Origin of the sequence: Dactylosporangium sp. CS-033363 (assembly GCF_050942475.1) — a bacterium.
Taxonomy (GTDB): Bacteria; Actinomycetota; Actinomycetes; order Mycobacteriales; family Micromonosporaceae; genus Dactylosporangium.
In genome coordinates, this window is sequence record NZ_CP192032.1 from 8,472,695 (window position 1) to 8,529,801 (window position 57,107).

Consider the following 57,107-nt stretch of genomic DNA (forward strand, 5'->3'; position numbering starts at 1 on the left):
GAGCGGATCGCGGTCGGCATCGGCATCCTCCCGGCGGGCGCGCGCAACGCCGCGTTCGCCGCGATGGAGCTGGCCACCCTCGCGCTGCTGTTCCCGGGCCGGTTGATCGCCGGCATCGGGCACGGCATGCCGGACTGGATGCGCTCGGTCGGCGCCCGCCCGGCGAGCCCGCTGACGCTCCTGCGCGAGTTCACGGTCGCCGTCCGCACGCTGCTGCGGGGTTCGCCGGGCCCGGCCGCCGGCCGCTACGTCCAGGTCGAGGGCGTCGTGATCGAAAAGCCGTCTCTGGTACCGCCTGTGCTCCTCGGCGTCCGCGGCCCCAAGTCGATCGCCGTGGCGGGCGAGGTCGCCGACGGGCTGCTGCTGGCCGAGCCGGCGGCGCCCCCGTACGTCGCCGGCGCGGTCGCCCAGCTCGCCGCGGGGGCGGAGGTCATCACGTACGACGTCGCGGTGGTCGGCGACGACGGGGCGGCCGCCCGCGAGCTGGTGCGGCCGGGGCTGGTCTGGATCGGCGAGCCGGACTGGGCGCCGCACCTGGCCCCGCTGCCGTTCGCCGAGGACCTGGCCCGGCACCGGCGGGAGGCGCCGAGCCGGGAGGCCTTCGCGGCCACCCTGCCCGACGCCTGGGTGCGCGAGCTGGCCCTGGCCGGAACGGCCGAGGAGGTCCGGACGCAGATCGCCGCCCGGCACGCCGCCGGCGCGACGAGCGTGGTCCTGGTCCCGGCCGAGCCCGACCCACTGGATGCGCTGAGCCGCCTGGCCAGGGTGTTCCCCTAGCGCTGGACTCGGGCGCCGGCGCCCTTGACCAGGGCCTCGACCTCCTTGAGGCTCGCCATCGAGGTGTCGCCCGGGGTCGTCATCGCCAGGGCGCCGTGGGCCGCGCCGTACTCGACCGCCGTCCCCACGTCGCCGAAGGTCATCAGGCCGTAGATGAGGCCCGAGGCGAAGCTGTCGCCGCCCCCGACCCGGTCCAGGATCTCCAGGGCCGGGCGGTGGGTGGCCTCGGCGAACTCCCCGCCGGCCCAGGCGATCGCGCCCCAGTCGTTGACCGTGGCCGTGTGCACGCCGCGCAGGGTGGTCGCGACGACCTGGAAGTTCGGGTACGCCTCGGCCGCCGCGGCGATCATCGTGCGGAAGTTGGCCGAGTCCAGCGCGCCCGCGTGGATGTCGGTGTCGGGGACCTCCAGGCCGAGGCAGGCGGTGAAGTCCTCCTCGTTGCCGATCATCACGTCGACGAGGCCGGCCAGGCGGCGGTTGACCTCGCGGGCGCGCTCCTGGCCGCCGATCGCCTTCCACAGGCTCGGGCGGTAGTTGAGGTCGTAGGAGATCACGGTGCCGTGCCGGCGGGCGGCGGTCAGGCAGGCCTCGATGGTGTCCGGCGTGGTCGCGGACAGCGCCGCGTAGATGCCGCCGGTGTGCAGCCAGCGCACGCCGAGCTCGCCGAAGAGGTGCTCCCAGTCGACGTCCTCGGGGCGCAGCCGGCCGGCCGCGGTGTGGCCGCGGTCGGAGACGCCGACGGCGCCGCGCACGCCGAAGCCGCGCTCGGTGAAGTTGAGGCCGTTGCGGGCGGTGCGGCCGATCCCGTCGTACGGAACCCATTTCACGAACGTGGTGTCCACCCCGCCCTGCAGGATCAGGTCCTCCAGCAGCCGGCCCACCTCGTTGTCGGCGAACGCGCTGACCAGGCCGGTGCGCAGGCCGAAGCAGCGGCGCAGCCCGCGGGCCACGTTGTACTCGCCGCCGCCCTCCCACGCCCGGAACTGCCGCGCGGTGCGGATGCGGCCCTCGCCCGGGTCGAGGCGGAGCATGACCTCGCCCAGCGACACCAGGTCATACCGGCACTCGGCGGCCGGGCGTAGCGTGATCACAAAGCCTCCACAGCAGCTCTGGTACGGGCTGTGACGGCGTCCCAGTCCCGCGCCGCCAACAGGTCGGGGGCGACCATCCAGGTCCCGCCGACCGCGACGACGGACGGGATCGCCAGGTAATCGGCCAGGTTCTCGGTGCTGACCCCGCCCGTCGGCACGAACCGGACCGAGCGGAAGGGGGCGGCGAGGGCCTTGACCATGGGTACCCCACCGAGCTGCTCGGCCGGGAAGAACTTCACCGTGTCGAGGCCGGCGTCCAGCGCCTGCATGATCTCGGTCGGCGAGGCGACGCCGGGGAGCACCGGCACGCCCCGGGTCTGGCAGCGGGCCACGACGGCCGGGCTGAAGCCGGGGCTGACGACGAACCGGGCGCCCGCGTCGACGGCCCGGTCGACCTGGGCCGCGGTCAGCACGGTGCCGGCGCCGACGAGCATGCCGGGGCGGGCGGCCATGGCGGCGATGGCGTCGGCCGCGGCGGCGGTCCGGAACGTCACCTCGGCGAGCCCCAGCCCGCCGGCGAGCAGCGCGTCGGCCAGGCCGGCGGCGGCCCCGGCGTCGTCGAGCACGACGACCGGCACGATCTTCTTCGCCGCGATGACTTCGAGAACGGGGGTGTGTTCAGTATGCTGAACGTCGGTCACATCCGTGACCATAGTGCACGGGAGGCTTCGTGACTACTCCGGTCAAGTCGGCCGACCGCACCCTCGACATCCTCGAAGCGCTGGCCACGGCCGGGCCGTCGACGCTGTCGGAGCTGACCCGCGCGCTGGACATCCCGAAGAGCAGCCTGCACGGCATCCTGCGCACGATGGCCGCGCGCGGCTGGATCGAGGCCACCGACACCCGGTTCCGGCTCGGGCTGAAGGCGCTGCGGGTCGGCGCGGCGTATCTCGACACCGACGACTCGGTCGGCCTGCTCGCCGGCATCCTCGACGACCTGGCCGCGCGCTTCGGCGAGACCACGCACCTCGGCCGCCTGGACGGCGCGGACATCACCTACGTCGCCAAGCGCGAATCGGTGCACCCCTTGCGCCTGTACTCCGCGATCGGCCGCCGCCTCCCCGCCCACGCCACGGCCCTGGGCAAGGCGCTGCTGGCGGCCCGGCCGGCGGACGAGCTCGACGCGCTGCTGCCGGATCCGCTGCCCGCCCTGACCCCGCACACGATCACGGACCGTATCGCCCTGCACGCGGAACTGGCCGCGATCCGGTCCCGCGGCTACGCGGTCGACCGCGAGGAGAACACCGAGGGCATCGTCTGCGTGGCCCGCGTGGTCCCGCTGCGCGACCCGGCCACGGACGCGATCAGCCTGTCGATCCCGCGCACCCGCGTCAGTGAGTCCACAGTGGACGAAATCGCCGCGGCGCTCGCCGACGCCGTCGACAAGGCTTCAAGCGCTCGCCGCTTTCTTTGACCGTTTCCGCTAGCCGGCAAGCAGCGCGGACACCTGGGGCGAGAACGTCGAATGCAGGACCAGGGCCGCTCCCCCGATCGCCGCGGCGTCGTCGCCCAGGGGTGACAGGGCCACGTTCACCCGCCGGATGCGCCGGGCGATGGCCCGTTCACCCAGGGCCCGCACGACCGCGTTGCGGAACTGGGTCTCGACGTGCCGGATGCCGTGCCCGCCGAGAATGATCAGCTCGACATCGACGATGTTGACCACATTGACGGCGACGGCGGCGAGGCGTTCGGCGGCCCGCTCGATCACTCCGGCGGCGAGCCCGTCGCCCGCCGCGGCCGCCCGGCACAGGGCCGCGTGGTCCACAGTGGACGGTGACCGCCGGAAGGCCTTCGTGAGAGCGCTCTCACCGCTGGCGGCCAAAAGCCGGTGGGCGTCGGCGACGAGCGCCGCCGGGTTGATGAGCGCCTCGAGGCACCCGCGGTTCCCGCAATAGCAGTCGGGACCACTCTCCGTAACCGAGGTGTGCCCGAACTCGGCGGCGTTCATGGAGCCGCCGCGGTGGACCTGATGCCCGAGCACCAGCCCCCCGCCGACCCCGGTGCCGAGGAAGAAGTAGGCGAAGTTGGCCACCCCGCGGCCGGCCCCGGCCCAACGCTCGCCGATGGCCGCGGCCGTGGCGTCGTTGTCCAGGGTGACCGGAAGCCCGGTGGCGTCGGCGACCATCTGCTTGAGCGGCACCCGGGTCCAGTCCGACAGCTGCGGCGGGGAGATGACCTCACCGAGCGCCTGGTCGATCGGCCCGGGCGCGGCCAGCCCGACGCCCAGCACGCGCTCGCGCTCGACGCCGGCTTCGGCCAGTACCTCGCCCACGAGCCCGGCCATCGCGGCCGTGACCTTGGCCGGGTCCATGTCGGCCGGGGTCGGACGGCGGGCGGTGACCAGCGGCCGGCCCAGCAGGTCGACCACCACGCAGGCCAGCTCGACCGGGTCGAAGTGCAGCCCGACGGCGCGTCCGGCATCGGCGTTGATGCGCAGCACGGTGCGCGGCTTGCCGCCGCTGGAGGAGCGCGCGCCGTCCTCGCGCACGATCCCCTCGTCGATCAGCCGGCGCACGATGCCGGAGACCGTCTGCGGCGTCAGGCCGGTTTGCTCCGCGATCTCCACCCGGCTCGTGCCGTCGGCCAGCTGGATCTGGTCCAGCACGACCGCCCGGTTGTACTGACCGACCTTTGGGAGATTTGTCCCGACTTGCCGCACCCGGCCTCCTGCCTACGTACCGTTACCTACATGATGCCCTGCGCCGTTGACTTAGTAAAGCAATTGGATTTAGAGTCCGACACACGCAGCTAACGCCCTGGACACGTGAGAGCGCTTCCCCGGCCGCTGCGGCGACCGCCCGAGCACTAGATCATTGCCGGATTGTTACCAAGAAACGACCGGTGGGACTGGGCAGGATCGCCACACTGGAATAAGTTGGTCGTCACAACAAACCTGGCTTGCGGCAGTGGTTCCAGAAGCCCCTCGGAGGCAACATGATGTCGGTGACAAGGCGGCTCGCCTCATGAGCAGCGCACCGATCCTGCTCGAGATGCGGTCGATCACCAAGGAGTTCCCGGGCGTCAAGGCGCTCAGCGACGTCAACCTGGTGGTCCGTGAGGGCGAGATCCATGCGATCTGCGGCGAGAACGGCGCCGGAAAGTCGACGCTGATGAAGGTTCTCAGCGGCGTCTACCCCTACGGTTCGTACGACGGCCAGATCTTCTACCAGGGCTCGGAGTCGCGCTTCAGCGACATCCGGTCCAGCGAGAAGGCCGGCATCGTGATCATCCACCAGGAGCTCGCCCTGGTGCCGCACATGTCGATCACCGAGAACCTCTTCCTGGGCAACGAGCCCCGCAAGAACGGTTCCTACGACTGGACCGGCGCCAACCGCAAGGCGCACGAGCTGCTGGCCCAGGTCGGTCTGCGCGACGACCCGGACACGCTCATCAAGGACATCGGCGTCGGCAAGCAGCAGCTCGTCGAGATCGCCAAGGCGTTCGCCAAGGACGTCAAGCTGCTGATCCTGGACGAGCCCACCGCGGCGCTGAACGAGAACGACTCGAAGCACCTGCTCGACCTGCTGCGGGAGTTCAAGCGGCAGGGCGTCACCTCGATCATGATCTCGCACAAGCTCAACGAGATCGAGGACGTCGCCGACTCGATCACCATCCTGCGTGACGGCAAGACGGTGGAGACCCTCGAGGTCGGCACCGAGGGCGTCAACGAGGACCGGATCGTGCGCGGGATGGTCGGCCGCGACCTGGAGAGTCGCTACCCGGACCACACGCCGAAGATCGGCGAGGTCTTCTTCGAGGTGCGCGACTGGACGGTCCGCCACCCGATCTCCGCCGACCGGCTGGTCTGCAAGCACTCGAACTTCAACGTCCGCCGCGGCGAGATCGTCGGCTTCGCCGGCCTCATGGGCGCCGGGCGCACCGAGCTGGCGATGAGCCTCTTCGGCCGCTCCTACGGCGTGTACCAGTCGGGCCAGATCTTCAAGGACGGCAAGGAGATCCAGCTCCGCTCGGTCGCCGAGGCCATCCAGCACGGCCTGGCCTACGTGAGCGAGGACCGCAAGTCCATCGGCCTCAACCTGCTCGACGACATCAAGACCTCGACGGTCGCCGCCAAGCTCTCGAAGATCACGCACCGCGGGGTCATCGACCAGGTCGAGGAGCACAAGGTCGCCGAGGAATACCGCAAGGCGCTGCGGGTCAAGGCGCCGACCGTCGACGAGGGCGTCAACAAGCTCTCCGGCGGCAACCAGCAGAAGGTCGTCCTGGCGAAGTGGATGTTCACCGACCCCGACCTGCTGATCCTCGACGAGCCGACCCGCGGCATCGACGTGGGTGCCAAGTACGAGATCTACGGGATCATCCAGCGGCTGGCCGACCAGGGGAAGGGCGTCATCGTCATCTCCTCGGAGCTGCCCGAGCTGCTGGGCCTGTGTGACCGCATCTACACCGTGTTCGAAGGCACGATCACCGGCGAGGTCCCGCGGGCCGAAGCCAACCCGGAACTCCTCATGAAGCAGATGACCTCTACGAAGAAGATGCCGACGCGATGAGCCGACTCAAGGACCTTCAGAAGAATCTGTTCGGGGGCACGACCTCGAACGCCCGCCAGTTCACGATGATCTTCACCCTCGTGGCGATCATCATCCTGTTCCAGATCTGGACCGACGGGCTGACCCTCAACTCCGGCAACCTGATCTCGCTGACCCAGCAGTACGCGTACATCTCCGTGCTGTCCATCGGCATGCTCATGGTGATCGTGGCCGGGCACATCGACCTCTCGGTCGGCTCGGTCGCCGCGTTCGTCGGCATCATCGTGGCCAAGTCGATCCGCGACGGTGGCGTGCCGTGGTGGGTCGGCATCCTGATCGGCCTCGCGGTCGGCGCCGTCATCGGTGCCTGGCAGGGCTTCTGGGTCGCCTACATCGGCGTGCCCGCCTTCATCGTCACGCTCGCCGGTATGCTGATCTTCCGAGGCGGCAACCAATACATCGGCAACGCGGAGACCATCGCGGTGCCGAAGGCCTTCACGCAGATCGGCGCCGGGTACCTGCCGGAGTGGGGCCCCAACACGGGGTACAACAACAGCACTCTGGTTCTTGGGCTCGTCGCCTGTCTGGCCGTGGTGTGGCGGGAGTTCCAGTCCCGCAAGACCCGCCGCGCGATGGACGCCGAGCAGAGCCCGATGTGGGTCTCGATCCTGCGCATGGCCATCATGCTCGCGGTGATCATCTTCGCGACCCTGCGCTTCGCCGGCGGCCGCGTCGGCACCAGCTTCCCGATCTCGGGCTGCATCCTGGCCGCGCTGGTCATCGCGTACTCGTTCTACACCCGCAACACGCCGGGCGGCCGGCACATCTACGCCGTCGGCGGCAACGCCCGCGCCGCGGAGCTGTCCGGCGTCAAGCTGCGCCAGGTCAACTTCTTCGTCATCATGAACATGTCGATCCTGGCCGCGCTGGCCGGCATGATCTTCGTGGCCCGCTCCGGCGCCTCCGGTCCGCAGGACGGTCTGAGCTGGGAGCTGGACGCGATCGCCGCCGTCTTCATCGGTGGCGCGGCGGTGGCCGGCGGTATCGGTACCGTCTCCGGCGCCATCGTCGGTGGTCTGGTCATGGCCGTACTCAAGAACGGCCTGCAGCTGCTGGGCATCGGCACCGACCGCGAGCAGATCATCCGCGGCCTGTTCCTGCTGCTGGCGGTCGCGCTGGACGTCTACAACAAGAGCCAGGGACGGTTCTCGATCATCGGATCGATCATGCGTCCCTTCCGCCGGCAGGAGAACACTGATCCGGCTGCGCCGAACCAAGCCGGTCAGGAGTCAATCAGGACTCCGGTCGGCGGCTGACCCACCCGCCGCGCACCCTGGCGGCACGACGCCCCTATCCCCAGTAACATCCCGAAAGAAAGGGCTTTCAAAGCCATGCGCAAGTTCCTCACCAGGAGCCTCGCGGTCAGCGCCGTCGCGCTGATTGCGCTGAGCACCGCCGCGTGCGGCAGCAGCGACCGCGACGACAGCTCCAGCGGCTCGTCCGGCGGCGCCAAGGGCTTCGCCAAGGACGCGCTGATCGGCGTCGCCCTGCCGTCGAAGACCTCGGAGAACTGGGTCCTCGCCGGCGACCTCTTCACCAACGGCCTCAAGGACGCGGGCTTCAAGTCCGACGTGCAGTACGCCGGTGCGTCGACCACGGTCGCCGACCAGCAGTCGCAGATCTCGTCCATGGTCACCAAGGGCGCGAAGGTCATCGTCATCGGCGCCACCGACGCCGCGCAGCTGGGCACCCAGGTCAAGCAGGCCAAGGACTCCGGCGCCGTCGTCATCGCCTACGACCGCCTCATCACCGGCACCGCCGACCTCGACTACTACGTCGCGTTCGACAACTTCAAGGTCGGCCAGCTCCAGGGCCAGGCCCTGCTGGACGGCATGAAGGCCAAGAAGCCGACCGGCCCGTGGACCATCGAGCTGTTCTCCGGCTCGCCGGACGACAACAACGCCGGTGTCTTCTTCAACGGCGCGATGGACGTGCTCAAGCCGGCCATCGACAAGGGCGACGTGATCGTCGGCTCCGGCCAGACGGACGTCAAGCAGACCGCCATCCAGGGCTGGAAGGCCGAGGGTGCGCAGGCCCGCATGGACACCATCATGACCTCGACCTACGCCACCGGTGGCAAGACGCTGGACGGCGTCCTGTCCCCGAACGACACCCTGGCCCGCGCGATCATCACCTCGGTGAAGGCCGCCGGCAAGCCGGTCCCGGTCGTCACCGGCCAGGACTCCGAGGTTGAGTCGGTCAAGAGCATCATGGCCGGCGAGCAGTACTCCACGATCAACAAGGACACCCGCAAGCTGGTGGCCCAGACGATCGAGATGGTCAAGAAGCTGCAGGCCGGCTCCGAGCCCGAGGTCAACGACACCAAGTCGTACAACAACGGCGTCAAGGTCGTTCCCTCGTACCTGCTCCCGCCGGTCATCGTGACCAAGGCGAACGCGGCCGAGGCCTACGCCAACGACCCGAAGCTCAGCCCGCTCACCAAGTAACACCGGCAACGGCGTCGTGGGTCCCCGGAGCGCGTTTCCGGGGACCCACGCTCGTTTAGGCGCCGTCCGGCCGGCATGGGCGGCAGGACAGCGCCTAAGGAGGCGTTCAGCGTGTCCTCCTTCCCCACTGGCAGCCCGCAGGAGTCGGTGCGCCGGCAGAACCTCGGGGCCCTGCTCCGCTACATCCACGTCCGCGGCGCCACCTCGCGCGCCGAGCTGACCAGCAGCCTCGGACTGAACCGCAGCACCATCGGCGCACTCACCGCCGACCTCGCCACGGCGGGCCTGGTCGACGAGGGCGTCCCCCACGAGACCGGCCGCGCCGGCCGCCCGTCCATCGTGGTCCGGCCAAGGTCGTCGCGCGTGTACGGGTACGCGCTGAGCCTCGAGCTCGACCGCCTGCGCGCCGCCCGCGTCGGCCTGGGCGGCAAGGTCCTCGACGGCCGCACGGCGCAACGCCCGCCCGGCCCCGACCCGGCCCCCACCATCGCCGCCCTGGCCGCCCTCGTCGCCGACATGCAGCAGACCGCCCCTCCCGACGCGGTGCTGGTCGGCTCCGGCCTGGCCGTCTCCGGCTCGGTCCGGCACCACCTGGGCTGGGCCGACGACACCCTGGAACCCGAGCTCGCCGACGCCCTGCAGCCCCGCCTGGGCCCGGCGGCCGGCCCGTTCCTGGGCGGCATCGCCGACCTGGCCGCCCTGGCCGAACACACAAGGGGCGCCGCGACAGGCGCCGACAACGTCATCTACCTGCACGGCGACGCCGGCATCAGCGCAGGCATCATCGCCGGCGGCCGCCGCATCACCGGCTTCGGCGGCCACGGCGGCGAGGTCGGCCACATGGTCGTCAACCCCGGCGGCCGGCTTTGCGGCTGCGGCTCCCGCGGCTGCTGGGAGACCGAGATCGGCGAACGGGCCCTCCTGCACCTCGCGGGCCGCACGATCGCCACCCCGGGCGCCGCGATGACGGCCGCGATGCACGCCGCCCAGGACGGCGACCAGGCCGCCCGCGAGGCCGTGCTGCACGCCGCCGACTGGCTGGGCTTCGGCGTGGCCAACCTGGTGAACATCTTCAACCCGACCGTGGTCGTCTTCGGCGGGACGCTGCGCGAGCTGTTCCTGACGGGCGCGGATCAGGTGCGGCATCGGCTGTACACGATGGCCCTCCCGGCCTGCCGCGAACACGTCGCCCTGCACACCCCGCAGCTGGGCGACGACGCTCCCCTGGTGGGCGCGGCGGAGCTGGCCTTCGAGTCGCTGCTGTCCGACCCGCTCTACGCCGCGAAGCCCTGACTCCCCCGCCGGAACGCCCCCGGGTCCCTGGCCCTGCTCGGCGCGCCGGTCGTTGCCGGGCCGGCGGCGGGCCTGGCGGCGTTCCCGCTGCCCGAGGCCGTGACGGTACCCCGCCACGTCCAGGTGGGCCGGGTGTCGACGCCGATCGCCGCCGCCCTCGCCGAACGCCTCGCAACGCCGCTGCCGGAGTCGGTCATCGCCACCCTGCCGGCCGGCCCCTCACCTGACGCGCGGGCGGCGCAACGCTTCACCTACACCCTCGACGCCGTGGCAACCGACGGGCGGCAGCAGCGCGCGGTCATCGAGGGGCGCGACACGTACGGGACCACCGCGGTCATCGCCGTCACGTGCGCGCTGCGACTCGTGGCCGGCGGCCGGCCGGGAGCGCGCACCCCCGCCCAGGCGTTCCCCGCGGCCGAGCTGCTGGCGGACCTCCCGGTCGACGTCACGTAGGGCTGCCGAAACGGCGCTCAACCTTTCGGGGGTGTGGGGCGTGCATGCTGTGACGGCGACCGACAAGGAGGCGGCGGGCGTGCCGGGTGAGGGATTCGAGCAGTTCGTGCGGCTGCGGTACGCCGAGCTGTTGCGCACCGCGTACCTGCTCACGGGGTCGGTGGCCGGGGCCGAGGACCTCGTGCAGAGCTGCCTGCTCAAGGTCATGCCGCGGTTCGAACGGATCGACGAGCCGCTGCCCTATCTGCGGCGGGCCATGGTCAATCAGCGGACGAGCTGGTGGCGGGCGTTGCGGCGGGAGCTGCTCAGTGCGCGCGTGCCCGAACGGGCCGGCGGCGATCCCGCGGCGGCGTACACCGAGCGGTCGGCGCTCGTGGCGGAGCTCAAGAAGCTTCCCGAGCGGATGCGGGCCGTACTCGTGCTGCGGTACTGGGAGGACCTCAGCGAGGCCGAGACCGCGGCGGTGCTCGGGTGTTCGGTCGGGTCGGTGAAGAGCCAGGCGTCGCGTGGGCTGGCGCGGCTGCGGGTGCTGCTGGAGTCGGGCGAGAGGAGCGGGCGGTGAGCAGGGTCGAGGAGCGGCTGCGCGAGGAGATGGCCCGCGCGGTGAGCGGGGTGCGGCCGGCGCCCGATCCGTACGGGCGGCTGCTGCGCCGGAAGCGGTCCCGGCGGCCGTTCGGGATCGCGGCGGTCGTCGCCGTTGTCGTCGCGGGGCTGGTCGGGGGGCAGGCGCTCACGGCCGGCGGGCCCGGACCCGACGCCATGTACGACTTTCGGCCCACGCTGGTGCTCAACGAGCGGACTCGCCAGATCATCGATGCGCCGACGCGCGGGGATCGGGCGGATCGGGCCGGGGCCGTTGCCGACGCGCTGAACGCCAACCGGGGGAAGTGGGGGGTGGGGGCCGAGTTCGATCGGCTCAAGGTGTTGTTCGTGGCGCGGGCCGGGGAGCGGTGGGGGTTCGGGGCGGCGTTCTACAACCGCGACGCGGCCGTGTACGTCGGGGCGTTCGGGGCCGAGGGCAAGAGCGCCGAGGAGCTCATCGCCGACCGGTACACCAATACGCAGACCGGGGACCTGTCGGAGTTCAACGCGATCTCGCTCGAGGACGCGACGGTCGCGTTCACGGTGCCGGGCTGCGATGCGCAGGTGGCGGCGGCGAGTGTGGTGCGCACCGACGGTACCGTCGAACACACCTGGGTCGGCGAAGGTGACTTCGCGGTGCTGCCGCGGGCGGATCACCTGTGGCGGGTGGTCTGTGACGGCGTGGTGCGCGAGACCGGGTTCCGTAACCTGGGGCGGACGCGCATGGAGGTCATCCCGGCGGCCGAGCGGGGGACGGCCGACGCCGGTATCGCGGCCGGGGCGTTCGACTCGTGTCCCGTCGTGCCCACGCTCGAGGTGCGCCGGTGGCGGGTGCTGTGGGGCGGGACCCCGCCCGGCGAGCAGCGGCCGGTCGTGGTCGTGCTCGGGATGCTCGACGGCGGGGCCGCGCTGGTGTGCGCGGTGGCCGGGGCCGGCCGGGCGATGATGGCGGCCGATCCGTCCGGTGGGCCCAGGCTCCCGGGCGGTCAGCTGACCACGGCCGTCGCCGCATCCGACGCGCTGGTGACGGTCCGCCTGGCGCACGAGAGCCGGCAGGGGTACTCCGACCGCCTCCTCGTCATCGCCCCGCCCGCCGCCACCACAGTGCGGGTGACCGGCGGGCCGGACGAGCAGGTCGCCCTCACCGGCGGCGTCGGGGTGATCGAGGCGCCGTACCCCGCGAAGCTCGGCCTCGAGGCGCTCGACGCGTCCGGGGCCACGCTCGCCACGGCCGGGGTGGCCGAACCGTCCGGCGCCGATTTCCTGATCGCCGGGGAACCGATCGTGCACAACTGGGACTGACACGACCGGCGAGGTAGAAACGAAGGGTGACCTCCTGGCGCATCCTGCTCGCCGACGACCATCTCGTGGTGCGGGCCGGTCTGCGGGCACTGCTCGCGGCCGATCCGCGGTGCCGGGTCGAGGGCGAGGCGGCCGGGCTCGACGAGCTGCGGACCGTCGCGCACCGGCTGCGGCCCGACCTGATCGTGCTGGACCTCAGCTTCGGCGCCGACAGCGCCCTGGACGTGCTGCCCGAGCTGCTCGCCAACGAGCCGTCGCCGCGGATCGTGGTGCTGACCATGCACGACGACGTGTCGTTCGCCCGCGAGGCGTTCGCGAGCGGCGTGCACGGCTACGTGCTCAAGGAGGCGGCCGCCGACGAGCTGCTGCGGGCGGTCGAGACGGTGATGGCCGGCTCCGTGTACGTCGACACCGAGCTCGGCGCCCGCATGGCCCGCAGCCGCGCGGCGCCGGCCGACGAGCTCAGCCCGCGCGAGCGCGAGGTGCTCGCCCTGCTGGCCGCCGGGCACACCAACGCCGAGATCGCCCAGCGGCTGTCGCTGAGCCTGCGCACCGTCGAGTCGCACCGCGCCGGCCTGCGGGCCCGCCTCGGCACGACGAGCCGGGCCGAGCTGGTCGCGGCGGCGCGGCGCATCGGCCTGCTGCAATGAGCAAGGTCGTGGCGCTCGCCGGGGTCGGCGTGGCGCTGCTGGGCACCGCGATCGTGCTGGAGCTGGGCAACCTCGGCCCGCAGACCGAGCTGTGGTTCGGCGTCGGCGCGGGCGTGACGTTCCTGCTCGCCCTCGCCGTGGTGCCGGCCGCCGAGCCGCGCCGCTTCACCGTGCGGGCCCGCCTGCTGGCCGCGGCCGGCATCGCCGCGCTGATCGCCGTCGCCGCGCTGTGGCAGGGCACGGTCAAGCCCGCGCCGGAGGTCCTGCTGCTGCTCATCCCGGTCGCCCTCCTGTTCGCCACGGCCGGCCTGGCGCTGCGGGAGTCGGCCGTCGAGCAGCGCCGGGCCCGGCTGCGCGAGGCGGGTTCGCGGCTCGACGGCGCCGAGGCCGAGCGCCGCCGCTGGGCCCGCGAGCTGCATGACGAAACGCTGCAAGAACTCGCGGCGGTACAGGTCCTGCTCGCCCCCGGCACGCCCGCCGCCCTGGCCGATGCCCGCGAGATCGTCGGCCGGCAGATCCAGTCCCTGCGGCGGCTGATCGCCCAGATGCGTCCCCTGGCCCTCGACGCGCTGGGCCTGGCCGCGGCGCTGGAGGACCTGGCCCGCCACGCCCGCGACCGCGACGGCGTCGAGGTGGCGGTGGCCGCCCACGGCCTGCCGAGGCTGCCGGCGCCGGCGGAGACCGCGGTGTACCGCATCGTGCAGGAGGCCCTCACCAACGCGGTCCGCCACGCCGGCGCCCGCCACATCCAGGTCGAGGCCGGCCCGCACGGCACCGGCCTGCGGGTCTTGGTCCGCGACGACGGCACCGGCCCGCCCCCGGGCGGCTTCACGGCCGGCCACGGTCTCCTGGGCATCCGCGAGCGCGCGGAGCTGCTGGGCGCCGATCTGTTCGTGGGCGCGAGTGCATCCGGCGGTACCGTCGTCCGCCTCGACTTCCCGAACCAGCTCACCGACGCGGCGCCGCGGGGTGCGGGACCCGGGCCAGCTGCGCCGCGCTGAGCCCGGGTCCACCGGTCCCCCCTTCCCCCGGCGCCGAAGCCGTGGCCGGGCACCGGGCCGCCCCTGGGCGAGCGGGTCGCCATGGGCTGAACACCCGGCCGCCGCCGGCGACGCCGCGACGTGCACCAGGGAACGTGACCGCATCGACAGTCTGCCGGGGTGGGCGCGCGGAGTCCTCGGTACCGGCCCGCACGCCGGTTGCGGGTTTCCCGCAATCAGTGGTGGTGGGCGTAGTCGGGCTGGCGCGGGTCGCCGGGGTGCTCGAACCCGGGCATGAGCCGGACGAGGGCGGCGCAGCGCGCGTCGAGCCAGCGGCCGAAGTGCCGGTCGCGGCCCGCCTGCCCGAGCACGGCCGCGACGGCGTCCCGGCTCTCGGCGAGGGGCCCGGGGTGGCGGTCCCGGTTGCGCTCCCAGTAGTCGCGGACCGCGTCCTCCCCCACGGCGACCTCGGCGGTGACGGCCGCGTAGACGTCGGGCCGGGCGGCGGCGACGGCGGCCGCGACCCCGCCGAGCCGGAGCGCGCGGCCGAGGGCCGGCGGACCGGACGTCTCGACCGGCGGCAGCCCGAGCCGCCGCGCCTCCTGCTCGACGACGGCGGTCGCGGCGAGCACCTGGACGAGCCACCGCCGCAGGTTGCGCCCCTCGGCCGACGACGGGTGCGGCAGCCGCGCCGCGTACGGCCCGTCCCGCATCGCCGCCGCCAACGCCTCGACCGCGGCCACGGTGACCGGCTCCTCGCCCACGTACGCGGCGATCACGACAGCACCGCCACGCCGCTTACGAAGCCGGCCATCACGGCAGCACCGTCACGGTGATGGGCTCGGCGCTCACGAAAGCGGGCGATCACGGCAGCACCGTCACGGTGATGGGCTCGGTGTAGAACAGCCGCCCGGCGCTGGCGATCCGGGCCAGCAGCCACCACGTGCCCGGCGGATGCCCCTCCGGCACCGCCACCGGAAACTCGACGGGAGCGACTCCGGCGTGGACGGACGGCATAGGGGTGAGCTCCCAGGTGTGCCAGGGCCCGATCAGGTGTACCTCGGCGTCGTCCGGCGCCCCGGCCAGCCGCACGACCGCCGACTCACCCCGCCGCAACTCCAGCCGGGCCGGCGAGAGCGATCCGGAGACAGGGTCGGCCTCGTCGGTGCCGACCAGCAGCCGGGCGATGTCGTACACGCCGCTGGGCAGCGCCGCCCGCAGCCGGTGCTCACCGGAGGTCACCCCGGCCGGCGGGGTCACCGTGACCGTGAAGGTGGCATGCCCGCCCGGCTCCAGCTCGTACGGCAGCGACTCGGGCGCCACCGTCCACCCCGCGGGCGCGGTCAGCGCGACCGTGCCCGTCGCACCGTCGGCCACCAGGTCCGACGAGACCGTCACGCCCACCGTCGCCGGCCCGGTCACCACCGTCGCGTCCGGCGTCAGGTGCACCGACAGCGGCATGTTGCCGATCGGCGCCGGACCGGTGTTGTGCAGCCAGTACCGCGCGTAGGCCGGCCCGCGCACCGGCTCGGCGGCCGGCAGCGTCCGGTCGACGTCGAGCAGCACCTGGCCGATCCCGGCACCGTCCAGGCCGAAGTCGTCTGACAGCGGACGCTCCAGCAGATCCACGACCCGCCGCCCGCGCACCGGCACGGGGAGTCCAATGTGGACATCGGACACCGGAGCACCCGACGACTCATAGTACCGCGCCAGCACCGCCGAGACCTCCCCCGGCACCGCCCCCGAGGCGAGCGGATCCCCGGCCGGTTTCAGCGCGGTGAGGACCACAGTGGACGGTGACACGGTGACCAGCCGCTCGGCGACCGGCGGCCCGGCCGGCGCGAGGCGCGCGTGCAGCGGATGGTTCACCGCGTGGCCGGCCGCGACGAGCCGGGCGTCGCGCCAGTCCCCCACCCCGGCCACGATGCTGTAGTCGAAGACGTGCGTCCAGTGCTGCTGCTGGAAGTTGGACCCGTCGGGCGCGGTCCGCCGCGGCGGGTCGATCCACACCCCGGACGGCCACCCGGTGCAGGACCGCACCAGCGACAGGTGCAGCGCCCCGCCGGGATCGACGGCGAACCCCGGCATGCCCCGGTTGACGATCCCCACCGTGTACTCGTCCAGCGCCGGATCGGGGCCGAGCTCGCCCTCGACCGTGATGGTCCCGGTCGCCGCGAGCTCGGCACACACCGCGGGAACCTCGGAGGCGGCGAGCACCAGCACCGGCAGATCCGTCGCCCCGGTGAGATCCGCGTTGGGCGTCCACACCTCGGTCAACGCCCGCGAGGCAGGCACCCAAACCCGGCCGAGGTCCGTACCGGAGGCCGCAGCGATCCGAATCCGCACGTCCGGCAGGTTGGAGTCCACCGCGAGCGACCCGTAGCGCGGCCCGTCCACAGTCGAGCACGTCGCCGTCACCCCGCGCCGGATCAGGGCCAGGGCCAGGTCACGCGCGAGCGGCCCGCCGCCGATGATCTCGGCGACGCCGATAGCGCGACAGGCGGTACCAAAGCGGATCTTGGCGGTTGAGGAGAGCGCGAACCAGTGCTGCGCCGGATTGTCCAGCGTCCACGGGGCCGGCTCGGCGTCCACGTCGATGAGCCCGAAGCCGCGGCCCACCACCGCGTTGCCGACCTCGCTCACCGGCAGCGCGCCCGGGATCGCCGCGGGCCAGCGCACCCGGACGAGCTGGTCGGCGCCGTCGAACGCGTCGAGGCGGGTCTGCGCGTCGAGGCGGGGCACGCCGCGCCACAGGGTCAGCGTCTGCGTGTACCGCGCCGGGCCGACCTCGCCCGTCACCGTCACCCGCTCGCCGAGGGAACTCGCCTCGACGGTCACCGACAGCGCCGGAGCCTGGGCGGACCCCAGCTTCGCCGGACCCTTGGGCAGCAGATGCCACGGCCCCTCGTGCACCTCGGGGTGCGCGGGGTACTCCTCGTAGACCAGCAGCTCGTTCCCCACCCGCCCGGCAGCGAGCAGTTCCCGGCCGTTCCGCAGGTCCACAATGGACGAAACAGCACCACCACGATCCGCGTCCACGCTAACACGGAACGTCTCGTTCGCGATAGTCGAACCGTCCACAGTGGACCACGCCACCGGCGAAGGCACCTCAAACGTCTTGTACCCCACCCCAGGCACGTCCGAGGCCAGGAACGAGACGTCCCCAAGGTGCACGATGTCGGTGCGATCCCACGACGAGGGGTTGAACACCACCACCCTGGGCGGCCCGTCACCCCCAGGCAGCCGCGAAACCAGCGCGGTAAGAGCCGAATCCAGCACCGAGGAAGCGAGATCGTGGGCCTGCCGCCACCCGGTCAGCAGGTCGAGGTACACCTGATCGGACTCGGACCCGGTGATGCCGTCGTGGTGCGCGCCGAAGACGAGCTGCCGCCACGCCATGTCGACCTGCTCGTGCGGGAACGGCGACCCGACAACGAGCCCGGCCAGGGTCGCGACCATCTCGGCGTCGGTGAGCAGCGCCTCCGTGTGCCGCTGGGCCTGCTTGGTGTCGATGAACGAGACGTCCTTGCCGGTGTAGATCGGGTTCATGTCCCGGGTCTGCGGCGAGAACGACCCGGCCTCCGCGCGCACGGCCGCGAAGAACTCGCGCGGCAGCCCGCACACGAAGCGCGGCCAGGTGTAGCGGGCGTTCCAGTCGCGGTGGATGTCGACGACCCACTTCGCCGGCGGGCTGTAGTCGGTGCCCACCGGCAGCAGGATGTTGCGCGTGCGGGCGACCTTCTTCAGCAGGAGGTACAAACGGTAAATGCTTTCCGAAGCGGCCTCGAGGGTCGGCTGCGCGTCGATGTGCCAGCCCGCCGAGTAGTGCGCGGGCATGTAGTGGGTGAGCACGCCGAGCCCGTTCGGGGAGAGCCACTCGAACTCGGCGTCGAACTGCATCGCCGACGGGTCGCCCCAGCCGCGCTCGCCCGGCGTGAACGTGGTCTGCATCGGGCCCCACTGGTGGAACGGGCCGCGCGCCCACGACGAGGAGTCCAGCCCCGCCGCGGCGGCCAGGCCGGGGAAGTTCGGGTCGTGCCCGAACGCGTCGAGCTGCCAGGCGGTGCGCGGGTCGCCGCCGACGATGTCGCGCTGGAAGCCGATGCCGTAGCGGAAGTTGCGGATCGTGGTCTCGGCGAGCGTCAGGTTCGTGTTGGGCTCGTTGTAGGTGCCGCCGACGAGCTCCAGCCGGCCCTCGGCGAGCAGCCGCCGGATGTACGCCCGGTCCTGCGGGCAGGCGTCCCAGTAGGGCTTGAGGTAGTCCAGTTCGGCCAGCACGAACTTGTACTCCGGGTGCAGCCGCGCGGTCTCCAGGTGCAGCCGGACCAGCTCGAAGCCGGTGCGCTGGAAGTCGCCGCGGAACTCGCCGCCGGCCTGGCCCGGCGCGCCCCAGGTGGCGGTGTACGCGGCCTGCGTGGTCCACCACACCGGGTCGTAGTGGAAGTGCGAGACCATCCACACCGTCCAGCCGGGCTCGGCCACGACCAGCTCGCCCCGCCCGGTCTCGCCGCCGGCCGTGACCTCGATCGGGATGACGGTGCCCGGTGGGGCGTCGACGTTCACCGGCACCTCGCCGACCCCCTCCCCCCACACCCCGTCCCCGCGGATCTTCGCCGGGCCCTCGACGTCGAGCACCCGCACGACCTGCCGGTCGCCGATGAACAGCTCGGTGGACTCGATGCGCATGCCGTACCTACCCCTTCACCGCACCGGTGAGGCTGAACGCCCCGCCGAACACCCTCGACAGCACCGAGTACATCAGCACGACCGGTGCCGTGTAGAGGATCGCGAACGCCGCCAGCTGACCGTAGGCGACCTGACCGTAGGTGGAGAAGAACGTGTAGATGGTGACCGAGGCCGGCTGGCTCTCGGGCGCCTGGAGCAGGATGAACGGGACGAAGAAGTTGCCCCACTGCAGGACGAACGTGAACACGAAGACGACCGTCAGGCCGGGGATCATGAGCGGGAGCACGATGCGGTACAGCGACTGCGCCCATCCGGCGCCGTCGGTCCACGCCGCCTCCTCCAGCTCGACCGGGACGCCGTCCATGAAGTTCTTCATCATCCAGATCCCGAACGGCAGCGACGACGCGGTCATGAACAGGATCAGCGCGGGGACCGAGTCGGTGAGCTCGAAGCGGCTGTACAGCGTGTAGACCGGCACCATCACCGCCGTGATCGGCAGGCACGTGGAGAACAGGATGGTGTACATCAGCGCCCGGCCCGAGCGGCTGCGGTGCCGGGACAGCGGGTACGCCGCCAGCACCGCCGCGACCACGGTGAGCAGCGCCGTGCCGCCCGAGATGATGAGCGAGTTGAGCATCGGGATGAACACGGTGTCCGCATTGAGCACATCGGCGAAGTTGCGCGTGGTGAAGTGCCAGTCGATGTGCGCCGAGAGCGCCGCCCCCGGCTGGATCGAGGCGATGAGCAGCCACCCGAACGGCAGCAGGAACAGCACGGCGACGAGCGCGAGCACGGCCCGCGCGGCCGCCTTCACGCCTCCTCCAGCCGGATGACCCGCACGTAGATCAGCGAGAAGATGGCCCCGATGAGCAGCAGGACCAGCGCCATCGCGGTGCCGTAGCCGAGCTTGTAGAACTGGAACGACTCCTGGTACATGTAGATCGGCGTCGTCTGGCTGCGGTCGCCCGGCCCGCCCTTCGTCATCACGTAGATGAGCCCGAAGGACGCCAGGGTCTGCAGGGTGATGAGCATCAGGTTGCTCACGATCGAGCGGCGGATGAGCGGGATCGTCACGTACCGCAGCCGCTGCCACACCGACGCGCCGTCCACCGACGCCGCCTCGTGCAGGTCGGGCGGGACGTCGTCGAGCGCCGCCTGGTACACGAGCATCGAGAAGGCCGTGCCGCGCCACACGTTGGCCAGGATGACCGCGAGCATCGGCGCGGTGTAGAGCCAGTTCTGGTCCGCGCCCAGCGCGTTGAGCGTGCCCTCGCGGTGCAGGAACGAGTACCAGCAGAACCCGGCCACCGTCTCCGGCACCGTCCAGGCGGCCACGACGATGCCGGTGACGATCGCCCGGGTGAACCGCCCGGCGCTCTTGAGCAGCAGCGCGATGAGCAGCCCGAGGGTGTTCTGGCCGATGACCGCCGAGCCGACGACGAAGATCAGGGTCAGCTCGAGGGAGTTCCAGAACTGCTTGTCGTGCCACATCGTGACGAAGTTGTCGGCGCCGACGAAGTTGACCTCGGAGGTGCCGGTGAGGGCCAGGTCGGTGAAGGCGCTGTACACGCTCCACAGCAGCGGCCCCGCGAAGAACACCCCGAGCAGCAGCAGCGCGGGCGCGAGGGCCACCGCCCGCGCCGCCATCGCCCTCATGACTTCGTCGTGACCTTGTCGTCCCCGCCGACCGCGGATCTGACCTGGTCGGCGAAGGTCTTCGCGGCCTGCTCGGGCGGCGCCTGGCCGGTCATCACCGACTCCATCGCGACCTGGATCGCGTCGGAGACGTGCGGGTAGTCCGGGTACGCGGGCCGGAAGTGGGTCACCTTCACCAGGTCGGTGAAGAACTGCAGGGCCGGGTTCGACTGCAGGTACTTCGGGTCCGCCGCCACGTCCGCCCGCTCCGCGATCTGCCCGGCGGCGATGTCGTACGCGAGGGTGTTGTCCTTGTTGAGCATCGTCGTGACGAAGTCGAACGAGGCCTTCTTGTCCTTGGCGTGCGCCCCGACCGAGAGCACCCAGCCGCCGGACATGCTGGTCGTGCCGGGCGCGTCGCCGTGCTGGGTGGGCATCGCGGCCTCGCCGAGCACCGTGCTCCACTGCGGCCACGGCTTGCTGCCGGAGTCGAGCCAGGTGCTGGACAGCCACGAGCCGTCGAGGTTGATCGCGAGCTTGCCGGTCGGCAGCAGCTCGGTGGAGACCCGGGTGCCCCAGTTCGGGTCGAGCGCGTCCTGCGGCTCGGGGGCGAGCTTCTCACCGAAGATGGTCTTGATGAAGCCGAGCGAGTCGTTGAAGCCGGGGCTGCCGACGATCCACTTCTTGGCGCTGTCGTCGTACAGGGTGTCCTTCGTGCCGTACAGCAGCATCTCGAAGCCCTGCATGGTCGAGCCCTCGCCGGCGCCCTTGCCGGAGTAGACGTTCAGCGGCGTCACGCCGGGCAGCTTCTGCTTGAGCGTGCGGGCCGCGGCGAGGATGTCGTCCCAGCTCTTGGGCTGCCACGGTACGGGCAGTCCGGCCTGCTTGAAGAGATCCTTGTTGTAGTACAGGGCGCGGGTGTCGGTGCCCATCGGCACGCCGTAGGTCCTGCCGTCCTGCGCCTTGGCCGCGCTCTTGGCGGCGTCGCTGAACTGGCTCCAGTCGGACCAGCCGGACAGGTACTCGTCCAGCGGCGCCAGGAAGCCGGCCTGGATGTCGGTGTTGACCAGGAACGTGTCCTCGTACAGCACGTCGGGCGCGGTCTTCGGGGAGCGGTTCATCAGCGAGAGCTTGGTGTAGTAGTCGTTCTCGGAGGCCTCGATCGGCAGCAGCTTCACGGTGTAGCCCGGGTGGGCCGCCTCGTACTCGCCCTTGACCCGCTTGAGCTGGTCGTCGAGCTGGATGAAGGCGCCGAACTTCTGATAGGCGACGGTGATCGTCTTCGCGTCGTCCCCGCTCGACGCGCCGCATCCGGCGGCCGAGAGCAGCAGCGCGGCCAGAGCAACAACGGCGATGTTTTTGCGCATGGTGCACCTCCCCAGGTGGCGGACCTGGTTTCAGAGATCAACGTCTATGAGAACGTTTTCAGAAAACGTAATCATGTACGGTACGCAAGTCAAGAGAGGGGTCTCGATGTCCGGGCGCCGCCCCACGATGCACGACGTCGCGCGCGCGGCAGGCGTGAGCGTCGCGACGGTCTCGCGGGTGGTCAACCACGAGCGGTACATCCGGCCGGAGACGAAGGCCGCCGTCGAGGAGGCCATCGCCGCGCTCGGGTTCCGGCGCAACGAGTCGGCCCGCACCCTGCGCCCGGGGCAGAACACCCACACGGTGGCGCTGGTCATCGAGGACGTGGCCAACCCGTTCTGGTCCGGCATCACCCGCGGCGCCGAGGACGTCGCGCGGCGGCACCGGCACATGCTCGTCGTGGGCAGCACCCGGCAGAGCTTCGAGCTCGAGCGGGAGCTGCTGCACGACCTGGTCCTGCGGCGCCGCGTCGACGGGCTGCTCGTGGTGCCGACCGCGCACTCGCAGCGCTCCCTGCACACCGAGCTCGCGGGGTGGGCCCCGATGGTCTTCATCGACCGCACGCCCGGGCGCGTCGCGGCCGACTCGGTCGTGCTGGACAACCACGGCGGCGCCCGCGAGGCAGTGTCGCAACTGCTCCGTCTCGGGTACCGCCGGATCGCCTACATCGGCGGCGACCCCTCGGTCGGCACCGGGGCGCGCCGGCTGGCCGGATATCGCCAGGCGCTCAAGTCCGCGGGTGTGCCGGGCGACCCGGCCCTCGTGCACGTCGGCGTGCACACGGTCGAGGTGGCCCACGCGACCACCCTGGACCTGCTGCGCGGCCCGGCGGCGGCCGACGCGGTGTTCGCCGACAACAACCGGATGGCAGTGGGCGTCCTGCACGCCGTGCGGGCGCACGGCGGCGGCGCCGGGGTGGCCGCGTTCGACGACCTGGAGCTGGCCGATCTGCTGCCGGCCCCGGTCACGCTCGTCACCTACGACGCGGCGGCTTTGGGAGCGCAGGCGGCGGAGCTGCTGTTCGCGCGGATCGGCGGCGAGTCCGGGCCGCCGCGGCGGGTCGTCCTGCCGACCACGGTCGTCACCCGCGGCGGCCCGGCCTGATGTAGATAATCTTCCATACGTCTATGTAGACTTGCCAAGCCCTCAACAAAAGCGCGCCACAGAGCGGTGGCGGGCTGTGCCGTGCCCGCACACCGAAGGGACATCGTGGCAATGAGCGAAGACCGAGTGCAAGTGTGTGCTCATCGGAGGGCCGTTCTGGCCGGTATCGGGGGGCTCTCCGCGGGCGCCCTGCTGGCCGCCTGTGGCGATTCGGACGCCACCGCCAGTCAGCCGGCCGCCGAGGCTCCCGCCGCCGCACCTTCCGCCGCCTCATCCGGCGCGCCGGGGCCCGTGGCCGACACCTCCGAGGTGCCCGTGGGCGGTGGGATCGTGGCCAACGGCGTGCTCGTCGTGCAGCCGACCAGTGGAACTTTCAAGCTGTTCGACGCCGCCTGCCCGCACAAGGGCGTGCTGGTGAAGCCGCCGCAGGACGGCGTGGCGGTCTGCCCGGCCCACGCGTCGAAGTTCAACATCACCGACGGTTCGAAGATCACCGGGCCGACGCCGACCGGCCTGAAGGAGCTCAAGTCCGAAGTGGACGGCACCAAGATCATGCGCCTCGAGTAGGGAGTAGGGTCGGCTTCCGTTGACCATGGCTTGATCACTTACTTATGCTCTGAGCCGTGAAAGCCAAGGCGATGCGGGAGCCGACCTTCCTCATCCTCACCGCGCTCGCTGACGCGCCCCGGCACGGCTACGGCATCCTGCACGAGGTGTCGCAGCTGTCCGGCGGGCGCGTCAGCCTGCTCACCGGGACGCTGTACACCGCGCTGGACCGGCTCAGCGCCGAGGGGCTGGTCGAGCAGGACCGGGAGGAGATCGTGGACGGCCGGGCCCGCCGCTACTACCGCCTCACCGGCGCGGGCCTGACCGCCCTGACCGCCGAGACGGCCCGGCTGCGCGAGCTCACCGCGGCGGCCGAGGACCGGCTGCGGCTGGCCCACCGCCCGAGGACGGCGTGATGTCGAGGGGGCACGGGGGGTACACCCGAATCCTGCGCGTCTATCCGCGGGACTATCCGCGCGACGAACTGCTCGGCACGCTCCTCGCCGCCGCGCCCGGGCGCACCGGGCCGACCGCGCGGGAGGCCGCCAACCTGCTCCGGCACGGCCTGCGGGCCAGGCTCGGCCGCCCGGGCAGCCGGACCGTCGTGTTCTGGGCGCTCGCGACGGCCCTGATCGGCGGATTGTTCGGCGCCGCGTTCGCCGCCCGGGCCGGCTGGGAGACCGTCGCGCCGCTGCCCGGCCCCGCGCAGACCCGGGCGATGGCCGTCGTGGCCGCACCCGGCGCGCGCTGGGGCGATGCGTCCAGGCCGCCCGCCGCGGCGTTCCTCATCTACGGCTCGCCGCTGAGCGTGCACTCCCTGCGCGACCTGCTGCTCGGCGACGGCGGCGAGTACACCCAGGCGACCACCGGCACGTGGGCCCCCGGACCGGGCGCCGACCCGGCCGGCGCGCTCGCCGCGGCGTCGGACAACCTGGAGGCCGCGGGCTGGACGGTGTACCCCGCGTTCGACGACGGCGCCGGCGGGGGCACGCTGGTGGCCCGGCGCGGGAGCCTGGTGCTCACCCTGGAGGCGTACGGTCAGTCCACAGCGGACACCACGTTCCTCTCCGCCGGGTTCCAGCGCACCACCCCGGCCGCCGTCTGGCCGTGCGGCATCGCGGGCGGGCTGCTCGCCGGGCTGGCGGCGTTCCTGGTGTTCGGCTGGGCGAGCCGGCGCACGGACGCCGAGGAGCACCCGGCGCGCGGGTCGGTGAAGGCGTGCTTCGGGCTGGCGCTGTTCCTGTGGTGGGCGCCGACGCTGTTCGCGTTCCCGCTCATGGTCGAGCACCACCTGGAGATGCCGCACCCGTCGTGGCACCCGATGTGGGAGTGGTTCGGGCAGCCGACGTTCTCGCTGTTCTTCGTGGTCGGCGGCGGGCTCGGGCTGCTGGCGCTGGCGCTGGCCGCGCTGCCCCGCCGCTATCCGCGCGCCGCGACCCGGCCGGCGGAGGCCTGACCCAGCGTCGTCAGCTCATCGGCGGGGGCGGGGCGGCCGTAGAGGTACCCCTGCGCGAACTGATAGCCGAGGTCGCGCAGGGCGGCCGCCTGCTCCTCGGTCTCCACGCCCTCCGCGACCGCGCGCAGCCGCAGCCCGTCGGCGATGCCGATCAGCGCCTCGGCGATGACCGACCGGGCGCCGGCCTCGGTCACGTTGTCCACAAAGGACTTGTCCACCTTGAGCACGTCGACCGGGCACGTGCGCAGCAGCCCGAGCGACGAGTGCCCGGTGCCGAAGTCATCCAGCGCCACTTGTACGCCCAGTCGCTTCACCTCGTGCAGCTCGTCCAGCGCGGACCCGCCGTCGAAGACCGCCGTCTCCGTCACCTCGACCATCAGGCACCCCGGCGGCAGCCCCGCCGCCCGCAGCTCGTCGCGCACCCGCCCGGCGAACCCGGACTCGCGCAACTGGCGGGGTGAGACGTTGACGGAGACGTACCGCAGCGCGTCCGGCCCGAGCTCCCGCCGCCACCGCGCCGCCTGCCGGCACGCCTCGGCCAGCACCCACTGCCCGACCGGCACGATGAGCCCGGTCCGCTCGGCCGCCGGAATGAACAGGTCGGGCCGGATCATCCCGCGCTCCGGGTGCTGCCAGCGCACGAGGGCCTCGACGCCGACGGGGGTACCGTCGCCGAGCCGCACGATCGGCTGGTAGAACACCCGCAGCTGCCCGGTGTCGAGCGCGACCCGCAGCTCCGCCGCGATCCGGGCCTGCTCGGCGCCGCGCTGGTCCATCGCCTGGTCGTACGCGACCTGGCGGCCCTTGCCCTGCACCTTGGCCGCGTACATGCCGACGTCCGCGCGCCGGATCAGCTCCTCGGCGCCGACGTCGTGGTCCCCGACCGCCACGCCGACGCTCGCCTCGACGACGAGCGCGTGCCCGGCGGCATCGAGCGGCCGGCGCAGCTCGGCGGCCACGGCCCCCAGGAACAGCAGGGCGGAGGGCTCGTCGAAGGCCGGAAACACCAGCGCGTACTCGTCCCCGCCGAGCCGCGCCACCAGCCGCACCTCGACCGGCTGATCGCCCATGAGCTCGTCCAGCCGGACCGCGACGGCCCGCAGCAGCGCATCCCCGGTGGCATGCCCGAGATCGTCGTTGATGGCCTTGAAGTCGTCGATGTCCACCAGCGCGACGGCCACCCGCCGCCCGCGCGCGAGCACCCCGGCGATGTGCTGGGTCAGCAGCCGCCGATTGGCCAGGTCGGTCAGCGAGTCGTGCCCGGCCTGCCAGGCCAGCGACCGGACCAGCCCGGCGTTGTCGCGCAGCGCGGTCACCTGACGGGCGGCGACAAGCAGGACCAGGATGACGGTACCGACGGCAACCCCGAGAATGTCCGCCCCCCGCATGGCGGCGTCGGCCAGCAGCAGCACACAGGTCGCGAACACGGCCGCATACGACACGAACCCCGGCCGCTCCCGCCGAGCCGGAACCAGCGGCGCCACCCGGGCCGCCCGCCGCTGCCGATCGGCCGCGACACAGAGCACGAGACAGGTGACGGGCAGGATGACCGGCGTCCCGTTGAGGTACGGCCGGGAGGCCAGCAACGGCGCCAGCGCCCCGCCGAGCGCCCCGACGGCCCCGGCCGAGGCGAGCAGGTACAGCGCCCGCCGGTCCAACGGCCCGGTGCCGGTGAACGCGATCTTCACGAACGCGAACACGACCACGGCCCCGCACGCCAGCAGCGCCAGGATCGACCGCGCCCCGGACGCGTTGTCGCCCGACCAGGTGCGCCAGTCGCTGAGCAGGAAATGCCAGCAGAACGTCAGCACGGTCACGAGGACGGTCGCCGAGTCGAGCCCGAAGCGCAGCCACTCCCCCCGGCTGCGCCGGGTCCCGGGGATGCGCAACAGCGCCCACAGCAACACCGCCAGCCCGGCCACGTAGATGCCGGAGGTGAGCGCCCCGACGTGCCCGGGCCGGGCGATCCCCCGCAGCATGTCGACCCCGTTGCTGACCGCGCCCAGCCCGATGAGCGCCATGCCGAGCGCGACATGCCGCCAGAACCGCGCCGCCCCGGCCGCCATCCCACCCGCGCCGGCGGCCTTGAGACACGCCCTGACCGCCAGCCCGACCACGAACGGCACGGCAACCCAGCTGACCACGGCCGGCGTCGGATGCAACAGCCCGACCCCGAACCACACCTCGGCGAGCAGCGCAACCACCGCGGCCGCGACGAGCAGCCGCGTCGGACGCCAGGTCGCCACCGTCTCCACGCCGCCGAGATCGGCATCCGCGCGCCGTTCATGAACATTCCGGCCGCGGCGGCCCCGGATCGGCGTACCGTCAATCACGCCGCAAGCAGCGCAACCGCCTCCGTCTCGACCCGGCGGGCGGCATCGACCCCGTCGGCGAGCGCGTCGAACAGCTCCCGCCGCTCGGCCTCGCCGAGCTCGACGCCCACCGCGGCCGGCCCCTCCTCGCGAATGCCGCACAGCCGCGCCAGGAGCTGCCGTTCCACGCCCTCGCCGAAGTCCTCCCCGAGCGCACCGGCGGCAAGCGCGGCGACGCCCGACCAGTGCCGCCCCGCCTCCCGGTACAGCTCGGCCGCCTCGGCCCACCGCCCGATCCCGGCCAGTTCGGCCGCCTCGACGAGGAAGTCGGCATACAGCGGCCGGGTGCCGCCGGGCGCCGTGTCCCGCAGCTCCAGACACTCGTACAGCCGCCGCATCCCGAACGCCAGCGCCTCGGGTGCGGCAAACCGCCGCGCGAACCCGCCCTTGGTCCGCGCGTCCCGCAGCTGACCCGCGAGCCGCTCCATCCCGGACAGCCCGAAGTTGACGTCGAACGCGTTGCCGAGCACCGGCCCCGTGAGGTGCCCGGCCGTCACCGCGACGGCGTCCTTGACGGCGCCGACGAGCCCGCCGCCCGACGTGCCCGCGCCGCGGAGGACGATCCGGTGGTGCCGGCCCTTGCGATGGGCCGCCCAGGCGCTCGCGAAGGCCTCCAGCGAGATCTCGTGCGGCACGACGGCCTCGTCCTCGACCAGCAGCACCCCCTCGCGCTCCGCCACGACGACCACCCCGTGCGGGTCGGTGTCCAGGTAGGGCTCGGAGGCCCGCCACGGCAGCCGGGTGGCGGACACGACGCAGTAAACCGGTTTTCCGGCCCGCAGTGCCGCCCGGAGCGCCGCCATCGCGGGCTGGGCCGCGCCGTGCTCCTCCTCGTAGCCGATCCCGAGCCGGGTGAGCGCGGACGGCACCCAGGGGTCGGGATGGTGCTGCGCGACGATGGTCAGGATGGGCGGCAGTCCCCGGTACTCGAACACCGCCGCCATGAACCCGATCCCGCCCCCGAGGCCGCACGCCATGGCCTCGCTCAGCTGGATCCCCTCGCGGCTCAACAGGTGCCGCAGCAGCGTGCTCGGCTGGTGCTGCCCACCCCCGAATGCAGATGAAGTCTCGGCTGCCACCGTTTCGGCTGCCGTCGCCCGGGCGGCGGCAGCCAGGACGTGGCGGCGCGCGGTCGTATAGGACTCGCCGGTCCGCGCGGCCCGTTCGCGGACACGGCGCTTCAGCTGCTTGTGATCGGTCATCGAACGTTCCCCACTCCGGACGCCCACCACCCGCTGCCCACGCGGCGGACGGCGGCGACCGTCATGAGTCGTCTGCGACATGCGGGTCGCGATGACAAGAGGTCACCTTCTCCTCCGCGGGGCCGGCGGGCGTGGGCCACCGGTCTGGAGGTATGGCGTGCGACTGACGCCTGCACCGAAAACCCTACTCCCCCACCCACCCCACGCGCACCGTTCGGCCGGGCCCGAACGATCCCGCCCGTACGGTCGCCGGCATGGACCTGATCGACGAGGCCGTAGCCGAAGTCCTCGACCGCGCCGGGCGCTGGCTCGCCTGGGACGGCACCCCCACGCTGTACGACAACAACGCCTGGACCCCCCACAAGGCCCTCCGCCGCGTCACCGACCACCTCATCGACCACCTGGCCGAGATCGAATGCCGCCTCGCCGGCCTCGAGACCATCCCCGACCACTGGCACGGCCGCACCGTGACCACCCACGCCGACTGCGCCCGCTTCACCGAGACCGACCTCGACGAGGCCAGAAGCCGCCTCACCAGGCTCGCCATCTCCTACCGGGCCCGGCTCGCCACCGTCGAACCCGCCCAACTCGACGCAAGGCCCGACGAAGCGACCTGGTCGCTGCGCGAGGTGGTCGAGCACGTCGCCGGGGTCACGTACTACGCCCGAGCGATCGATGGCGGCCGCGACGCCCCTCGGTGAAAATGGCCGCAACGGCGACCGTGGGAGGATCCGTTGGGCTACCTGGACCCGCAGACCGAGGGCCCGCAGCGCCCGAGCGAGGAACGCCTGGCCGAGCCGGACGCCGGCGTCCTGTACCTGCGCTCGTACCTCCTCATGCGCGCCGTCATCGGCTTCATCGGCCTCGCGCTGCCCTTCGCCCTCGTCCTCGGCGACCTGGCGCTGGAGGGCGGCAAGCCGAGGGGGTCGCTCAGCGAGTACTTCTACACCGGCATGCGCGATGTCTTCGTCGGCGCGCTGTGCGTCACCGGGCTGTTCCTGCTGACGTACAAGGCGTTCGAGCACAACCTCGACAACCTGCTCAGCAACGTGGCCGGGGTCGCCGCGCTCGGGGTCGCGCTGTTCTGCACCGACCGGACCGCGGGGGCGGCGATCGCGCTCACCCCGCTGCAGGAGAAGCTGGGCGAGATTCCGGTCGCCATCGTGCACTACACCTGCGCGGCCGTGTTCATCGTGTGCCTCGGGATCATCAGCCTGTACTTCGGCATCCGCGAGGGCAACCGCACCGAACTGCTCGGCCGGCGCTCCCCCACGTTCTGGCGCCGCTTCCACTTCACCTGCGCGGCCGTGATCGGGGTGGCCGTCGTGTTCATCGCGGTCACCGAAATCACCGGCTGGCTCGACGCCTACAACCTGCTGATCGGCGAAACCCTGGCCATCCTCGGCTTCGGCGCGTCGTGGCTGATGAAGGGACTCGAACTCCGGGTCCTTCTCGGGAGCCGCTAGGTTTGTAGCCATGGTGACGGCCAAACCGGCCGCCGGCGGCGGTCGCTGGGTGGAGATCTCGCCCGAGCGCCTGCGGGGCTGGCTCGACGGCTTCTACGGACGCCACCAGGGCGCCGACGAGGCCGGCCTGGTGCTGACCGGCACGAACAACGGCGACAAGGCGACCCTGCACCCACCGCCCGGCCTCGACGCCGCCGAGGACGTCGACGCCCTGCTGACCGGCCTGCGGCAACCACCCCGCATCGGGCTGCTCCTGGCCCGCAAGGGCGCGACGGCCGTGGGCATTGCCGACGGTACCGACATCGCCGCCTCCAAGGTGGAGCGCTTCCACGTGCACGGGCGCACGGCCGCGGGCGGATGGTCGCAGCAGCGCTATGCACGGCGGCGGGACAACCAGTCCGACGCCGTCGCCCAGAAGTCCGCCGACATCGCCGAGCGCGTGCTGCTGCCCGAGGTGGCGACCCTGCACGCCCTGGTCTGCGGCGGCGACCGCGGCCTCGTCGACGCGATCCTGGCCGACCGGCGCCTCGCCGCCCTCGCCGCGCTGCGCCACCCGCGCCTGCTGGAGGTCGCCGAGCCGCGGCTGACCGTCCTGGAGGAGGCCGCGGTCACCGCGCGCAAGGTGCGCATCCACCTCGTGCCATGAAAAAGCGGGCCGCCCCGAAGGACGGCCCGCTCCGGCAAGCGACTTACGGGTAGTTGATCACGTTGGACGGCGAGACGTTGGACGCCTGCGCCGGTGCCCCCGTGTCGTTGATGACGTGGGTGATGGAGCCCTTGCCCAGCGACACCGTCAGGATGTTGTGGAACTTGACGTTGGCGTTCACCGGCGCCTCGTACGAGTGGTACGCGGCGATCGACGAGTCGGTGGTGAACACGCAGTAGCTGCCCATGCCCCACGCCTCGTGCGAGGTGACCGTGTTGGCGACCTTGTAGGCGGCGTAGCCGGTGATCCCGTCGTGGGACCAGGCGGCGGCCGACGGCGGGTCGTACGGCAGCTCGTTCTGGAAGAAGATGGTCTTGCCGCCGTTGCCGTTCCAGATCACGTTGTACTTCTCGAAGTGCTCGACGAACAGCCCGTACGCGGTCACGTTCTGGCCGTTGACGATCAGACCGGTGTCGGAGGGGTTGGACGTCCAGCCGGCCCCGTCGCCGTGGTCGGCGCGCCACGACCAGATGTGGTCGATGATGGTGTTGTTGTTGTTGACCACCATGGCGTTGGTGACCTTCGCCGCCCCGGCGCCGCCGACGCGCAGGAACACGTCGGAGATCACGTTCGGGGCGCCCGCGTGGTTGCCGGAGGCACCGTTCGGGCCGACCTGCAGCAGGGCCGGGGAGTTGGTCGGGCCCGCGTCGAACAGCAGCGACGCGATCTTCACGCCGTCGACGTCACCGACGGCCATCGGCAGCGCGCCGTTGTCGGCCACGATCGTGGCGTACCCGAGGCCGAGGACCACGGTGTTGGCGCGGTTGATGTTCACCGTGGAGTTCAGGTGGTACACACCCGGGGTGAACAGCAGGTTCAGGCCCTGCGCGACCGCCTGGTTCAGCGTCGCCGCGCTCACGCCCGGCTTCGCCACGTAGAACTGGTTGATCGACAGCGACGTGCCCGGGGTCTGACCGTTGATCCAGGTCGCGCCCGAGGAGTTCGTGCGCAGCGACGGCACGAACACGCGGTACGCGCCCGACGCGTCGGCGTACAGGTACGGCTTCTCCTGCGTCACCGGCGAGGTGGCCAGCGTGGTGTACGGCGGGTTCGGGAAGCTGTTCGCCGGAGCGCCCTGCACGCCGGAGAACACCATGTTCCACACGGAGCCGTTCCAGCTGCCGATGGTGGAGTCACGGGTGAACCACTGCTGCTGCGAGCAGGGGTTGATGTTGCCGCTGACCCGCGAGTCGGCGATGTAGCCGCCGGACGCCCAGCCACAGTTCGGGCTGGCGAGGGTCATGCCGCCGTGGATGTCCATGCGGCGGAACGGCGCGGCCTGCGCGACGGCCCAGCGGTCGACGCCGGAGACCGGGTAGACCGACAGGTTCTCGGCCGAGCGCCAGAAGTTCTGCGTCGCGTTGCCCTGGAACCAGCCCGCGTCGACGGTGATGTCGCCGTGGATCTGCACGTCCTGCGGGTTCTGGCCCAGGCCGTTGATCGAGGTGTAGAAGCCGATCTGGGCGTTCAGGCCGCTGTAGGAGCCCGGCTTGAACAGGAACTGGTACCGCTGGGTGCCGAACTGGTTGGTCTCCTGCTGGGTGAAGATCTGGTCCAGCTTGGCCTGGATGGTGGCGGAGGACTGGCTCGGGTCGAACACGATGACGTTCGAGCCCAGGTCGCCGCCGCCCGGCAGGGTGCCGGTCGGGGTGGGGGTGGGGCTGGTGGGCGGCGTCGGCGACGAGGTCGTCGGGGTGGTGCCGCCGGTGTTCACGATGAACTCCCAGGCCGAGTACCCGTAGCCGGTGCCGCGCGCGGTGCCGTACAGGCGGATCCAGCGGCCGGAGCCGCTCAGCCCGCTGAGCACCTGGTTGCCGCCGGTGCCACCGGTGACCGTCTTGATGGTCGTCCAGTTGGCGTTGTCGGTCGAGGTCTGGATCTGGAAGTCCTTGCCGTAGGCGGCTTCCCAGTTGATCGTGACCTGGCAGATCGACTGCACGGAGCCGAGGTCGACGCGCAGCCACTGCGGGTCGCTCGCGGCGCTGGACCAGCGGGTGCCGCCGTTGCCGTCGACCGCCGAGGAGGCCGGAGTGCCGGCGTTCTCGGTGCTGGACGCGTCGGCCGTCTTGCCCAGCGCGGCGTTGGTGGCCGTGTTGCACGGCCCGCCGGTCGGGTTGGTTCCGGTGTAGGAGCCGAAGACCTGCATCTCGTACAGCGAGTAGCCGTAGCCCGTCGCGCGGACCGTGCCGTACATCCGCACGTAGCGGCCGCTGCCGGTCACGGAGAGCGTCTGCGTGCCGCCGGTGCCCGTCGTGGTCGAGTAGACGTTCGTCCACGTGTTGCCGTCGGGCGAGGTCTGGATCTGGAAGGACTTGCCGTAGGCGGCCTCCCAGAACAGCTTGACCTGCGAGATCGTGGCGTTCTGGCCCAGGTCGACCCGGATCCACTGCGGGTCGGCGAAGGCGCTGGCCCAGCGGGTGGCGGTGGTGTTGCCGTCGAACGCGGCGGACGCGGGGGTGCCGCCGTTCTCGTCGGACGACGACAGGGCCGGCTTGCCCTGCGAGATGAGGGTGTCGGCGGCCGAGGCGGTCAGGGTGGTGGTGATCGCGTACGTCGCCAGCACCACGAGCGTGGCGGCGGCGGCGATGATCAGATTTCGGCGGCGGCGGTTCGCCGTTGGCGGTGCGGCGGTGTGCATCACTGCTCCTGTGTCAGGGCATGGCGGCAGCCGGACGGCCCACCGCGGGGGTGCGGCGGACGTGGCGCTTGTGTTCCGGCTGACGGGGTGTCAGGCTCACCAGACCGGGAACGGGCGGCCCGGGAACCGGGGTGGGGTTCGGAGAGCGCTCTCCAAGGACGAGGGTTATCCGTAGCAGCCCCGCTGTCAAGAGGGCTGCGGTTCCGGAACTGAAAATCTAGAGAGCGCTCTCTAGGAGTGAGCCCTCGGATCGAACCCTGTAATCGATCCCGGCCTCCCGCACGAATGCGGCCACGGCCTCGGTGAATGCAACCGATCGGGTGCCTTCGATCCCGAGGAATGCCGGATCGACGATGAGCGCCGTGAAGGGAAGAGCCGAGAGCAGATCCATCCGTACCGTGCCCGTGCCCGTCTGATCCAGCGCCAGCCCGAACCCGGCCGACCGCAGCTCCCCCATGGCCCGCCCGACCGCCCCGTCGCCGGCCAGCTGCGCGGCCGGAAGCGCCAGCGTCAGGCCCTCGGGCCGCAGCCCCGCCTCGGCGAGCAACGCCCCCAGCTCGGCCGCGAAGCCCGGCGACACCAGCGCGGCCCGCCCGACCTCCAGCGTGAACGGCGGCCGGGCCTCGGCGATCGCCCGCCGCAGATCGGCCAGACGCGACTGCGGGGTCATGAGCAAACCGCTCAGATCCGGCGTGTACCGCGCGTGCGTGCCCTTCCCCCGCCGCTTCGCCGCGTACATCGCGATGTCGGCGTGGCGCAGCAGGTCCTGAGCCCCGTCGTCGCCGTCGCGGGCCGCGACCCCGACGCTCGCCGTCACGGTGAGCACATGGCCGTGGGTGTGCACCGGCGGCGCGAGCTCGGCCAGGATGCGCTCGGCCACGGCGTCCAGCTCCGCGTCTGCTGGATCGTCGACCGTATCGGCGTCCAGCACCAGGACCGCGAACTCGTCGCCGCCCAGCCGCGCCACCAGGTCGCTCGGGCGGACCGCGGCCCGCAGCCGGCGCCCGACCTCGATCAGCAGCCCGTCGCCGACCGGGTGGCCGAGCGTGTCGTTGACCGCCTTGAAGTCGTCCAGGTCGACCAGGATGGCCGCGGTCGCGTGCTCGAGGCGCTCGTTGAACAGCGCGCGGTTCGGCAGCCCGGTGAGCGCGTCGTGGGTGGCCTGCTCGTGCAGGAGCCGCTGGTGCTCGCGCAGCGACCGCAGCAGCCCGTCGTTGTCCCGGAAGGCGAGCAGCTGCCGCGCGACGACGGCGCCGGTGGCCACCACCGCCCCGACCAGCACCGGCAGGCTTCCGGTGCCGTTGACCGCCACGGCCACCAGCAGCAGGTTGACCGCGGCGACGGCCAGGTAGGGCAGGACCGAGTACGGCCGCCGCCGGTCGACCGTCACCGCCTGCGCACGCCCGGCCCGGCGCGCCTGCAGGATGCCCGCTACCGCGACCATGAGCGCCTCGCACATGGTGACGAGGTCCGACAGGCCGGCGAGACGGGGACTGGGCAGGACCGGTACCAACGCGGAACCGACGGAACCGATCAGGACCACCAGGGCGAGGGCGCGAAGGGCGGCGCCGTCGACCGCGGCCGTCCCGGCGAGGATCAGCTTGACCACCGCCAGCACGGCGAGCAGGCACAGCAGGCACAGGACGAGCAGCCCGAGGACCTCCGGCAGGGGCGCGTCGGCGATCGGGCGCACCACGAAGTGCCACAGGAACGTCGCCGAGCACACCAGCACCGTGAACGCGTCGAGTCCCAGCCGCAGCCAGTCGCCACGCCCGCGGACCCGGGTCGGCAGCCGCAGCAGGGCCCAGAGCACCAGCAGCAGCGCCACGGCGAGCAGGCCGACGGCGGCGTAGAGCAGCGGGCCGGACCGGCGCCCGCCGAGACTCGCCTCGGTGAACGGCCCGGTCGACGGCGCGATGAGCAGCGAGGCGATCGCGAGGTGCCGCCAGAACCGTCGCCCGGCCGGACCGAGCCCGGGCGTCTCGGCCGCGACCAGCAGGTACACCCCGCCGATGGCGATCCCGATCGCGCCCGGCAGCCAGCCCAGGAACAGCGGAGCATCGAACCCGGCGAGCCGCACGAGGGCCCAGCCGGCGGCGATGGCGAACAGGGGCGAGTACACGGCGAGCAGCCGGTTGGTCTTCACCGCCCGTCATCACCGCCTTCGCCCCGGCCGGCGCAGTTCCGGCCGCCATACCTTCGGCCGACCCAGTGCCGAGATGAGCGGTATCACCACCCCATCGCGGGCGGTGCGGACAGGGTAGCGCCCGGTGCGCGACGCGATCCAGTATGCCGGAAAAGTGGATCATTACTCAGTTTGCCGCCGGGACGGCCGATAGCGCGGGCATGACCGGTGTGTTCGGGCCCCCGAGAGCGCTCGATGGGCGGATCCGCTGGTTGTTCCTCGTCTTCGGGGTGTTCTGCCTGGTCCTGGTCCTGCCCCGGGCCTACACCGGCGAGACCGCCACCCCGCCCGCCCGCATCGCCGCCGCCGTGGCCGCGGTGGCCCTCGGCGCGTGGTGGCTGCACCGGTACCCGCGGGAGAGCTTCCCGGCCTGGTCCGTCCTCCCCGAGGCGGCCGCCCTCGCGGTCATCGGACTCGGCCTGCACGACTGGACCAGCACGCTGGGCCTGGGCTGCGTCTGCGTCGCGTACCGCGGGCTCTACGGCCCGTGGCGGCACGTCCTCGCCTACACCCTGGCGACCCTGGCCACGGTGACGGGCACGGTCGCCCTGACGGAGCCGGCCAAGGTGGGGGCGATGCTGTTGCAGGCACCGGGGGTACCGGCGCTGGCGCTTTTCACTGCCGTGATCGCCGAAACCACCCGTCGCCAGGAGCGCGCCAACGCGCGGGAGCGGGTGTTCGCCCGCCTCGGCGCGTCGCTGGGCACCACCGCCGACGCGCGCATCGTGGGCCGGCACACCGTCGAGGCGGCCGTCGGACTCCTGACCGGCGCACCGGGCGCCTGGGCGGCGACCCTGGACCCCGACGAGCAGATCACGGCCGTGGCGGGCCCGGCTCCCGCGACCCTCTTCGCCGGCGCGCCGGGTGCGCGCTCGGAGGGCTTCGCGCTGCAGGTCGCGAACGTCCCGTACGGCACCCTGCTGGCCGGCGCCGACCGCGGCCTGCCGGCCGAGGCCCGCCCGGCCCTGGAGTCTCTGGCCGCCCAGTCCGCCCTGGGCCTGGCCAACGCCGAGCGCGCGGCGGCCCTGCACCACCAGTCCTTCCACGACGCCCTGACCGGGCTCGCGAACCGGCAGCTGCTGCGCGAGCACCTGACCCGAGCGATCGCCCGCGCCCGCCGCGGCAGCCCGGTCGCCGTCGTGCTGATCGACGTGGACGGCTTCCGCAAGGTCAACGACACGTACGGCCACGCCACCGGCGACCAGCTCCTGGCCGCCGTGGCCCAGCGCATCCGCGACGCCATCCGCGGCGCCGACGTGGCCGCGCGCCTGGGCGGCGACGAGTTCGCGGTCATCCTGGACGGCATGGGCACGGCCGCGGACGCGATCCACGTGGCCGCCCGCCTGTCGGCCGCGATCCGCGCGCCGCTGCAGGTCGCCGGCGTGGACCTGACCCCGAGCGCAGGCGTCGGCGTGGCGTGCTGGCGCAACCACGCCGAGATCGACCAGCTCCTGCACGACGCGGACGCGGCCATGCACGCGGCGAAGCAGGCGGGTCCGGGCCGGTTGGGCGTCTTCACCGACGGCACGGCGAAGCTCGTGGCCGCCCCCATATCTCCCGTTTCAGCGCTCTGATCTGTTCTTCCTGCGCGTTCATCAGGTGCCGCGCCGCCTGTTCGATGTCTTCCTTGGTTGCGCCGTTGACCTCGACGCGCCACTGGCGCATGCCTTTTACCTCGATCTTGACGGTGCCGGACTGTCCACATGCGACGATCGCGGCGCGGCGGCGCACGTACTCCTCGGCGCTCCGCCCGTGCGGTCTCGGCTCCCTGGTCAGTCCGGCGCGCTGCAACGTCTCGCGCGTTCGCGCCGCCCACAACGCGCGCGCGAGCGCTTCCAGGTCCTGCGCATTTGCGTTCGCTGCGTCGATTGCGATGGTGCTTTCGTTGAGCGTTGCGGTCATCCCGCGCAGGCGGACGGTCACCATCCGAACAGCTCCGGCCGGTCGGTGATGGCCTTGTTCGTCGCGCGAAGGGCTATTCTTACCGCGTCCCGCTTCTCGTGGATGTGTGCGCGCAGCTGGGTGATCGCCTCGCGCACCCGATCGGCCACTTCGCTCGGCACGTCGGCGGTGAACGTGGTCTGCGGCGCCTCGGCCGGACCGGTGGCCGCCACCACCTGGGCGAGTCCGGCGACCCCTCCCGCCGCCAGCGACAGTCCTCCGGACACGGGCACCGCGGCGACCGCAGCAACCGCCGCAACGACGGTGAAGGTGATCGTCCATTCGGTGCGCGTACAGTCACCGCACGCCGCCATGGCCGCCAGCCCCTGCTCGCCGATCTGGTCGGCGTCCTGCCTCGCTCGCGTCCAGATCTCCTGTTCGGCCTCGAGCGCGGAGTGCAGGACCACGCCGACGGTGTACTGATTTTGGAGGAATGCGGGCCACGGCTCTATGAACCCGCGCTTGAACTTCTCGGCCGCTTCGCCGGTCCAGTTGCGCAGCGCCACGTTGAGGTTCTGCAGGTTGGCGTTCGCGAGTTCTTGACCGTCGCCTGTGGATAGTCCACTGAGGACGTCGTCGAGGTGGCGTAGTTTGGCGTCGTACGTTTGCGGGTCGGGGAACCCGGTCAGCGGGCGGAACGCGTCGGGCAGGTCGGCGAACTCCTTGTGGATGGCGCGCATGCGGTAATAGCCGTCTGCTCCACCGGCCGATGCCACTTCGACCGCCAGATCGCGCATGTCTTCGGCGTGCTGCATGAGCATCGCGTACGTCATCGCTTCGCCCCATCGGGGAGCTCGGCGTCGAGCCGGCGTCGGAGTTCCCTTGCCGCGGCCTCGTCGGCCTGTTCGTATCCGGCAACGGCGGTGGTGACGCCGTTGGCGGCTTCGTCTATTTGGCTCGCAGCGGCGGCGAGGACACTGACCAGTTGCCGGCGGAGCGCGGTCCATTCGGCATCGTCGTGCGGTACAAGCGCAAGTTCTTGAGCAGCCCGCGAATAGATCCCGGCCAGCGCGGGCAGCTGCACCCGCCCGGCCCGCCACAGTTCCACCAACTCCACATCCAACACGCCCGGGAACGCTAGGTGCTTGTGGGCCTTGATCGCTCGGGTGATTCGTCCCTTTTATGCAGCTTCTATTTGGGTCCGAGCAGGTCCCAGCGGTTTCCGGCAATGTCGCGGAACACCACGATGCGGCCGTACTCCTCTACGCGGGGTGACCCTTCGATCACCACCTGGTGTTGGACGAGCTTTTCGAAGGCCGCGTCGAAGTCGTCGACCCGGAGGAAGAACCCGACCCGCCCGGCCGCCTGTTCTCCCACCCCTTGCGCCTGGCGCTCTCCGTCCGCTTGGGCGAGGAGGATGCCGGTCTGCGCGCCGGGCGGACGGACCACCACCCACCGCTTGGCCCGGCCCCCCGCACTGGTGACGGAGGGTGAGTCCTCGACCAGCTCGAACCCCAGCACCCCGGTGAAGAACTCGATGGCCGGGTCATACGCGTCCACCACGATCGTGACCAGCTCAAGCCGCATTCGCGCAGCGTAACCCGCGAGCGGGATACTGCGTGGTCGGCGGCCTCGGGCATGCGCTACGCTGTACCGGCTGCCCACGCGAGTGGGGTGGCACCGGGACATAGCGCAGCTTGGTAGCGCACTTGACTGGGGGTCAAGGGGTCGTGGGTTCGAATCCCGCTGTCCCGACCGGTACGACAGAGCCGTTGATCGAGGGCAGTTAGCCCAGGTCAGCGGCTCTCTCACTATCCCGGCGCAGATGGCGGTGGCCGATCAACAGGGATTGGCCGCGGGACCACTTGGGGACCAGGCGCCCTTTGGTTGGACTGATTGGCTCCTGCCGCGCTGGCCTGACGATTGAGTTGGGAACCGCCGGTTACAGTCCACGTCGAGTATCCCGAGTAGGTGCCATCGGCTCGCTTCACGCCGCACCACGCCGGGTTACAAGCGTCGTAATCCGCCAGCCGTCAGGCTGCATTACCGCCTCGGCGTGCCACGCCAGCGGCATGGACGACGTACCTGAACCGGCGCGACCGGTCGGCCACCCGCCGGGCTGCAGCAGTTCTTCCGCTGGCTGCTCGACGAGAATGAGATCACCCGCTCCACCATGGATCGCGTCAAGCTGTCCAGCTCTAACGTCCGAAACGACCGGCGCTGTGGTCGGCGTCCAGGGGTAGGCCTTCGAATGGTGGAAGCTCGATCTCACCGACAAGGACTTTATAGAGGCATTCGGTGGCCGGCATGGCGATCTCAAACCAGTTGTCCAGCTCCCCGTCCACAATGACCACCCCCCAGGCATCCGGGTCGAGATCGTCTCGTGAGTCCCAATAGAAGTAGGTTGACTCCACAACCGCGAAGGCGATCAAACGCCGCCCTTCGACGAAGAATCGACCGGGCAACTGAATGCCGTGTTCACGGAAATAATCCCAGGCCGACTCCCGCTCCTCGATAAGCGAGGCAAGATCCACGTCACTTGAGGGGTTCGGGCCAAAGACAGTCAGCCAGTCGTCGAGTGAGGCGCTTCCCGTATGGGAGATGAGATCTATGTAATCACTGGGAACCGGTCGACCGATCACTTCCTCAGCGGACTCCCACGAGAGTGGCACCACGTCCTGCGCAACACCCAACAGGGCGGCAAGTCTGTCTGCAAAGTTCTCCATGCCAGACTGTCACGTTCCAAATCTTGACGTTGGGCGGATCGAGGTCGAAGCCCGACCCGGTCACGCCGAGGTCCGCGCGGACGTCGGCGAGTAGCGCACGCATCCCGAAGAGCGCCGTCTCGATCGCGGCGCACAGACTGGGATCTTTCGGGTTGGCCGTACTGGGGTCCGGGTCGTACACGAACCCCCCGGCGAACCGTTCCCACGCCCCGGCGAGGCCGAAGAAGTTGCGGCCGAACTCCCGGAAGTGCCGAAAGCCCCGGGCAGGCCGCCCGGGACGGTGGACCCGCCCGCGTGCAGGGCATCGGCGCACCAGGTGAGGCAGGAGTTTCCAGCCGCGCTCGTCAACACCAGCGCGAGACTAGCCGAAGCAGCGCGAGAGGTTCAGATCGCCGGTGACTACGGCGAAGATGGGGACCGAGTGGGGCCACACACCGTGCGTGATGGTGGACGACGGGGTCGTGGGTGCGAATCCCGCTGTCCCGACGTAGCAAAAGTTGCTGAAGCTCAATTGCGAGCGGATCGCTCAGCCGCGCCGAACGTGACGGTCACCGAGCCGTCGGCGCCGTCGCCGTACTGGAATCCCCCAGGCGCGACGCCGCCAGTCCCGGGCGCGACGCTCTGGGACGTGAGCGTGAAGTACGACAGGTCCGCGTTGCTGGAGCCGCCGCCGCCCCCGCCGCCGTCCGTGGCCATCCCCCAGCCGCCCCCTCCGCCGCCGGTCCAGCCTCCGCCGCCGTCGCCGCCCGCGTAGTACGTGTTCCAGTTCTGGGCGCCGCTGCCGCCGGCGGCCACGTCGAGTGTGGTCGCGTCGTAGGCGCCGCCCTCCGTCGGGCCGGCGACCGTGTTCGGGTCGGTAGTGCCGGCCGCGCCGCCGGTCGAGGTGCCGCCCGGGTGGCCGCCGCCGGCCGCGCCGCCGCTGGGTGCTTCCTCGCCCGCGTTGCCGCCGGCCGCCGACCAGCCGGCTCCGCCACCGCCGCCGGCGATGACCAGTTTCGAGCGCACCGTGTTCGCCGCGTCGATCGCCAGCACGCCGGAGCCGCCGCCGCCCGGCATCTGTGCGGTGTCGGGATCGGCCCGGCCGCCGGCTCCGACGATCACGTAGAGCGCGGCGGTGTCCGGCGGCAGCGTTGCGGTACCCACGATCTGGGCGCCGTTGCCGCCGTTCAAGGGGGTCAGGTAGCTGCTCGACCCGCCGCCGCCGAGCGCCGTGATCGTCACCGCCGTCGTCCCGGCCGGCACCGTCAGCCGGTACGAGCCGGGCGCCGTGCACGTCACCGTGCTGTTCGGCTCGGGCGTCGCCCCGTCGGTGCACGGCGGCTCCACCGCATGGGCCGCGATCGCCCCGCCCGCCAGCACCGCCACAACGGTCGCACCGGCCGCCATCCCGCGCTCGATCCTCACCATTCCATGATCAAGTGAAAGTGGCGCTGTTCGGTGCCGTTCGCGCAAACCGGGGGCGGAAGGGCGTCAGTCCCACCAGATGTACCACTGGTCGGCGGGCGCCTGGTTCCGCGCCACCTTCGCCGGAAGGCCGACGGTCTGGAGCATGTCGTCGCAGTACGCCCACTGCTCCACCGCCACCGCCGCGATCTCGGCCGGATCGGTGGGCGGCGCGTCGACGACGAGATCGAGCCAACTGCCGTGCAGCCCGCGCACGCATGCGCCGAACCGGCGGTACCACGAATGCAGGAACGCCGCATGGTGCACCGGGTCGAGCCCCTGATGCCGCGACGTCACCAGGTTGGCCGCGCGCGGGCGGCCCAGGAGCAACGGCAGCTCCCAGCCGCCCTCGGCCGTGTCGGCCAGGCAGAGCCAGCGCACGTCCCTCCAGCCGCGCCGCAGTCGCTCGGCCGCGCCGCCCGGCAGAGGGGCCGGCGGATTCGCGGCCAGGTCCGCCACGAGGGCCGGCAGGTCCAGCTCGGCCAGGTACGGCTCCTCGACCCGCTGCACCGCCACCAGCTCCGCCACCACCGCGTCGGGGTCGGGCGCCGGCGCGAGCCGCTCGCGCCGGCGCGCCAGCTCGTCCGGGCCGGCGCTGCTCAGAAACGGCCACAAGCCGGTCACGGGGTACAGCTCGCGCCACCGCTGCCACAGCCCGTCCTGCGCCTCGCCCGGCACGGCGAACGCGAACAGCTTCTGCACGAAGCGCATCGTACGTTGGCCAGGCGTTGGTAGGGCTGTCCCCCGCAGCCGGGCGGGGGCTGGCGCCATGGCCGACCCGGTGGTCCGCGGCAGTGTGCCGGGGCCCCGCGGTGACGAGGCTGAAACCCGTTGATACGGGATGCTTCGGCTAAGGGGATGGCTATGGCTCACGGGCTCATCGCGCGCATCGGGCAGTGGTGCTTCCGGCACCGGTGGGGGGTGCTCGGACTGTGGCTCGCCGCCGTGGTGCTGGGCGTCCTCGCGGCCGGCCCGGTCTTCAACGCGCTGGCGGGCGACAACAGTCCGAAGGACCTCGAGTCCTTCCGGGGACAGCACGTGCTCGCCACGCAGTCGACCCAGGGCGGCACCGTGATCGGTGTCGTCGACGGCATCGATCCAACCGCCGCGCCGGTACGGACCGACGTGCTGGCCCTCGCCGCAACGCTGCGCGGGGTCGGCGGGGTGCACCAGGTGGTGACGCCGTTCGATGACGCGCTGCCGGCCGACCAGGCGGCGGGGCTGATCGCCAAGGACCGCCGCGGCCTGCTGATCCAGGTCGACCTGGCCAACCTCGACGACGACGCCCGGGACACCGCGGCGACCGCGCTCACCGACGCCCTGCACGCCGGCGCCGCCACACTGCGCGGCGACGGCCAGCCCGGCGCCCGCATCCGGGTCGGCGGCGGGCCGGTGCTCAACCAGCAGGCCAATGCCCAGGTCGGCGCGGACCTGTCCAAGGCCGAGTCGCTGTCGCTGCCGATCACGCTGGTCGTCCTCGTGTTCATCTTCGGCGGCATCATCGCGGCCGGCCTGCCGGTGCTCGCCGCCATCGTGTCGATCGCCTTCTCGATGACGATGCTGCTGCTGTTCACGAAGTTCACCGAGATCGACTCGAACGCGGTCACGATCGTCACGCTGCTCGGCCTGGGCCTGTCCATCGACTACGGCCTGCTGCTCGTCGCGCGGTACCGCGAAGAACTCGCCGCCGGCCACGACCCCTCGGTCGCCGTGGGCCGGGCCTGGGCCACGGCGGGCCGGACGATCGCGTTCAGCGCCCTCACCGTCGCCGCCGCCCTGAGCGGCCTGCTGCTGTTCGGCATCACCGGCCTGTCCGCCCTGGGCGCGGCCGGGATCTCGGTGTCCATCGCCGCGATGCTGGTGTCGCTGACCTTCACCGCCGCGCTGATCGGCCTGGCCCGCAAGCGCATCAAGCCCTCGAAGCGGGCCGCCCGCCGCGCCGCCGAGTCGGGGTTCTTCGCCGGGCTTGCACGAGTCGTGCAGCGCCGCCCGATCCTCACCACCGTCCTGGGCGGCGCGGCCCTGGTCGCCGTCGCCCTGCCCGCCCTCGGCACCACCATCCACCTCGACGACCTCGGCACCCTGCCGCCGAAGATGGAGTCGGTCCAGGTCGAGCACGAGCTGACCGGCAACTACGGGCACAGCGCGGCCCCGGCCGTCATCGTCGTCGCCCACACCGCCCCCGCCGAGCTGGACGCCTGGGCGGCACGATTCGCCGGTACGCCCGGCGTGGCCCAGATCCACCCCGCCGAGGACGCCGGCAACGGCCTGGCCACCATCGGCATCGAGGCCACCGGCGACCCCGAGGGCCCGGCCGCCCGCGACCTCGTCGACCGCATCCGCACCGACCGCCCCGGCGGCGGCGAGTCCTGGGTGACCGGCAGCGGCGCCTTCGTCACCGACGTGGTCGGCCAGATCGTGCACCGCCTCCCGCTGGCCCTGGGCGTGACCCTGCTGGCCATGGTCGTCCTGCTGTTCGCCATGACAGGCTCCGTGGTGGTACCGCTGAAGGCCGTCCTCATGAACCTCCTGTCCCTGGGCGCCACGTTCGGCGCGCTGACCGCCGTCTTCCAGCACGGCTTCCTGGCCGGCCCGCTCGGCGTCCTGACCGTCGGCGGCCTGAGCCCGTTCACGGTGGTGAGCGTCTTCGCCTTCGCGTTCGGCCTCTCGATGGACTACGAGGTCTTCCTGCTGGGCCGGATCAAGGAGTACGCCGACCGCGGCCACCCCACCGACGTCGCCGTCCGCCGCGGGCTGCAGCAGTCCGGCCGGATCATCACCTCGGCGGCCCTGCTCATGGTCATCGTCTTCGGCTGCTTCGTGACCGGCGAGATGGGCGGGGTGCAGCAGATCGGCCTCGGCCTGGCGGTCGCGGTCGCGGTCGACGCGACGCTGGTCCGCTGTGTCCTGGTCCCGGCGACGATGACCCTGCTGGGCCGGGCCAACTGGTGGGCCCCGGCCTGGCTGCGCCGCCTGCACGGCTCCATGGGCCTCAAGGAGACGGTGCTGGACGAGCCGGGGATCGCGGCGCCACTCGTGCCCGCGACGAGTCCGACCCGCTAGAGCGCCCACAGGATGTCGGTCAAGTGCTCCACGGCCTTGGCCAGGTGGCGGCGGTAGGTGCTCAGCGGCAGATCGAGCACCTCCGCCGCCGCCTCCTGCGTAGGAGCCGGCCGCACATAGGTCCGATGCAGCACAGCCTGCAGTTGCTGCCCCTTGGGGAGCTTCCCGACCCGCACGACCGCGTCCTCGATCGCCGCGCGCACCTGAGCGGCGTCCGCGCCCAGCGCGGAGCCGACCAACGGGTTCGCCGCAAGCTCCGGCCGATGCAGGCACTGCAAGGCGGCCCGCACGGCAGCATCGAAACGCTCACGGCTCAAGGGCGCCGGCCGCAGCAACGCGGCCGGCGCCGGGCCGGTGCCGCCCGAGTGGCCGCGCTCGTACATCAGATCCAGCCAAACGCCCACCGGCAGCCGCCGCCAGTCGATGCCGAACGCGACATGCGCCACCCCGCCGACGGGGACGCGAACGAGCGGCGCGAAGGCGAGGTAGTCGAACTTCGGCGCCCAGAACTCCTCGTCCACCACGACCACGAAGGACCAGGCCAAGGGCCGGGTGAGCCATTCGTTGAGGCTGGACACCGGCCCCGCCACCACCATGTACGGGTCGCGCTGATGCGAATCGACCCCGGCCGCGAACCGGTTGATCAGCACGTGTTCGCCAGGCCGCAGCGAGCCCACATGGTCAAGCACGGCCCGCACAACCGGGTCGCGCTGCTCCAGCGACGACCCGCTCGGGCACAACACATGGTGCGAGAACCCGGCCACCCGATCCCCGGTCCGCACAACAGACAGCCGCTCCGGCTGCTCAGCGAGCCAAGCCCGGGCCAGCGAAGCGCTCGCCGCCCCCTCGAACCGTTCGATCGTCGCGCAAACCTGCTCATGCTCATCCAGCCGAGCCGGTACCACGGCGGCCGACCCCTGCATCCGCAGCGCCGCGATCACCGCCCCGAACGGCCCGTGCCGATGCACGAAGAACAGGTCGGCCGTCCGCCGCCCGGCCACCGCGTGGTCGAACACCAGCCGCTCGTACGCCCGGTACCGCTCGGGCACGCGCCGCTGGAACTCGGCCACGAGCACCTCGCGAGCCAGGTCGTGCACGGCCAGCCCGCCCGGCCCGCTGCTGACGAACGGGAGCCGCGCCAGCCACTGCCACACGGCAGGAGCGTCGGCGCCGACGGTACGGGCAAGCAGTTCCTCCGTCGTCGACCAGGCGATCGCGCACGTGGCCAGCCCGGTCAGCTGCGCCTGCGTCGGCACCTCCCCGACGAACGACTGCAACAGCGTCGAGATCAGGTCCGGCGCGTCGGCGAGCGTGTCCGGCACCTGCCCCCGCGCGGCCAGGTCGGCCAGCAGCGCCATGGTCAGCGGGTGCCCGGCCCCGAGCGCCGCCAGGTGCGGCCGCACCGAAACCTCCACCCCGGCGTGGGCCAGCAGCTGCGCCGTCTCGTCCGGGCCGAAGAGATCGAGCCGGAACACCGTCACCAGCTCCCGCCACCCGGCGTCCGAGCGCCACGGCGCGGCAGGCGGCTCCCGGCCGGCCAGCACGACCACGGTCTCGGCGTCCAGGCCCGGCACGAACTGCGCGCGCAGCCAGCCGTCGATCGGGGTGAGCTGCTCGTACCCGTCCACGAGCAAGACCGCGCCCGCGGGAAGCGGCCACCCGACGGCCGCGTGCAGCCCGTCCGGGGAGGGGTCGACGTCACGCCCGTCGACCTGCACGACAGTCCGGCCGGCCGCGCGGGCCCGGGCCGCCAGCTCGGCCAGCAGGGTGGTCTTGCCGATGCCGCCCTGCCCGTGTACGAACAGCACCCGCCGCGCCGAACGCCCGCCCACGGCCGCGTCGAACGCCGCGAGCTCGGCCCGGCGGCCGACGAACCGTTGCCGCCGGGCGGTCTCCAGCACCTCGCCAAGAGACGTCGACACGCCATCCACTCTGCACCCCGGTGGTGCGTTTGAACAGCGATTGACAACTGTATGACCTGGCAACTGAGCACCGTCCGGCCCGATCCTCGCGGGATGAAGATCCTGGTCACCGGCGGTACCGGCTTCGTCGGCTCGCACAGCGTGGCGGCGCTGCTCGCCGCGGGGCACGACGTCCGGCTCCTCGTCCGCTCGCCCGGGCGCATCGGCCCGGCCCTGGAACCGCTCGGTGTGCGCACGACGGTGGACCACGTCGTCGGCGATGTCACCGACCCCGACTCGGTCGCCCGTGCGCTGCGCGGTTGCGACGCGGTCCTGCACGCCGCCGCCGTGTACGACCTGGACGCCCGCGCCCGGCCGGCGATCGCGCGGACGAACGTGGCCGGCGCGGAGACGGTGCTGCGGGCCGCCGCCGACGCCGGCTGCGATCCGGTCGTGCACGTCTCCAGCACCGCGGCGCTGCTGCGGCGGCGGGCCACGGTCACCCCGGACTCGGCGCTGTCGAGGACGCACGGGACGTACATTCAATCGAAGGTCGCGTCCGAAGCGGTCGCCCGCGCACTGCAGGACGACGGCGCGCCCGTGGTGATCGTGCAGCCCGGCGCCGTGCTCGGGCCCGACGACCCGCACTTCGGCGACCAGGCCCGCCGGCTGCGGGACGTCCTGCGCGGCCGGTACCCGATGTGGCCCAGCGGCGGCCTGCACAGCGTCGACGTCCGCGATGTCGCCGACGTGCACGCCGCCGTGTTCATGCTGCCCTCCAAGCCGCGCAACTACCTGGTCCCCGGCCACTTCGTCGACGGCGCGACCATGTTCGAAACCCTGCGCGCGCTGACCGGCCGCCGGCTGCCGTGCCTCGTCGTGCCGGCCGCCGCCATGCTGCCGATGAGCTGGACGATGTCCACCCTCCAGCGGGTGGCCCCGTTCCGCCTTCCGGTCGACCACGAGGGCGTCGTCTTCACCGGTACCGCAACCCGCTGCGACGACTCCCGCGCCCGCGACGAGCTCGGCGTGGAGCCGCACGCCCTGATCGAGACGTACCGCGACACGATCCGCTGGCTGCACCGGACCGGACGCCTGACGGACAGCGAAGCCGGCCCGAAGGTGTCCGGATGAGCGGATGGACGGCCAGCGTCGCCGCGACCGCGGTGTCGAGCTACGCGCTGGACGCCTGGGCCGCGGCGGCCGGCGTCGCCCTGGTCGCGTCGGGTCTGCTGGCCGGCGTCGGCCAGCCCTGGACGCTCGCCCTGCTCGGAGCCAGCTACGCCGCCTGGGGACTCGGCCTGCGCACGAACCTGCGCGCGAACGCGGCGCTGCTGGCGAGCACGGGTACCAGTACCAACGTGATCTCAAAAGCCGCCCACGACCTCACCCGGCGCCTCACGACCAGCCCCCGCGCCCCCCGCCTGGCCGCGGCGCTCGGCTACGCCGGATCACAGGTCGCCGCCGAGGTCCCCTACTACGCCGGCGCGTTCGGCACCGCCGCCCTCAGCGACTCGGTCGGCACCGAGGAGGCCGTGGTCTTCCTCGCGGGCGCCAACCTCGCCGCCGGGGCGTACGAGTTCGGCCTGGCCCGCCTCACCCGCGCCTTCCTCGGCCGGCGCCGCCGCCGCTACGCGTCCTTCGACACCGACTGGGTGCCCGCGCACTACCTGACCGGCTACTACCGCACGGTCGAGCCGGACGAGGTCGCCACCATCGCCTTCCTCGTCGCCGCGATCCGCCACGCCGAGCCCGGCCGCCCCGTGCTGTTCTTCGGCATCGGCCCCACCCTCCACCACGTGTTCGCCGCGGCCGAGGTCGCCTCGGAGATCCACCTGGGCGACTACCTCCCGGCCAACCTGACCGAGATCCAGCGCTGGCTCGACCGCGCCCCCGACGCCCACGACTGGCGCCCGTTCGTCCGCTACACCCTGCAATGCGAGGGCATCGCGCACCCGTCCGACGAGCAGCTCGCCGCAAGAGAAGACCTGACAAGAGCCAAGATCACGTCTCTGGTACCGGTGGACGCGCGCCATCCCCGCCCGCTGGACCGCTCCTACGCCACCGTGATCAGCCCCTACTGCGCCGACTCCGCCACCGACGACCGCGCCACCTGGCAGACGTTCATGCGCCACATCACCGGCCTGGTCGAACCCGGCGGCCTGTTCGTCACCGCCGCCCTGCGCCGATGCCGCGGCTACACCGTCGCCGGCAAGACCTTCCCCGGCGCGAACATCGACGAACACGACCTGCGCGCGGTACTCCACCCCGACTTCCCCCTCGGCGGCGGCCCGGACGGCGGCACGATCGAGGTCCGCCGCACCGGCCAGGACACCGCCCACGGCTACTCGGCCATCGTGCTCTGCCACGCCCGCCGCCGCGCGCTCGAGGGCGTAGCCTCCGGCTGGTGACGACCTCCGGCGGCGACTACACGGCCGCGCTCCCCCGCAAGCGCATGGGATCGGGTGTCCTCTTCCGCGACGCCACCGGCCGGATCCTGCTCGTGGAGCCGACGTACAAGGACCACTGGGAGCTGCCCGGCGGCGCCGTGGAGCGGGACGAGTCGCCGTACGAGGCGGCGCGGCGTGAAGTACAAGAGGAGCTTGGCCTTTCGGTGTCGCCCGGTCGGCTGCTGGTCGTCGACTGGGTCCCGCCGCAGCCCGGCCGCACCGAGGGCGTGATGTTCGTGTTCGACGGCGGCGTGCTCGATGCGCCGTCCACTGCGCGCATCCGGCTCCCGGCGGACGAACTGCGCGGCTGGGCCTGGTCCACGCTCGCCGAGGCGCAGCAGCGGCTGTCACCGCGACTCGCCCGCCGGGCGGCCGCCGCGCACGAGGCGGCGGCGACCGCGGGCACGCACTACCTGGAAGACGGCCGGCGCTAGCAGTACCGGTACACGTGGTCGGCGATGTTCTTGTTCCCGCCCAGGTCGGCGATGGACTGCTTGGCGCCGACCTCGAACAGCTTCACGTCGCTGCCGTGCGAGCTCGTGCCCGCCGCGTGGTTGAGGTAGGCCACCGAGCCGCTGGGCAGGTTGTTGTGCACCGATTCCGTGCGGTCCTGCCACTTCCAGGTGGCCAGGTCCTGCCAGCCGCACGAGGAGAGCTGGCCGCGCGGGTAGCCGAACGACACGTAGTCGTAGAAGCAGAACCACCCGCTCGGGCAGTCCGGCTTGGGCTGGGTGGTCTGGGCGATCGGCGTGACGGTGACGATCAGTCCGCCGGCGTACGTGATCTGGTTCGGCCCGGTCTGCTTGCCGCCCGGATGCGCGGCCATCTCCGCGTCGACCTTGGACTGCACGGAAGCGGCGGACGGGCTCGGGGCCGCGAGCGCCGGGGTGGGGGCCGAGACGAGCACGGCGAGGGCGGCCAGGACGACGGTGATTCTCGTGCGCAGCATGGAATGCCTCCGAACGCGGGCAGCAGGGCGCGGTCGAGCCCCGCTGTTCGCGGTCCGAGGTCGGTCGGACGCGATGGACTTGGATGCGTTCACGGTACGAAGGGAAATGGCTGGCGGCGGGCTATGTCGCAAAGGCGTCCGTGAATGAATGTCACAACGTTCGCTCATGTTTGGCTGCGAACGATCCGGTCATGTCACCGACGGTAGCGACATCGGCGCAGGTCACAATCTTGTGATGTTGTGGCTGCAAGGTCACACGGGCGGGTCGGCCGGGAGTTTATGGGCGACATCGCATCGACCTGTCGAGGAGCCGTGACGTTGGACAGCGACGCCCGTCGGGGTGAGCAGTGGCACAACGCGCTGCACGGGCAGTACTGGAAAATGGTCTTCCGGTTTCTGGTCAGCGAGGTCGGCCCCGACGACGCGCACGACGTCGCCCAGCAGACGTTCCTGGTCGCCTGGAAGAAGCGCGACCACGTGCCGGACGACCCCAAGACCTGGCTGCTGAACGTGGCCCGCAAGGACGCGTTGAAGCACCGGCGCTGGCGGTTGCGGCACCCCGAGGACCTCGGCTCCGACGCCATGGACGAGCTGCCGCTCCCGGCCGACGGCACCGAGGCCGTCGCCTCCCACCGCGACGAGCTGCAGCGCGTCTGGCGCCAGCTCCGCCCGACCGAACAGCGGGTGCTCGCCCTCGCCTACCTCGAGGATCTCACCGGCGAACAGCTCGGCGAGGCGCTCGGCGTCCGGGCCACGACCGCCCGCCAGCGGCTGTCCCGCGCCACCAAGCGCGCCCGCGACCTGCTGAACCGGACCACTGGAACTGGAGACCCCAATGGCTGCTGACCGAGTCAACGACGCCGCGGACCCGGCGACTGACCCGGCGATCCGCGAACTCGTCGAGTACAACGACCCGACCCGCGGCCGCCCGATCCCGCCGCCCCGCATGACCGCGGCCGAACTGCGCGCCCGCGCCGGCGGCCCGGCCCACTCCCGCCGGACGTCGCTGATCCGGTGGCTGGCCCCGGCCGGTGCGCTGGTCGCGACCGGGCTCGTCGTGGTGGCCGTACAGGTGACGCATCAGCCGGTTCGCGAGGAACCGGCCGCGGCCCCGGCCATGCTCACCGGCCTGCTGACCGACGCCGAGGCGGCCCCCGCCGGGGCGAGGCTGCGCCGGCTGGCCGGGGACGTCGCCGCGCTGCGCGAACCGGCCCCGGACGGCCCGAACGCCTGCATCCGCACGCAGCAGTGGCCGGCCAAGGACCACGCGGCCGACCCGGGCGTCGTCGCCGTCGACGAGCAGCTGTGCTGGACCCCGAACCACGACGGCCGCCGGCGGATCACCGTCCTGCCACCGCAGCCGCCCGGCCAGCTCCGCGCCGGGGGGACCGGCGCGCTGAACCCCGCCGACGCGTCCATCGAGCCGTTCACCGCTGGCCAGATTTCGTACCTCACTGACGTGCCCGTCGGTGACGAGGCGATCGTCGCCGGCCAGCTCACCAGCTATCCGCCCGCCGACCACCAGCCCTCCACGCCCCTACAGGCGGTTGCCGACATGAACCGATACCACATCCTCGATCCGGCCCAGCGCGCCGCGATCCTCCGCGTCCTGGCCAACGACCCCGGCATCAGCTTCCGCGGCATCGTCACCGACCGCGACGGGCGCACCGGCGCCGCGTACACCGCCGACGTCACCCACGACGACGGCCCGGTCCGCGACATCGCCGTCATCGACGAGCAGACCGGCCGCCTCCTGAGCTACGAGCGCGTCGCCCTGCTCACCCCGTCCGCCGACGGGCGCCGCTCCCCCACCGTCCTGTCGTACGTGCTCTATCTGGCCGAGGACTGGACCGACCAACTGGACTGAAACGCGCATCGCGGGGTAGCGCGCCGCGATGAGCGTGCACGACTTGGGCGGCACGGAGGGCTGGGGCCGCCTGCACCCACCCGAGCGCGGCGAGCCGGTCTTCGCCGAGCCGTGGCAGGGCCGTGCCTTCGCGCTCGGCCTGCTCGCGATCCCGATCTCCGGCACCAACATCGACGCGGCCCGGCACGCCACCAACCGCCTGAGCCGCCACGAGTACTTCGCCGACGGCTACTGGGGCCGCTGGCTGCGCGCCGGCGAAACGCTCCTGCACGACAGCGCCATCATCGCCCCCGGCGCGGTCGAGGCCCGGGCGGCGGGGGTGGCCGAACCGCCGCCGCCGACGCCGAACAAGCCCGGCTACACCCCGGGCGGCGAGGGCTCGATCCGCCAGGTGGACACCCCGCCGCGCTTCAACGTGCACGATCGTGTGCGCGCGAGAACGTTCGAGCCGCGCGGCGCCACGAGACTGCCCCGGTACGCCATGGGCCACCTCGGCACCGTCGCCATCGTCGAACCGCCGCACGTATTCCCCGACACCAATGCGCACTTCCAGGGCGAACATCCGCAGTGGGTCTACACCGTGCGCTTCGACTCCCGCGAACTCTTCGGCGCCGAATCCGAACGATTCCACGTCAACGTCGACCTGTTCGAAAGCTACCTGGAGGCGGCATGACCGACCCGGTGCCGATCGCACTGCGCGCCGAGGCCCTGGAGCAGCTGCTCGTCGAACGCGGCCTGGTCGATCCGGCGGCGATGGACGCGCTGATCAGGGAGTACGAGACGGAAATCGGACCCCTCAATGGCGCCAGGGTCGTCGCCCGGGCCTGGACCGACCCCGCTTATCGGCGCCGCCTGCTGTCCGACGGCACCGCCGCGGTCGCCGAGTTCGGCTTCACCGGCCTCCAGATCGAGCACGTCGTGGTCGTGCCGAACACCGAAAAACTGCACAACCTCGTCGTGTGTACCCTCTGTTCCTGCTACCCCTGGGCGCTGCTCGGACTGCCGCCGTCCTGGTACAAGGACCCCTCCTACCGCGCCCGCGCCGTCAAGCAACCACGCGCGGTCCTGGCCGAAATGGGCCTCCAGCTGGCCGACGACGTCGAGATCCAGGTGTGGGACAGCAGCTCGGAAGTGCGCTACCTGGTCCTGCCCGAACGCCCCGCCGGTACTGCACACCTGAGCGAATCCGAACTCGCCGCCCTGGTAACCCGCGACGCCATGGTCGGCGTGGCCAAGGTGCACCCGTGACCGACCCGCCCCGCAGCAACGGCGAGCTCGTCTTCGCCGAACCCTGGGAGAGCCGCGCCTTCGGCCTGGCCCTGACCCTGCACCGGGCCGGCGCCTTCGCCTGGGACGACTTCCGCGCCCGCCTGGCGGCCCGCCTCGCACGGGAACCGGCCGAGCGGTACAGCTACTACCGCTGCTGGCTCGACGCCCTCGAACAGACGGCCATCGCCCAGAACCTCCTCGCACGCGGCGCGGTGGACGCACGCGCGGCCGCCCTCGCCACCCGCCCGGCCGGCCACGACCACCGCCATTGATACGCGCGCCGCGGGCGGTGGTGCTGCCCGCGACGCGTGCTGGGATGTGGCGGTCTCAACCACCGGCGACCGTCTGCCCGGCCGACTCGGGACCATGCAAAAAGCTCCCGGAGTCCGGCACACCGCCGCGGCGCCGGGCGCGGACCAGCAGTTCGAGCTGCCGGTGGTCGGCGTACTCCGGGTCGCGGAGGCTCCGCAGCAGCGTGATCGAATCCTGGGGCCGGCCGAGTTCGAGCATCAGCGCGGCAAGGTGGCGGGTGACCGGGTCGTCGTAGTCGATGCGGGTCCGCAGCAGCACGAGCGCCGCCGGATCCTGCTGCTGGGCGTGCAGGACGTCGGCGAGCCGCAGCACCGCCTGTCGGTCGCGGGCGTGCACGAGGAGGCGCAGGAGGCGCAGCGCGGCGTCCGGCTGCCCGTGCTCGGCCAGGAACATGGCGACATCGCGGGCGTGGTCGAATTCGCTCGAGCGAAGATCGTGCAGCTCCGGCAACCGGGCCTGCCCGGTCAGCAGGCGCGCCAGCTCGTCCTGGGCGCTGCGCCAGCCGCCTGCCGCCAAGGCGCGCAGGCCGGCCTCGTCGCCCTGCTCCGCGAGGCGGCTGGTCAGCCGGTCGACTGCGGCGCTGTCCCGCGCGACGACCCGGGCGCGCAGCTCGTCGACGTCACCCCGGTCGGCGAGCAGGGCGGCCAGCGCGCGGCTCGCCTCGCGGTCGCCGGCGTCGGCCCGCAGGCGCAGCCGGCCCGCGTCGCCGTCGGCGGCGAGCAGCTCAGCGAGTCGGCCGGCCGCGACGGTGTCGCCGCGGTCGGCCAGTCCGGTCAACAGGTCGATGGCCTCGCGGGTACGGCCGGCCTGCACCAGTACGGCGCCGAGGGACCGCTCCGCCTCGCCGCCCCCGAGCAGCGCGATGGCCTCGTCGTGGTCGCCGAGGTCGGCGAGCAGGTGGGCCAGCGGCCGGGCGGCCCGCCGGTCCCCCGCCTTCACCCGGGCCCGCAGGTCGTCGGCGCGGCCGTGGTCGGCGAGCAGCTGGACGAGCCGCGCGCCGGCCTCGCCGTCCTTGTACCACCAATGCAGATGCGGGGAGATCATGACGGCGCGGAGGGAATCGATCGCCTCGTCGACCCGGCCGTGCCGCTCCAGCACGTCGGCCAGGCGCCAGGGGCTCGCGTAGGGGTCGCGGCCCTGCCGGTACCAGGCGATCTCCTCCTCCTCGTGGCCGGGCAGGAACAGAAGGTTCGGCAGCCACCAGGAACCCCCATCCGTTCGCCGGCGCAGCCAGTCCGACAGTTCGTCGATCCGGCCCTCGAGTACCAGGAGATCCACGAGCTCCCGTTCGCCGTCGGAGTCCGTGAACAGCACCTCGATCGCGTCCGGGAACCGCCCGGCATTGGCGAGCTGTTCCGCCAGCGGCCGGGCGACCGCGGTGACGCCTCGGTCGTGGGCGGCGCGCAGCACGGCGAGCGACTCCTCGGCCTGGCCGTCCTCGCGCAACAGCCGGGCCGTCTCCAGGGCGACGGCGCTGCCCGCGCCCGGCGGCTGGGCCCGCAGCAGCTCGATCGCGAGCGCGCGCCGATCCTGGCCGACCAGCTGACGAGCCAGCGTCAGCGCGGCGCGCGCCTCGAGCCGGCTCCGGTCGGCCGGCAGCGCGGCGACGGCCTCGTCAGGCCGCCCGGACCGGAGCAGCAGCACGGCGAGCGAGCCGCGCGCGACGGCGTCCCCGCCGGCGACCCGTTCCCGCAGCAGGGCGATCGCCGCGTCCACGTCACCGCCGCCGGCCAGCAGCTCGGCGATCCGCCGTGGTGCGGCCGCGTCGTCCAGGTCCGCGCGGACCCGCAGCAGCGCCACGGCCTCGTCCAGCTCGCCGGCAAGGGCCAGCCGGCGCGCGAGCTCCTCGGCCGCGGCGACGTAGCCCGCGTCGCTCCACCGCCGCAGCACGGCCATCGCCTCGTCGGGGCGGTCCAGGCGGAACAGCAGGCCGGCCCGCCGGAGGGAAAACTGCTCACTACCGGGATACCGCAGTTTGTTGAGTTCCCGAAGCGCGCCGTCAAGGTCGCCGGCCGCCTCCAGCTCGTCCGCGCGCCGCACGGAAGCCTTGTCCTCGAGGGCGCGAAAGCGGCGGTCGATGGCCCTGCGGCCGAATCGCGGCAACACCAGTCGGCGGCGCGGCGGAGATGGCGCCGGCGCCGGAGGCCGGCTGCGCAGCACCGCGGCCGCCTCGTCGATCCGTCCGTCGGCCCGCAGCACCGCCGCCAACAGGCGATGCGCGAGCCGATCGCCGGCCCGGCCGCGCAGCAACGCGATGAGCGGATCGATCCGGCTGCGCTCGATCAGCAGATGCGCGGCCCGGGCGGTGTCGAACCCGGCCAGCACCGCGAGCGCCTCGTCCGTCCGATCGTGGTCGAGCAGCAGCCCGGCGAGCAGGTAGGCCGCGAACCGGTCCCCCGCCGCCATACCCCGCTGCAGCAGGCCGACCGCCTCGGCGACCTCCCCGTCCGCGGCGAGCACCAGGGCCAGGCGGCGCGCCGGGTGCCAGCGGCCGGCGTCCGCGCGTTCCCGCAGCAGCGCCCGCGCCTCGTCGGAGCGGCCGTGCGCCAGCAGCAGGTCGACCAGCCGGTCCGCGGTGTCGAGCGCGCCGGAGCGGTACCGCCGGGTCAGCTCCTCGATAGCCTCGGCAGTGCGCTGCGCGGCCAGCAGCGCGTCGACGAGGCGGTCCGGCGCCGCCCGTTCGCGCCAAAAGCCGAGCAGCTCGTCGGTACGGCCATCCGCCTCCAACAGCCCCGCCAGCCGCTCGGCCGCGGACCAGTCCCGCCGCGCGGCCGCCCCGCGCAACAGCGCCAGGGCCTCGTCGAGCCGGTCGGCGCCGATCAGCAGGTCGGCCAGCCGATGCGTGGCGTCGCTGTCGCCGCGCCGGGACAGCGTGCGCAGCAGCGTTTCGGCCTCGCCGGGCCGGTCGTCGCCGACGAGCAGCCCGACCAGCCGGCCGGTCGCGTACCGGTCGGCCCGATCCGCCTGCTCGCGCAGCAGGGCCCGCGCCTCGCCCTCGCGGCCGAGGCCGGTCAGCATGGCGACGGCCCGATCCAGGGAGCGCCGGTGGCCGGCCCGCGCCTCGGCCCGGAGCCGCTCGATCCGGACCGGCAGGGCCAGATGGTCCTGCAGCAGGGCGTGCCGGAAGAGCCACACGGTGCCGCTGCGGCGCATCGCACCGCGCCGGGCCGCGTCGTCCAGGAAGCGCCGCAGCCGCCACGGCAGGTCCCCGCGCCACGCCAGCCGGATCCGGACCAGCCGGGAACGCAGCCGGGATCGCAGCCCGCGCTGGAACCGGAAGTCCGACAACAGGCCGATTACGGCGCAGAGCGCGGCCGCGAGCAGGGTGGTGCGCCACAGGGCGGCACCCGACTCCACGAACCCTGACGTGGCGAGGAACGCCAGGCCGCCGCTGATCGCACGGCGCACGGCGAGGGCGGGCAGGCTCCAGCCGAAGCTCACGAACCAGAGCACGGCGGCCACCCCGCCCCCGGCGGCCGCGGCGACGTAGCCGGCGTCCCGGATCAGGGCGACCGCCGCGCCGATCAGCAGGAAGCGGACGAGCTCACGGCGCAGACCCCAGGGCACCCGCTCCGGCAGCGGTGACACGGCGAGCGCGAGCACCGCGGCGACGCCGGCGAACGGCCAGAGGTCCGGCGCGAGCGCCCGGACGGCGGCCGCCCAGCCCCAGGCGTGCAGCCCCGCGGCGAGCCCGAGCGCCGCCGCGGCCGGCAGGAGGAGCAGACCGAGCAGGGCAGCGCCGATCGCGAAGCGCCGG

The 57,107-nt window shown here is 72.3% G+C and carries 50 protein-coding genes and 1 tRNA gene (2 of these 51 running past the window's edge); 29 read left to right on the forward strand and 22 right to left on the reverse strand.

Annotated features, from left to right (window positions below; all coding sequences use genetic code 11):
• Window positions 1-777: the 3' portion of an LLM class flavin-dependent oxidoreductase gene (locus tag ACQPZ4_RS38980; protein ID WP_433047645.1), read on the forward strand. It extends 162 nt beyond the left edge of the window; only the last 777 of its 939 coding nucleotides appear in the window; its start codon lies off the left edge, out of view; it ends in the stop codon at window positions 775-777.
• On the opposite strand, the gene ACQPZ4_RS38985 is transcribed toward ACQPZ4_RS38980, so the two are convergent.
• Window positions 774-1,868 (reverse strand): sugar kinase, encoded by a 1,095-nt coding sequence (locus tag ACQPZ4_RS38985; protein WP_433047648.1) that lies wholly within the window; start codon window positions 1,866-1,868, stop codon window positions 774-776. The genes ACQPZ4_RS38980 and ACQPZ4_RS38985 overlap by 4 nt on opposite strands.
• Entirely contained in the window at window positions 1,865-2,509 is a 645-nt protein-coding gene (gene eda, locus ACQPZ4_RS38990; protein WP_433047651.1) for a bifunctional 4-hydroxy-2-oxoglutarate aldolase/2-dehydro-3-deoxy-phosphogluconate aldolase, read from the reverse strand. Before eda ends, ACQPZ4_RS38985 begins: the two co-directional genes overlap by 4 nt.
• A 29-nt stretch (window positions 2,510-2,538) precedes the next feature.
• Between eda and ACQPZ4_RS38995 the strand changes: the two genes are divergently transcribed.
• Window positions 2,539-3,282, forward strand: a complete 744-nt coding sequence (locus ACQPZ4_RS38995; RefSeq protein ID WP_433047654.1) for an IclR family transcriptional regulator — start codon at window positions 2,539-2,541, stop codon at window positions 3,280-3,282.
• 9 nt (window positions 3,283-3,291) lie between these two features.
• Here ACQPZ4_RS38995 and ACQPZ4_RS39000 read toward each other — a convergent pair whose 3' ends face one another.
• Window positions 3,292-4,473 carry an ROK family transcriptional regulator gene (locus ACQPZ4_RS39000; RefSeq protein WP_433047657.1) on the reverse strand — a complete coding sequence of 394 codons (1,182 nt, stop codon included), beginning with the start codon at window positions 4,471-4,473 and terminating at the stop codon, window positions 3,292-3,294.
• Between the two features lie 358 nt (window positions 4,474-4,831).
• Here ACQPZ4_RS39000 and mmsA point away from each other — a divergent pair, with 358 nt between their 5' ends.
• From mmsA to ACQPZ4_RS39045, 9 genes are all read left to right on the forward strand, one after another.
• The gene (gene mmsA, locus ACQPZ4_RS39005; RefSeq protein WP_433047660.1) at window positions 4,832-6,379 is read left to right on the forward strand and encodes a multiple monosaccharide ABC transporter ATP-binding protein; all 1,548 of its coding nucleotides are present in this window, start codon (window positions 4,832-4,834) and stop codon (window positions 6,377-6,379) included.
• Entirely contained in the window at window positions 6,376-7,674 is a 1,299-nt protein-coding gene (gene mmsB, locus ACQPZ4_RS39010) for a multiple monosaccharide ABC transporter permease (protein WP_433047663.1), read from the forward strand. Before mmsA ends, mmsB begins: the two co-directional genes overlap by 4 nt.
• 75 nt (window positions 7,675-7,749) lie before the next feature.
• Window positions 7,750-8,865, forward strand: coding sequence for a substrate-binding domain-containing protein (locus tag ACQPZ4_RS39015; protein ID WP_433047666.1), 1,116 nt, complete (start codon window positions 7,750-7,752; stop codon window positions 8,863-8,865).
• A 75-nt stretch (window positions 8,866-8,940) separates the two neighbouring features.
• Window positions 8,941-10,158, forward strand: a complete 1,218-nt coding sequence (locus ACQPZ4_RS39020) for an ROK family protein (protein WP_433047669.1) — start codon at window positions 8,941-8,943, stop codon at window positions 10,156-10,158.
• Between the two features lie 132 nt (window positions 10,159-10,290).
• Window positions 10,291-10,611: a hypothetical protein gene (locus ACQPZ4_RS39025; protein WP_433047672.1), complete on the forward strand. Its 321-nt coding sequence runs from the start codon at window positions 10,291-10,293 to the stop codon at window positions 10,609-10,611.
• 40 nt (window positions 10,612-10,651) lie between these two features.
• Window positions 10,652-11,173, forward strand: a complete 522-nt coding sequence (locus ACQPZ4_RS39030) for a SigE family RNA polymerase sigma factor (protein ID WP_433047675.1) — start codon at window positions 10,652-10,654, stop codon at window positions 11,171-11,173.
• Entirely contained in the window at window positions 11,170-12,495 is a 1,326-nt protein-coding gene (locus tag ACQPZ4_RS39035; RefSeq protein WP_433047678.1) for a hypothetical protein, read from the forward strand. Before ACQPZ4_RS39030 ends, ACQPZ4_RS39035 begins: the two co-directional genes overlap by 4 nt.
• Window positions 12,496-12,521: 26 nt before the next feature.
• Window positions 12,522-13,145: a response regulator gene (locus tag ACQPZ4_RS39040; protein ID WP_433047681.1), complete on the forward strand. Its 624-nt coding sequence runs from the start codon at window positions 12,522-12,524 to the stop codon at window positions 13,143-13,145.
• Window positions 13,142-14,146, forward strand: a complete 1,005-nt coding sequence (locus ACQPZ4_RS39045) for a sensor histidine kinase (protein WP_433047684.1) — start codon at window positions 13,142-13,144, stop codon at window positions 14,144-14,146. The genes ACQPZ4_RS39040 and ACQPZ4_RS39045 overlap by 4 nt, the downstream gene beginning before the upstream one ends.
• A gap of 215 nt (window positions 14,147-14,361) precedes the next feature.
• Here ACQPZ4_RS39045 and ACQPZ4_RS39050 read toward each other — a convergent pair whose 3' ends face one another.
• The 5 genes from ACQPZ4_RS39050 to ACQPZ4_RS39070 all read right to left on the reverse strand — a co-directional run bounded on the left by ACQPZ4_RS39050 (window position 14,362) and on the right by ACQPZ4_RS39070 (window position 21,813).
• Window positions 14,362-14,904: a DUF7158 domain-containing protein gene (locus ACQPZ4_RS39050; protein WP_433047687.1), complete on the reverse strand. Its 543-nt coding sequence runs from the start codon at window positions 14,902-14,904 to the stop codon at window positions 14,362-14,364.
• A gap of 85 nt (window positions 14,905-14,989) precedes the next feature.
• Window positions 14,990-18,811 carry a glycoside hydrolase family 38 C-terminal domain-containing protein gene (locus tag ACQPZ4_RS39055; protein WP_433047690.1) on the reverse strand — a complete coding sequence of 1,274 codons (3,822 nt, stop codon included), beginning with the start codon at window positions 18,809-18,811 and terminating at the stop codon, window positions 14,990-14,992.
• A 7-nt stretch (window positions 18,812-18,818) separates the two neighbouring features.
• The gene (locus ACQPZ4_RS39060) at window positions 18,819-19,625 is read right to left on the reverse strand and encodes a carbohydrate ABC transporter permease (RefSeq protein WP_433047693.1); all 807 of its coding nucleotides are present in this window, start codon (window positions 19,623-19,625) and stop codon (window positions 18,819-18,821) included.
• Window positions 19,622-20,467 (reverse strand): carbohydrate ABC transporter permease, encoded by an 846-nt coding sequence (locus ACQPZ4_RS39065; RefSeq protein WP_433047696.1) that lies wholly within the window; start codon window positions 20,465-20,467, stop codon window positions 19,622-19,624. Before ACQPZ4_RS39065 ends, ACQPZ4_RS39060 begins: the two co-directional genes overlap by 4 nt.
• The gene (locus ACQPZ4_RS39070; RefSeq protein WP_433047699.1) at window positions 20,464-21,813 is read right to left on the reverse strand and encodes an extracellular solute-binding protein; all 1,350 of its coding nucleotides are present in this window, start codon (window positions 21,811-21,813) and stop codon (window positions 20,464-20,466) included. Before ACQPZ4_RS39070 ends, ACQPZ4_RS39065 begins: the two co-directional genes overlap by 4 nt.
• A gap of 106 nt (window positions 21,814-21,919) precedes the next feature.
• Here ACQPZ4_RS39070 and ACQPZ4_RS39075 point away from each other — a divergent pair, with 106 nt between their 5' ends.
• The 4 genes from ACQPZ4_RS39075 (at window position 21,920) to ACQPZ4_RS39090 (ending at window position 24,920) form a co-directional block, all read left to right on the forward strand.
• Complete coding sequence (locus ACQPZ4_RS39075; protein WP_433047702.1) at window positions 21,920-22,918, forward strand: LacI family DNA-binding transcriptional regulator; 999 nt, start codon at window positions 21,920-21,922, stop codon at window positions 22,916-22,918.
• Window positions 22,919-23,209: 291 nt separating this feature from the next.
• Entirely contained in the window at window positions 23,210-23,485 is a 276-nt protein-coding gene (locus ACQPZ4_RS39080; RefSeq protein ID WP_433047705.1) for a Rieske (2Fe-2S) protein, read from the forward strand.
• A 71-nt stretch (window positions 23,486-23,556) separates the two neighbouring features.
• On the forward strand, window positions 23,557-23,880 hold the full coding sequence (locus ACQPZ4_RS39085; RefSeq protein WP_433066829.1) for a PadR family transcriptional regulator: 324 nt from the start codon (window positions 23,557-23,559) through the stop codon (window positions 23,878-23,880).
• Window positions 23,880-24,920, forward strand: coding sequence for a hypothetical protein (locus ACQPZ4_RS39090; protein ID WP_433047708.1), 1,041 nt, complete (start codon window positions 23,880-23,882; stop codon window positions 24,918-24,920). The genes ACQPZ4_RS39085 and ACQPZ4_RS39090 overlap by 1 nt, the downstream gene beginning before the upstream one ends.
• Here the strand turns inward: ACQPZ4_RS39090 and ACQPZ4_RS39095 are convergent.
• Together ACQPZ4_RS39095 and ACQPZ4_RS39100 are read right to left on the reverse strand one after the other, a co-directional pair.
• Entirely contained in the window at window positions 24,884-27,166 is a 2,283-nt protein-coding gene (locus ACQPZ4_RS39095; RefSeq protein WP_433047711.1) for a putative bifunctional diguanylate cyclase/phosphodiesterase, read from the reverse strand. The genes ACQPZ4_RS39090 and ACQPZ4_RS39095 overlap by 37 nt on opposite strands.
• Window positions 27,167-27,249: 83 nt before the next feature.
• Window positions 27,250-28,494, reverse strand: coding sequence for a BtrH N-terminal domain-containing protein (locus ACQPZ4_RS39100; protein ID WP_433047714.1), 1,245 nt, complete (start codon window positions 28,492-28,494; stop codon window positions 27,250-27,252).
• Between the two features lie 254 nt (window positions 28,495-28,748).
• Between ACQPZ4_RS39100 and ACQPZ4_RS39105 the strand changes: the two genes are divergently transcribed.
• From ACQPZ4_RS39105 to ACQPZ4_RS39115, 3 genes are read left to right on the forward strand one after another with little or no spacing between them, the layout of a single operon-like run.
• Window positions 28,749-29,195, forward strand: coding sequence for a hypothetical protein (locus ACQPZ4_RS39105; RefSeq protein ID WP_433047717.1), 447 nt, complete (start codon window positions 28,749-28,751; stop codon window positions 29,193-29,195).
• A 33-nt stretch (window positions 29,196-29,228) separates the two neighbouring features.
• On the forward strand, window positions 29,229-29,960 hold the full coding sequence (locus ACQPZ4_RS39110; protein ID WP_433047720.1) for a hypothetical protein: 732 nt from the start codon (window positions 29,229-29,231) through the stop codon (window positions 29,958-29,960).
• Between the two features lie 10 nt (window positions 29,961-29,970).
• Entirely contained in the window at window positions 29,971-30,606 is a 636-nt protein-coding gene (locus ACQPZ4_RS39115; protein WP_433047723.1) for an acVLRF1 family peptidyl-tRNA hydrolase, read from the forward strand.
• A gap of 43 nt (window positions 30,607-30,649) precedes the next feature.
• Here ACQPZ4_RS39115 and ACQPZ4_RS39120 read toward each other — a convergent pair whose 3' ends face one another.
• On the reverse strand, window positions 30,650-33,304 hold the full coding sequence (locus ACQPZ4_RS39120) for a discoidin domain-containing protein (protein ID WP_433047726.1): 2,655 nt from the start codon (window positions 33,302-33,304) through the stop codon (window positions 30,650-30,652).
• A gap of 217 nt (window positions 33,305-33,521) precedes the next feature.
• Window positions 33,522-35,450 (reverse strand): diguanylate cyclase domain-containing protein, encoded by a 1,929-nt coding sequence (locus tag ACQPZ4_RS39125; RefSeq protein WP_433047729.1) that lies wholly within the window; start codon window positions 35,448-35,450, stop codon window positions 33,522-33,524.
• A 143-nt stretch (window positions 35,451-35,593) separates the two neighbouring features.
• Between ACQPZ4_RS39125 and ACQPZ4_RS39130 the strand changes: the two genes are divergently transcribed.
• A complete protein-coding gene (locus tag ACQPZ4_RS39130; RefSeq protein ID WP_433047732.1) occupies window positions 35,594-37,063 on the forward strand; it encodes a diguanylate cyclase domain-containing protein in 1,470 nt (489 codons plus the stop codon).
• Here the strand turns inward: ACQPZ4_RS39130 and ACQPZ4_RS39135 are convergent.
• From ACQPZ4_RS39135 to ACQPZ4_RS39150, 4 genes are all read right to left on the reverse strand, one after another.
• On the reverse strand, window positions 37,005-37,415 hold the full coding sequence (locus tag ACQPZ4_RS39135; protein WP_433047735.1) for a hypothetical protein: 411 nt from the start codon (window positions 37,413-37,415) through the stop codon (window positions 37,005-37,007). The genes ACQPZ4_RS39130 and ACQPZ4_RS39135 overlap by 59 nt on opposite strands.
• Window positions 37,409-38,203, reverse strand: coding sequence for a hypothetical protein (locus tag ACQPZ4_RS39140; RefSeq protein ID WP_433047738.1), 795 nt, complete (start codon window positions 38,201-38,203; stop codon window positions 37,409-37,411). The genes ACQPZ4_RS39135 and ACQPZ4_RS39140 overlap by 7 nt, the downstream gene beginning before the upstream one ends.
• Window positions 38,200-38,496: a hypothetical protein gene (locus ACQPZ4_RS39145; RefSeq protein ID WP_433047740.1), complete on the reverse strand. Its 297-nt coding sequence runs from the start codon at window positions 38,494-38,496 to the stop codon at window positions 38,200-38,202. Before ACQPZ4_RS39145 ends, ACQPZ4_RS39140 begins: the two co-directional genes overlap by 4 nt.
• 65 nt (window positions 38,497-38,561) lie before the next feature.
• Window positions 38,562-38,957: a VOC family protein gene (locus ACQPZ4_RS39150; RefSeq protein WP_433047743.1), complete on the reverse strand. Its 396-nt coding sequence runs from the start codon at window positions 38,955-38,957 to the stop codon at window positions 38,562-38,564.
• 94 nt (window positions 38,958-39,051) lie between these two features.
• On the opposite strand from ACQPZ4_RS39150, the gene ACQPZ4_RS39155 reads away from it, so the two are divergent.
• Window positions 39,052-39,125 (forward strand) — tRNA-Pro (locus ACQPZ4_RS39155).
• A gap of 443 nt (window positions 39,126-39,568) precedes the next feature.
• Here the strand turns inward: ACQPZ4_RS39155 and ACQPZ4_RS39160 are convergent.
• The 3 genes from ACQPZ4_RS39160 to ACQPZ4_RS39170 form a co-directional block, all read right to left on the reverse strand.
• Window positions 39,569-40,096, reverse strand: coding sequence for an SMI1/KNR4 family protein (locus ACQPZ4_RS39160; protein ID WP_433047746.1), 528 nt, complete (start codon window positions 40,094-40,096; stop codon window positions 39,569-39,571).
• Window positions 40,097-40,603: 507 nt separating this feature from the next.
• A complete protein-coding gene (locus tag ACQPZ4_RS39165) occupies window positions 40,604-41,503 on the reverse strand; it encodes a hypothetical protein (RefSeq protein ID WP_433047749.1) in 900 nt (299 codons plus the stop codon).
• A gap of 63 nt (window positions 41,504-41,566) precedes the next feature.
• Entirely contained in the window at window positions 41,567-42,241 is a 675-nt protein-coding gene (locus ACQPZ4_RS39170) for a DUF4253 domain-containing protein (RefSeq protein WP_433047752.1), read from the reverse strand.
• 162 nt (window positions 42,242-42,403) lie between these two features.
• Here ACQPZ4_RS39170 and ACQPZ4_RS39175 point away from each other — a divergent pair, with 162 nt between their 5' ends.
• The gene (locus ACQPZ4_RS39175; RefSeq protein ID WP_433047755.1) at window positions 42,404-44,602 is read left to right on the forward strand and encodes an MMPL family transporter; all 2,199 of its coding nucleotides are present in this window, start codon (window positions 42,404-42,406) and stop codon (window positions 44,600-44,602) included.
• Here the strand turns inward: ACQPZ4_RS39175 and ACQPZ4_RS39180 are convergent.
• Window positions 44,599-46,524, reverse strand: coding sequence for an AAA family ATPase (locus tag ACQPZ4_RS39180; protein WP_433047758.1), 1,926 nt, complete (start codon window positions 46,522-46,524; stop codon window positions 44,599-44,601). The two genes, ACQPZ4_RS39175 and ACQPZ4_RS39180, sit on opposite strands and share 4 nt — an antisense overlap.
• Window positions 46,525-46,617: 93 nt before the next feature.
• Between ACQPZ4_RS39180 and ACQPZ4_RS39185 the strand changes: the two genes are divergently transcribed.
• The 3 genes from ACQPZ4_RS39185 to ACQPZ4_RS39195 are packed head-to-tail and all read left to right on the forward strand — an operon-like array spanning window position 46,618 to window position 49,387.
• Window positions 46,618-47,637 (forward strand): NAD-dependent epimerase/dehydratase family protein, encoded by a 1,020-nt coding sequence (locus tag ACQPZ4_RS39185; RefSeq protein WP_433047761.1) that lies wholly within the window; start codon window positions 46,618-46,620, stop codon window positions 47,635-47,637.
• On the forward strand, window positions 47,634-48,914 hold the full coding sequence (gene gntF, locus ACQPZ4_RS39190) for a guanitoxin biosynthesis pre-guanitoxin forming N-methyltransferase GntF (protein WP_433047764.1): 1,281 nt from the start codon (window positions 47,634-47,636) through the stop codon (window positions 48,912-48,914). Before ACQPZ4_RS39185 ends, gntF begins: the two co-directional genes overlap by 4 nt.
• A complete protein-coding gene (locus tag ACQPZ4_RS39195; RefSeq protein ID WP_433047767.1) occupies window positions 48,911-49,387 on the forward strand; it encodes an NUDIX domain-containing protein in 477 nt (158 codons plus the stop codon). The genes gntF and ACQPZ4_RS39195 overlap by 4 nt, the downstream gene beginning before the upstream one ends.
• Here ACQPZ4_RS39195 and ACQPZ4_RS39200 read toward each other — a convergent pair.
• Entirely contained in the window at window positions 49,384-49,902 is a 519-nt protein-coding gene (locus tag ACQPZ4_RS39200; RefSeq protein WP_433047770.1) for a hypothetical protein, read from the reverse strand. The genes ACQPZ4_RS39195 and ACQPZ4_RS39200 overlap by 4 nt on opposite strands.
• A gap of 312 nt (window positions 49,903-50,214) precedes the next feature.
• Between ACQPZ4_RS39200 and ACQPZ4_RS39205 the strand changes: the two genes are divergently transcribed.
• The 5 genes from ACQPZ4_RS39205 to ACQPZ4_RS39225 are packed head-to-tail and all read left to right on the forward strand — an operon-like array spanning window position 50,215 to window position 53,310.
• Complete coding sequence (locus ACQPZ4_RS39205) at window positions 50,215-50,748, forward strand: RNA polymerase sigma factor (RefSeq protein WP_433047773.1); 534 nt, start codon at window positions 50,215-50,217, stop codon at window positions 50,746-50,748.
• The gene (locus ACQPZ4_RS39210; protein ID WP_433047776.1) at window positions 50,738-51,769 is read left to right on the forward strand and encodes a hypothetical protein; all 1,032 of its coding nucleotides are present in this window, start codon (window positions 50,738-50,740) and stop codon (window positions 51,767-51,769) included. Before ACQPZ4_RS39205 ends, ACQPZ4_RS39210 begins: the two co-directional genes overlap by 11 nt.
• Window positions 51,770-51,797: 28 nt before the next feature.
• Window positions 51,798-52,442: a nitrile hydratase subunit beta gene (gene nthB / locus ACQPZ4_RS39215; RefSeq protein ID WP_433047779.1), complete on the forward strand. Its 645-nt coding sequence runs from the start codon at window positions 51,798-51,800 to the stop codon at window positions 52,440-52,442.
• Entirely contained in the window at window positions 52,439-53,017 is a 579-nt protein-coding gene (nthA, locus tag ACQPZ4_RS39220) for a nitrile hydratase subunit alpha (protein WP_433047782.1), read from the forward strand. Before nthB ends, nthA begins: the two co-directional genes overlap by 4 nt.
• Window positions 53,014-53,310: a nitrile hydratase accessory protein gene (locus ACQPZ4_RS39225; RefSeq protein WP_433047785.1), complete on the forward strand. Its 297-nt coding sequence runs from the start codon at window positions 53,014-53,016 to the stop codon at window positions 53,308-53,310. The genes nthA and ACQPZ4_RS39225 overlap by 4 nt, the downstream gene beginning before the upstream one ends.
• A 55-nt stretch (window positions 53,311-53,365) precedes the next feature.
• Here the strand turns inward: ACQPZ4_RS39225 and ACQPZ4_RS39230 are convergent, their stop codons facing one another.
• Window positions 53,366-57,107, reverse strand: the 3' portion of a protein-coding gene (locus ACQPZ4_RS39230) for a hypothetical protein (protein ID WP_433047788.1). 1,289 nt of this gene lie beyond the right edge of the window; the window shows 3,742 of its 5,031 coding nt (coding positions 1,290-5,031); the start codon falls outside the window, past its right edge; the stop codon is at window positions 53,366-53,368.

Coding starts and splice junctions, on each gene's coding strand:
- ACQPZ4_RS39140 (WP_433047738.1), bottom strand. CDS start 38,203: ATGACGTACGCGATGCTCATGCAGCACGCCGAAGACATGCGCGATCTG.
- ACQPZ4_RS39085 (WP_433066829.1), top strand. CDS start 23,557: ATGCGGGAGCCGACCTTCCTCATCCTCACCGCGCTCGCTGACGCGCCC.
- nthB (WP_433047779.1), top strand. CDS start 51,798: ATGAGCGTGCACGACTTGGGCGGCACGGAGGGCTGGGGCCGCCTGCAC.
- ACQPZ4_RS39165 (WP_433047749.1), bottom strand. CDS start 41,503: ATGGTGAGGATCGAGCGCGGGATGGCGGCCGGTGCGACCGTTGTGGCG.
- ACQPZ4_RS39175 (WP_433047755.1), top strand. CDS start 42,404: ATGGCTCACGGGCTCATCGCGCGCATCGGGCAGTGGTGCTTCCGGCAC.
- ACQPZ4_RS39150 (WP_433047743.1), bottom strand. CDS start 38,957: ATGCGGCTTGAGCTGGTCACGATCGTGGTGGACGCGTATGACCCGGCC.
- ACQPZ4_RS39100 (WP_433047714.1), bottom strand. CDS start 28,494: ATGACCGATCACAAGCAGCTGAAGCGCCGTGTCCGCGAACGGGCCGCG.
- ACQPZ4_RS39115 (WP_433047723.1), top strand. CDS start 29,971: ATGGTGACGGCCAAACCGGCCGCCGGCGGCGGTCGCTGGGTGGAGATC.
- ACQPZ4_RS39135 (WP_433047735.1), bottom strand. CDS start 37,415: ATGGTGACCGTCCGCCTGCGCGGGATGACCGCAACGCTCAACGAAAGC.
- mmsA (WP_433047660.1), top strand. CDS start 4,832: ATGAGCAGCGCACCGATCCTGCTCGAGATGCGGTCGATCACCAAGGAG.
- ACQPZ4_RS39200 (WP_433047770.1), bottom strand. CDS start 49,902: ATGCTGCGCACGAGAATCACCGTCGTCCTGGCCGCCCTCGCCGTGCTC.
- gntF (WP_433047764.1), top strand. CDS start 47,634: ATGAGCGGATGGACGGCCAGCGTCGCCGCGACCGCGGTGTCGAGCTAC.
- ACQPZ4_RS39105 (WP_433047717.1), top strand. CDS start 28,749: ATGGACCTGATCGACGAGGCCGTAGCCGAAGTCCTCGACCGCGCCGGG.
- mmsB (WP_433047663.1), top strand. CDS start 6,376: ATGAGCCGACTCAAGGACCTTCAGAAGAATCTGTTCGGGGGCACGACC.
- ACQPZ4_RS39020 (WP_433047669.1), top strand. CDS start 8,941: ATGGGCGGCAGGACAGCGCCTAAGGAGGCGTTCAGCGTGTCCTCCTTC.
- ACQPZ4_RS39210 (WP_433047776.1), top strand. CDS start 50,738: ATGGCTGCTGACCGAGTCAACGACGCCGCGGACCCGGCGACTGACCCG.
- ACQPZ4_RS39065 (WP_433047696.1), bottom strand. CDS start 20,467: ATGAGGGCGATGGCGGCGCGGGCGGTGGCCCTCGCGCCCGCGCTGCTG.
- ACQPZ4_RS39045 (WP_433047684.1), top strand. CDS start 13,142: ATGAGCAAGGTCGTGGCGCTCGCCGGGGTCGGCGTGGCGCTGCTGGGC.
- ACQPZ4_RS39120 (WP_433047726.1), bottom strand. CDS start 33,304: ATGCACACCGCCGCACCGCCAACGGCGAACCGCCGCCGCCGAAATCTG.
- ACQPZ4_RS39160 (WP_433047746.1), bottom strand. CDS start 40,096: ATGGAGAACTTTGCAGACAGACTTGCCGCCCTGTTGGGTGTTGCGCAG.
- ACQPZ4_RS39055 (WP_433047690.1), bottom strand. CDS start 18,811: ATGCGCATCGAGTCCACCGAGCTGTTCATCGGCGACCGGCAGGTCGTG.
- ACQPZ4_RS39185 (WP_433047761.1), top strand. CDS start 46,618: ATGAAGATCCTGGTCACCGGCGGTACCGGCTTCGTCGGCTCGCACAGC.
- ACQPZ4_RS39090 (WP_433047708.1), top strand. CDS start 23,880: ATGTCGAGGGGGCACGGGGGGTACACCCGAATCCTGCGCGTCTATCCG.
- ACQPZ4_RS39015 (WP_433047666.1), top strand. CDS start 7,750: ATGCGCAAGTTCCTCACCAGGAGCCTCGCGGTCAGCGCCGTCGCGCTG.
- ACQPZ4_RS39130 (WP_433047732.1), top strand. CDS start 35,594: ATGCCGGAAAAGTGGATCATTACTCAGTTTGCCGCCGGGACGGCCGAT.
- ACQPZ4_RS39075 (WP_433047702.1), top strand. CDS start 21,920: ATGTCCGGGCGCCGCCCCACGATGCACGACGTCGCGCGCGCGGCAGGC.
- nthA (WP_433047782.1), top strand. CDS start 52,439: ATGACCGACCCGGTGCCGATCGCACTGCGCGCCGAGGCCCTGGAGCAG.
- ACQPZ4_RS39070 (WP_433047699.1), bottom strand. CDS start 21,813: ATGCGCAAAAACATCGCCGTTGTTGCTCTGGCCGCGCTGCTGCTCTCG.